Origin of the sequence: uncultured Clostridium sp., from assembly GCF_900547735.1 — a bacterium.
GTDB lineage: Bacteria > Bacillota > Clostridia > Lachnospirales > Lachnospiraceae > Otoolea.
This window is the reverse complement of sequence record NZ_URHZ01000027.1, coordinates 1-57,671: the sequence shown is the minus strand read 5'-3', so window position 1 is coordinate 57,671 and position 57,671 is coordinate 1. Positions and strand designations below refer to the sequence as shown.

The 57,671-nt window shown below is 50.7% G+C and carries 52 protein-coding genes (1 of these 52 running past the window's edge); 14 read left to right on the top strand and 38 right to left on the bottom strand.

The window, feature by feature from the left end; genetic code table 11:
- From QZT18_RS10690 to hrcA, 11 genes are all read right to left on the bottom strand, one after another.
- Positions 1-198 carry the 5' end (the start) of an ABC transporter permease gene (locus QZT18_RS10690; RefSeq protein ID WP_294147623.1) on the bottom strand. 996 nt of this gene lie to the left of the window's left edge, so the window shows 198 of its 1,194 coding nt (coding positions 1-198); it begins with the start codon at positions 196-198; its stop codon lies beyond the left edge, outside the window.
- Positions 199-272: 74 nt separating this feature from the next.
- Positions 273-2,195, bottom strand: coding sequence for a zinc ribbon domain-containing protein (locus QZT18_RS10685; RefSeq protein WP_294147621.1), 1,923 nt, complete (start codon positions 2,193-2,195; stop codon positions 273-275).
- 184 nt (positions 2,196-2,379) lie between these two features.
- Positions 2,380-3,051, bottom strand: coding sequence for a heme ABC exporter ATP-binding protein CcmA (gene ccmA / locus QZT18_RS10680; protein ID WP_294147620.1), 672 nt, complete (start codon positions 3,049-3,051; stop codon positions 2,380-2,382).
- A 269-nt stretch (positions 3,052-3,320) separates the two neighbouring features.
- Positions 3,321-5,444, bottom strand: a complete 2,124-nt coding sequence (locus tag QZT18_RS10675; RefSeq protein ID WP_294147617.1) for a polyribonucleotide nucleotidyltransferase — start codon at positions 5,442-5,444, stop codon at positions 3,321-3,323.
- A gap of 210 nt (positions 5,445-5,654) precedes the next feature.
- The gene (gene rpsO / locus QZT18_RS10670) at positions 5,655-5,921 is read right to left on the bottom strand and encodes a 30S ribosomal protein S15 (RefSeq protein WP_125140943.1); all 267 of its coding nucleotides are present in this window, start codon (positions 5,919-5,921) and stop codon (positions 5,655-5,657) included.
- Positions 5,922-6,047: 126 nt separating this feature from the next.
- A complete protein-coding gene (locus tag QZT18_RS10665) occupies positions 6,048-7,577 on the bottom strand; it encodes a hypothetical protein (protein ID WP_294147614.1) in 1,530 nt (509 codons plus the stop codon).
- Between the two features lie 71 nt (positions 7,578-7,648).
- Positions 7,649-10,087 (bottom strand): L,D-transpeptidase family protein, encoded by a 2,439-nt coding sequence (locus QZT18_RS10660; protein ID WP_294147613.1) that lies wholly within the window; start codon positions 10,085-10,087, stop codon positions 7,649-7,651.
- Between the two features lie 841 nt (positions 10,088-10,928).
- Positions 10,929-12,071, bottom strand: a complete 1,143-nt coding sequence (gene dnaJ, locus QZT18_RS10655) for a molecular chaperone DnaJ (RefSeq protein ID WP_294147611.1) — start codon at positions 12,069-12,071, stop codon at positions 10,929-10,931.
- 100 nt (positions 12,072-12,171) lie between these two features.
- On the bottom strand, positions 12,172-14,037 hold the full coding sequence (dnaK, locus tag QZT18_RS10650) for a molecular chaperone DnaK (RefSeq protein WP_294147608.1): 1,866 nt from the start codon (positions 14,035-14,037) through the stop codon (positions 12,172-12,174).
- Positions 14,038-14,153: 116 nt separating this feature from the next.
- Complete coding sequence (gene grpE, locus QZT18_RS10645) at positions 14,154-14,786, bottom strand: nucleotide exchange factor GrpE (RefSeq protein WP_366925854.1); 633 nt, start codon at positions 14,784-14,786, stop codon at positions 14,154-14,156.
- An 8-nt stretch (positions 14,787-14,794) separates the two neighbouring features.
- Positions 14,795-15,838: a heat-inducible transcriptional repressor HrcA gene (gene hrcA, locus QZT18_RS10640; protein WP_294147628.1), complete on the bottom strand. Its 1,044-nt coding sequence runs from the start codon at positions 15,836-15,838 to the stop codon at positions 14,795-14,797.
- A gap of 406 nt (positions 15,839-16,244) precedes the next feature.
- Here hrcA and QZT18_RS10635 point away from each other — a divergent pair, with 406 nt between their 5' ends.
- From QZT18_RS10635 to QZT18_RS10620, 4 genes are all read left to right on the top strand, one after another.
- Positions 16,245-17,033, top strand: coding sequence for a 3D domain-containing protein (locus QZT18_RS10635; protein ID WP_294147606.1), 789 nt, complete (start codon positions 16,245-16,247; stop codon positions 17,031-17,033).
- Between the two features lie 309 nt (positions 17,034-17,342).
- On the top strand, positions 17,343-17,894 hold the full coding sequence (locus tag QZT18_RS10630; protein WP_294147604.1) for a TetR/AcrR family transcriptional regulator: 552 nt from the start codon (positions 17,343-17,345) through the stop codon (positions 17,892-17,894).
- A gap of 206 nt (positions 17,895-18,100) precedes the next feature.
- The gene (locus tag QZT18_RS10625) at positions 18,101-18,589 is read left to right on the top strand and encodes a cysteine hydrolase family protein (RefSeq protein ID WP_294147602.1); all 489 of its coding nucleotides are present in this window, start codon (positions 18,101-18,103) and stop codon (positions 18,587-18,589) included.
- Between the two features lie 325 nt (positions 18,590-18,914).
- Positions 18,915-19,631: a 3D domain-containing protein gene (locus tag QZT18_RS10620; protein ID WP_294147600.1), complete on the top strand. Its 717-nt coding sequence runs from the start codon at positions 18,915-18,917 to the stop codon at positions 19,629-19,631.
- Positions 19,632-19,844: 213 nt separating this feature from the next.
- On the opposite strand, the gene QZT18_RS10615 is transcribed toward QZT18_RS10620, so the two are convergent.
- Both QZT18_RS10615 and QZT18_RS10610 read right to left on the bottom strand, forming a co-directional pair.
- Positions 19,845-20,642, bottom strand: coding sequence for an N-acetylmuramoyl-L-alanine amidase family protein (locus QZT18_RS10615; protein ID WP_227031906.1), 798 nt, complete (start codon positions 20,640-20,642; stop codon positions 19,845-19,847).
- 1 nt (position 20,643) lies between these two features.
- Entirely contained in the window at positions 20,644-20,802 is a 159-nt protein-coding gene (locus QZT18_RS10610) for a hypothetical protein (RefSeq protein ID WP_294147593.1), read from the bottom strand.
- Positions 20,803-21,012: 210 nt separating this feature from the next.
- On the opposite strand from QZT18_RS10610, the gene QZT18_RS10605 reads away from it, so the two are divergent.
- Entirely contained in the window at positions 21,013-21,624 is a 612-nt protein-coding gene (locus QZT18_RS10605; protein WP_294147591.1) for a hypothetical protein, read from the top strand.
- 46 nt (positions 21,625-21,670) lie between these two features.
- Here QZT18_RS10605 and QZT18_RS10600 read toward each other — a convergent pair whose 3' ends face one another.
- Positions 21,671-22,177: a superoxide dismutase family protein gene (locus tag QZT18_RS10600; protein WP_294147589.1), complete on the bottom strand. Its 507-nt coding sequence runs from the start codon at positions 22,175-22,177 to the stop codon at positions 21,671-21,673.
- A 522-nt stretch (positions 22,178-22,699) separates the two neighbouring features.
- On the opposite strand from QZT18_RS10600, the gene QZT18_RS10595 reads away from it, so the two are divergent.
- Complete coding sequence (locus QZT18_RS10595; RefSeq protein ID WP_294147587.1) at positions 22,700-23,104, top strand: hypothetical protein; 405 nt, start codon at positions 22,700-22,702, stop codon at positions 23,102-23,104.
- Between the two features lie 92 nt (positions 23,105-23,196).
- On the opposite strand, the gene QZT18_RS10590 is transcribed toward QZT18_RS10595, so the two are convergent.
- Positions 23,197-23,790 (bottom strand): nitroreductase family protein, encoded by a 594-nt coding sequence (locus tag QZT18_RS10590; protein ID WP_294147584.1) that lies wholly within the window; start codon positions 23,788-23,790, stop codon positions 23,197-23,199.
- A gap of 395 nt (positions 23,791-24,185) precedes the next feature.
- Here QZT18_RS10590 and QZT18_RS10585 point away from each other — a divergent pair, with 395 nt between their 5' ends.
- Positions 24,186-24,557 (top strand): BlaI/MecI/CopY family transcriptional regulator, encoded by a 372-nt coding sequence (locus QZT18_RS10585; protein ID WP_294147583.1) that lies wholly within the window; start codon positions 24,186-24,188, stop codon positions 24,555-24,557.
- Positions 24,554-26,254 (top strand): M56 family metallopeptidase, encoded by a 1,701-nt coding sequence (locus tag QZT18_RS10580; RefSeq protein WP_294147581.1) that lies wholly within the window; start codon positions 24,554-24,556, stop codon positions 26,252-26,254. Before QZT18_RS10585 ends, QZT18_RS10580 begins: the two co-directional genes overlap by 4 nt.
- A gap of 56 nt (positions 26,255-26,310) precedes the next feature.
- On the opposite strand, the gene QZT18_RS10575 is transcribed toward QZT18_RS10580, so the two are convergent.
- The 10 genes from QZT18_RS10575 to QZT18_RS10530 all read right to left on the bottom strand — a co-directional run bounded on the left by QZT18_RS10575 (position 26,311) and on the right by QZT18_RS10530 (position 39,067).
- Positions 26,311-27,780: an acyl-CoA reductase gene (locus QZT18_RS10575; protein WP_294147579.1), complete on the bottom strand. Its 1,470-nt coding sequence runs from the start codon at positions 27,778-27,780 to the stop codon at positions 26,311-26,313.
- A 20-nt stretch (positions 27,781-27,800) separates the two neighbouring features.
- Complete coding sequence (locus QZT18_RS10570; RefSeq protein WP_294147577.1) at positions 27,801-28,754, bottom strand: alpha/beta hydrolase; 954 nt, start codon at positions 28,752-28,754, stop codon at positions 27,801-27,803.
- A gap of 311 nt (positions 28,755-29,065) precedes the next feature.
- The gene (locus QZT18_RS10565; protein WP_294147575.1) at positions 29,066-30,199 is read right to left on the bottom strand and encodes a hypothetical protein; all 1,134 of its coding nucleotides are present in this window, start codon (positions 30,197-30,199) and stop codon (positions 29,066-29,068) included.
- A 339-nt stretch (positions 30,200-30,538) separates the two neighbouring features.
- Positions 30,539-30,682, bottom strand: coding sequence for a hypothetical protein (locus QZT18_RS10560; protein ID WP_227031926.1), 144 nt, complete (start codon positions 30,680-30,682; stop codon positions 30,539-30,541).
- Positions 30,683-30,913: 231 nt separating this feature from the next.
- Positions 30,914-31,810 (bottom strand): DMT family transporter, encoded by an 897-nt coding sequence (locus tag QZT18_RS10555; RefSeq protein ID WP_294147570.1) that lies wholly within the window; start codon positions 31,808-31,810, stop codon positions 30,914-30,916.
- Positions 31,811-32,257: 447 nt separating this feature from the next.
- Positions 32,258-33,667: a DUF6034 family protein gene (locus tag QZT18_RS10550; RefSeq protein ID WP_294147568.1), complete on the bottom strand. Its 1,410-nt coding sequence runs from the start codon at positions 33,665-33,667 to the stop codon at positions 32,258-32,260.
- 158 nt (positions 33,668-33,825) lie between these two features.
- The gene (locus tag QZT18_RS10545) at positions 33,826-35,277 is read right to left on the bottom strand and encodes a cell wall metabolism sensor histidine kinase WalK (protein ID WP_294147565.1); all 1,452 of its coding nucleotides are present in this window, start codon (positions 35,275-35,277) and stop codon (positions 33,826-33,828) included.
- Between the two features lie 7 nt (positions 35,278-35,284).
- The gene (locus QZT18_RS10540; RefSeq protein ID WP_294147563.1) at positions 35,285-35,950 is read right to left on the bottom strand and encodes a response regulator transcription factor; all 666 of its coding nucleotides are present in this window, start codon (positions 35,948-35,950) and stop codon (positions 35,285-35,287) included.
- A 46-nt stretch (positions 35,951-35,996) separates the two neighbouring features.
- Positions 35,997-38,201 (bottom strand): DNA topoisomerase III, encoded by a 2,205-nt coding sequence (locus QZT18_RS10535; RefSeq protein ID WP_294147561.1) that lies wholly within the window; start codon positions 38,199-38,201, stop codon positions 35,997-35,999.
- On the bottom strand, positions 38,198-39,067 hold the full coding sequence (locus QZT18_RS10530; RefSeq protein ID WP_294147558.1) for a VanW family protein: 870 nt from the start codon (positions 39,065-39,067) through the stop codon (positions 38,198-38,200). The genes QZT18_RS10535 and QZT18_RS10530 overlap by 4 nt, the downstream gene beginning before the upstream one ends.
- Positions 39,068-39,305: 238 nt before the next feature.
- Between QZT18_RS10530 and QZT18_RS10525 the strand changes: the two genes are divergently transcribed.
- A complete protein-coding gene (locus QZT18_RS10525) occupies positions 39,306-39,941 on the top strand; it encodes a class I SAM-dependent methyltransferase (RefSeq protein ID WP_294147557.1) in 636 nt (211 codons plus the stop codon).
- A 2-nt stretch (positions 39,942-39,943) separates the two neighbouring features.
- On the opposite strand, the gene QZT18_RS10520 is transcribed toward QZT18_RS10525, so the two are convergent.
- Positions 39,944-41,170, bottom strand: a complete 1,227-nt coding sequence (locus tag QZT18_RS10520; protein ID WP_294147556.1) for a dicarboxylate/amino acid:cation symporter — start codon at positions 41,168-41,170, stop codon at positions 39,944-39,946.
- A gap of 164 nt (positions 41,171-41,334) precedes the next feature.
- Here QZT18_RS10520 and QZT18_RS10515 point away from each other — a divergent pair, with 164 nt between their 5' ends.
- The 3 genes from QZT18_RS10515 (at position 41,335) to QZT18_RS10505 (ending at position 43,960) form a co-directional block, all read left to right on the top strand.
- The gene (locus tag QZT18_RS10515) at positions 41,335-41,997 is read left to right on the top strand and encodes a TetR/AcrR family transcriptional regulator (protein WP_294147555.1); all 663 of its coding nucleotides are present in this window, start codon (positions 41,335-41,337) and stop codon (positions 41,995-41,997) included.
- A gap of 173 nt (positions 41,998-42,170) precedes the next feature.
- On the top strand, positions 42,171-43,454 hold the full coding sequence (locus tag QZT18_RS10510) for an MFS transporter (RefSeq protein WP_294147553.1): 1,284 nt from the start codon (positions 42,171-42,173) through the stop codon (positions 43,452-43,454).
- Between the two features lie 302 nt (positions 43,455-43,756).
- Positions 43,757-43,960, top strand: a complete 204-nt coding sequence (locus QZT18_RS10505; RefSeq protein WP_003498636.1) for a cold-shock protein — start codon at positions 43,757-43,759, stop codon at positions 43,958-43,960.
- A 99-nt stretch (positions 43,961-44,059) separates the two neighbouring features.
- Here the strand turns inward: QZT18_RS10505 and QZT18_RS10500 are convergent, their stop codons facing one another.
- The 12 genes from QZT18_RS10500 to QZT18_RS10445 form a co-directional block, all read right to left on the bottom strand.
- Entirely contained in the window at positions 44,060-44,887 is an 828-nt protein-coding gene (locus tag QZT18_RS10500) for a hypothetical protein (protein ID WP_294147518.1), read from the bottom strand.
- Between the two features lie 27 nt (positions 44,888-44,914).
- Complete coding sequence (locus tag QZT18_RS10495) at positions 44,915-45,184, bottom strand: hypothetical protein (RefSeq protein WP_294147516.1); 270 nt, start codon at positions 45,182-45,184, stop codon at positions 44,915-44,917.
- An 18-nt stretch (positions 45,185-45,202) separates the two neighbouring features.
- Entirely contained in the window at positions 45,203-46,384 is a 1,182-nt protein-coding gene (locus tag QZT18_RS10490) for an iron-containing alcohol dehydrogenase (RefSeq protein WP_294147514.1), read from the bottom strand.
- A 72-nt stretch (positions 46,385-46,456) separates the two neighbouring features.
- Positions 46,457-47,002, bottom strand: a complete 546-nt coding sequence (locus QZT18_RS10485; protein ID WP_227031947.1) for a PTS sorbitol transporter subunit IIB — start codon at positions 47,000-47,002, stop codon at positions 46,457-46,459.
- Positions 46,995-47,540: a PTS glucitol/sorbitol transporter subunit IIC gene (locus tag QZT18_RS10480; protein WP_294147506.1), complete on the bottom strand. Its 546-nt coding sequence runs from the start codon at positions 47,538-47,540 to the stop codon at positions 46,995-46,997. Before QZT18_RS10480 ends, QZT18_RS10485 begins: the two co-directional genes overlap by 8 nt.
- The gene (locus tag QZT18_RS10475; protein ID WP_294147504.1) at positions 47,533-47,898 is read right to left on the bottom strand and encodes a transcriptional regulator GutM; all 366 of its coding nucleotides are present in this window, start codon (positions 47,896-47,898) and stop codon (positions 47,533-47,535) included. The genes QZT18_RS10480 and QZT18_RS10475 overlap by 8 nt, the downstream gene beginning before the upstream one ends.
- 28 nt (positions 47,899-47,926) lie before the next feature.
- On the bottom strand, positions 47,927-48,544 hold the full coding sequence (locus QZT18_RS10470; protein WP_294147502.1) for a class II aldolase/adducin family protein: 618 nt from the start codon (positions 48,542-48,544) through the stop codon (positions 47,927-47,929).
- A gap of 67 nt (positions 48,545-48,611) precedes the next feature.
- Positions 48,612-49,712 carry a phosphotransferase enzyme family protein gene (locus tag QZT18_RS10465; protein ID WP_294147500.1) on the bottom strand — a complete coding sequence of 367 codons (1,101 nt, stop codon included), beginning with the start codon at positions 49,710-49,712 and terminating at the stop codon, positions 48,612-48,614.
- Between the two features lie 120 nt (positions 49,713-49,832).
- Positions 49,833-50,186, bottom strand: coding sequence for a DUF1667 domain-containing protein (locus QZT18_RS10460; protein WP_294147498.1), 354 nt, complete (start codon positions 50,184-50,186; stop codon positions 49,833-49,835).
- Positions 50,183-51,460: an NAD(P)/FAD-dependent oxidoreductase gene (locus QZT18_RS10455; protein WP_294147496.1), complete on the bottom strand. Its 1,278-nt coding sequence runs from the start codon at positions 51,458-51,460 to the stop codon at positions 50,183-50,185. The genes QZT18_RS10460 and QZT18_RS10455 overlap by 4 nt, the downstream gene beginning before the upstream one ends.
- Before the next feature lie 10 nt (positions 51,461-51,470).
- Positions 51,471-52,916 carry an NAD(P)/FAD-dependent oxidoreductase gene (locus QZT18_RS10450; RefSeq protein ID WP_294147494.1) on the bottom strand — a complete coding sequence of 482 codons (1,446 nt, stop codon included), beginning with the start codon at positions 52,914-52,916 and terminating at the stop codon, positions 51,471-51,473.
- A gap of 238 nt (positions 52,917-53,154) precedes the next feature.
- Positions 53,155-53,922 carry a DeoR/GlpR family DNA-binding transcription regulator gene (locus tag QZT18_RS10445; RefSeq protein ID WP_164516923.1) on the bottom strand — a complete coding sequence of 256 codons (768 nt, stop codon included), beginning with the start codon at positions 53,920-53,922 and terminating at the stop codon, positions 53,155-53,157.
- Positions 53,923-54,300: 378 nt separating this feature from the next.
- On the opposite strand from QZT18_RS10445, the gene QZT18_RS10440 reads away from it, so the two are divergent.
- Together QZT18_RS10440 and QZT18_RS10435 are read left to right on the top strand one after the other, a co-directional pair.
- Positions 54,301-54,990 (top strand): ABC transporter ATP-binding protein, encoded by a 690-nt coding sequence (locus QZT18_RS10440; RefSeq protein ID WP_294147491.1) that lies wholly within the window; start codon positions 54,301-54,303, stop codon positions 54,988-54,990.
- A complete protein-coding gene (locus QZT18_RS10435; RefSeq protein ID WP_294147489.1) occupies positions 54,987-57,524 on the top strand; it encodes an ABC transporter permease in 2,538 nt (845 codons plus the stop codon). Before QZT18_RS10440 ends, QZT18_RS10435 begins: the two co-directional genes overlap by 4 nt.
- The last annotated feature ends 147 nt before the right edge of the window (positions 57,525-57,671 follow it).

The following is a 57,671-nucleotide window of genomic DNA, read 5'->3' as shown; positions in this document are numbered from 1 at the left end:
TGCCAGCCTGTCGTTCTCGGGCACCACGACCCCCACATGAATCTTCCCGACTGCCTGTTCCCCATACAGCATCTTACTTGCAGAAAAAGCAATTGTGCCAGCCAGTAACACCAGCACAATTGCTCCTGCAAGAAAATATGGGATACTTTTTAACGTCCTCTTCAATTCCAGTTTAAAATATGTCAAAAATGTACGCATATAGTTCCTTTTATCTTATTGACAGCGGTGAAAGCCGTAAGACCGGACCCTCACCGCCTGTGGCTCTGCCCTGCCTACTGATAGAATTTCATCATCAGGCTGAACGCATTGCCCATAATTTCAGTGGATACATTGTTGTAATCATCCTCGGTAGCCGCAAGAATGTCAAACTTGTCGCCTGCCGGAGCTTCTACCGTCTGCTCCAGAGGACCGGCGGTATATTTGCCTGACAGTTCAATATACTCGTTTGTTCCTGTAATCATCGGTGATTCCAGTTTTAAGGAAGACATCTCCAGATTGAAGGACTCTCCCTTTACCAGATCGGTGAACATACCGGTTGAGGTAATTGTAATCTGGCTGTCTTCTCCACTCAGGAAATCAAGAGAGATATTGTAGTCTTTCGTCTCCGCATTGTAATCGCCTGTGTAGACAAAGCCGTAGGACTCTGTTCCATTGCCCATGGTTCCCTTCAGAGTACCTGCCCATACTTTATCTTTCTCGTATGTACCTGTCTTGTCTGCGGAAATTGTGACAACTTCACCGTCATCCGACTCGATGTTGAGCACTGCGTTTACGTTGGACATCATGCTGTAACCGCCGCCGAATGATACGTCGCCGTAAAGCTTAACATTCTCATCCTCAATCACTGCGGTTGTTTCATAGGTGAATCCGGCCATCTTGCCGTCTTTTCTTACATATACATCCATTGTGAGATCACCCATGGACTCTTTTAACTGTGCAATCACGGCGTCAAGCTGTGTCTCGGCCTCGGTCCAGAGCTGCTGCTGCATCTCCTCGCCTGTCTGTGCATAAGGATTGGACATCATGACCATGGTTCCCTGAAGCTCGTTCATCAGATTCATATACTCAATAAAATCATTCTTCAGTGTCTCATCATTCAGGAAGAAATCTTTTGTTGTTGTGACAAACTGAACCAGGGCGTCTTTTGTGATCGTGGTGTGATATCCGTCACAGTTTACTTCCTTACCGTCGATGGTGAACGATTTCTTATCTGCTTTCTCCACCGTCATGGCGGCCTTCAGATCATCGATTGCCTTGCTGCCTTCTTTATAACGTTTCCAGAGTTCCTGAATATTAAATAATTCCGTATCACCGGATGCCAGTTCCGTACATTTTGCAAGGTAATTGTTAAGACCCGTCAGATCCATACCGGCTTCACTTAAGATAGGTCCTACGTATGGGGAGTTTGCAACCTGTCCTTCCAGATCATCGGCATAATTGAGTGAAAATGCCTTGGAAGACAGTTCCGGAATGGCCATGATCATTTCTTTCTGATCCAGGTAAATTTCCAGGTTTGCCAGGTTCATATCGGCATAGCCTAAGCCCATGGCAACAAACATCTTATTGTTCTCAACGTCATTGAGAGTTGTAAATCCGATTTTTCCTGATACAAGCTGATTCAGGGTTTCATCGGAAGAGCCTTCCACGGTCATTTCCATATTAACTTCGCTGGATTCCTTGTTCAGCTTCTCTCCCATTGCGGTTAAACCGAAAATTTCTTCGGCCGGATTGGTCTGGCCCTCGGCCACAATGCTCTTGAACGCTCCAATTACAACGTCTTTTGGATTCTTCTGTGATGTCATCGCAAACACGCCGGCTGCAATGGCGATTACAGCCAGAATTGCAACGGGAAGGATCCATTTTTTCTTGCTCTTCGGCTCTCCGCCTTCCGGTGCAGGCGCTGCTCCTGCCTGTGCCGTCTCTGCCGGGACAGCCTGCTGTGCCTCTGCCGTCTCCGCCGGTGCGGCCGTCTCTTCTGCCGGAGTTTCTTCCGTCTTTACTTCTTCATTCTGTTTATCTGCGTCTGCTGCAGGCTCTGCTGTAGCCTGGCCGTCGGTCTCTTCGCAGGAAGTATCTTCCTGAACACCATTCTCTGCCTGTGGTTCTGCTGCCGGTGTATCATTCAATGATTTTCCACAAAATACACAGAATTGGCTGTCATCATTGATTTCCTGGTTGCAATGCGGGCATTTCATATTTTTCTCCTCCATTTTTCTTATTTTTTCAAATAATTAACACATTAAGTATAGCACAACTTTAACAAAGAACCACTAGAAGTACAAATTTTGTAAGATTTTGTCTATAATCTTAAGATTTTTATTGAGTGGCAATGAAAAGTTCGCGAAGCGTGCTTTTCGTTGTTTTAGAGCGTGTTTGTCTCTAGAACAGCTCAACCAGCTCCCCGGCCGATATTTTTTCCGATACCGGCATCAAAGTTCCGCTCTTCATCACATGAAGCTGCGTGCACACGGACAGTTCCCCTATCTCATGGGAAGTCAGTATCACGGTGCCGCCTCGTTTCAGATAATTTCGGATATAGGTAAGTATCTCTTCTTTTGCACCCAGGTCCAGGGCCGCTCCCGGCTCATCCATGATCAGAAGAGACGCCTGATTGGAAAGCGCGGAGGCGATACTGAGCCTTTTCTTCTGGCCGCCCGAAAGTTTCCCGGCCGGTGTGTCCAGAAATTCCGAGAGACGTAAGAATTTACCGACGCCCTCTTCCAGATCGCGTTCCATCTCCTTTTTATCCCCTTTAAACCACAGCCTGTAATTATCCCGCGCCGTCAGCTCCGGTATCAGCGGGTTATCCTGCGGCACATATGCGGCATTTCTCTCAAACACTTTTCTGTTTCCCACCGCTTCCACGCCGTCGAAAAGGATGCTCCCCCTATCCGGCTGGTTCACTCCCGCCAGTATGGACAGAAGCGTCGTCTTGCCGCAGCCGTTTCCGCCCGCGATACCGATACACTGTCCCGGCTCTGCTTTCAGTGAGATTCCGTTCAGTATCTGTTTCTTTTTATAATGTTTAAATATTTCCCGTACTTCCAGCATAGTCATTCTCCTGTCTCAAGTGATGTGTATGTCGTTTTGTAACCGTAAAGGTACTGCATCATTATGTCGTTTCGTGATAGTACAAAGAGTTCCGCTTGCGGAACTCTTGCGCTGCCGCGCGGTTGCTTCTGCAACCATTTACCTCTGCGCGGCATGTGCATCCTCGCGGAGCATTTTTGATTCATAGGACGTAATTTCCTATGAATTAAAGAAAGCTGCTGCAAAAACCCGGTGGTTCCGTTCTGCAGCAGCTTTTCTATTCCTGGAAATTATTCCGCTTTATCTTCTTTTTTGTCAGCCTTTGGAGCCAGATCGCCCGGTTTCATGCTGAGGTTGATTCTTCCCATCTTGTCAACTTCAATTACCTTAACGGTAACTTCGTCGCCGATGTTTACAACATCTTCCACTTTTCCGACTCTCTTATCGGACAGCTTGGAAATGTGGACCATACCGTCTTTGTTCGGTGCCAGCTCTACGAAAGCGCCGAAGTTCATGATACGGACAACGGTTCCCTTCATAACCTGGCCAGGTTCGATCTCTGTGACAATGCTCTTAATAATATGAAGAGCTTTATCAATCATCTCTTTGTCTGTACCGCAAACGGAAACGGTTCCTTCGTCGTTAATGTCAATCTTTACGCCGGTCTGCTCGATAATCTTGTTGATTACCTTGCCCTGCTTGCCGACTACATCGCCAATCTTCTGAGGATCGATGGAAATCTGCTCGATCTTTGGAGCGTATTTGCTTAATTCTTTTCTCGGCTCGGCAATGACAGGTTTCATTACATCGTCAAGGATATGAAGTCTTGCTTCCCTTGTCTTGGCAATGGCTTCCTCGATAATCGGGCGTGTCAGTCCGTGGATCTTAATATCCATCTGGATAGCAGTGATACCCTTATGAGTACCGCCTACCTTAAAGTCCATATCGCCGAAGAAATCTTCCAGACCCTGGATATCGGTTAAAACAACATAATCGTCGTCTGTATCGCCTGTTACGAGTCCGCAGGAAATACCGGCTACCGGTGCCTTAATCGGAACGCCTGCCGCCATCAGGGACAGTGTGGAAGCACAGATACTTGCCTGGGATGTGGAACCGTTGGATTCCATCGTCTCGGATACGGTACGGATTGCGTATGGGAATTCCTCTTCGCTTGGAAGTACCGGAAGAAGAGCTCTCTCTGCCAGCGCGCCATGGCCGATTTCACGGCGTCCCGGTCCTCTGGACGGTTTGGTCTCGCCTACGGAGTAGGACGGGAAGTTGTAATGGTGCATATATCTCTTTAATTTCTCGTTCTCATCAAGTCCGTCTAACTTCTGCTGCTCGGAAAGAGGAGCCAGAGTACAGATATTTAAAATCTGAGTCTGTCCACGTGTAAACATACCGGAACCGTGTACTCTCGGGAGCATGTCAATCTCTGCTGCAAGGCGGCGGATCTGTGTAAGTTCACGGCCGTCGGGACGCTTGTGATCTTTTAAAATCATCTTGCGGACCGTCTTCTTCTGGTACTGGTAAACAGCCTCACCCAGAACTTCAAGCCACTCTTCGTTGTCGGCAAATGCCTCTTCCAGACGGGCTGTGATAGCTTTGATGTTAGCCTCACGTTTCTGCTTCTCGTCTGTAAATACGGCCTCTTCCATCTCTGCCGGAGGAACGATCTCTTTGATTGCCTCAAAAAGCTCTGCCGGAACTGCGCAGCTCTCATAAGTGTGTTTTTCTTTGCCGCACTCCGCAACGATTGTATCGATAAATTTGATAATTTCCTGGTTTACTTCATGAGCCTTGAAAATAGCCTTGATCATGATGTCTTCCGGAACCTCATTGGCTCCTGCCTCGATCATGATGACTTTCTCTCTGGTGGAAGCCACCGTAAGAGCCATATCGGAAACCTTCTTCTGTAAATTGGTCGGGTTTACGATCAGTTCGCCGTCGATCATTCCAATCTGGGTTGTTGCACATGGGCCGTCGAACGGGATGTCGGAAATGCAGGTTGCAATTGCGGAACCCAGCATTGCCGTGTACTCCGGGCTGCAGTCCGGATCTACGGACAGAACCAGGTTGTTCAGCGTTACGTCGTTTCTGTAATCCTTCGGAAACAGAGGACGCATCGGACGGTCGATAACACGTGATGTCAGCACGGAATTCTCGGATGCCTTACCCTCACGCTTATTGAATCCTCCCGGGATCTTGCCTACGGAATATAATTTCTCCTCAAACTCTACGCTCAGAGGGAAGAAATCGATGCCCTCCCTTGGCTTGTCGGAGGATGTTGCTGTTGATAATACGGTTGTCTCACCGTAATGCATAAATGCTGCTCCATTTGCCTGTGCAGCTACTCTGCCGACGTCAACTGTCAGTGTACGTCCGGCTAATTCCATTGAAAAACTCTTATACATTTCGTATCTCCTTTTCTAAAATAATAAACCTCTTCATTCATTGCGGTTGTTTTGCAGAAGATACCGAAACTACTGATCTACACGCAATTTTTCTTACTGTTTACTTTATGAACAGTAACAATTTTTTTCCTTTGTGTGCACATCAGCGGTCTCGGATAAGTTCTTCCACATAAACAACTAGGGTGGATTGCTCCACCCTAAATTCTGTCATTACTTTCTGATGCCTAATTTTTCAATTAAAGCACGGTATCCTTCCAGATCTGTCTTCTTTAAGTAATCAAGAAGACCACGTCTCTGTCCAACCATCTTTAAAAGGCCACGTCTGGAATGATGATCCTTCTGATTAACCTTTAAATGCTCTGTCAGCTCAGTGATCCTTGCTGTTAAAATAGCGATCTGAACTTCTGGTGAACCTGTGTCTCCAGCTTTTCTTCCGTATTCTGCGATAATGGCAGCTTTCTTTTCCTTTGAAATCATTGTGATTTCCTCCTTAAATTAGAATATTCTCACCAGGTGCCAGGCTTATGTCAGGAGTCTTCAAAAAACCGGGCAGCGGCGTATTTCATACCGATTCAGTATAGCACAATCTTTTTTTAATGTAAACTATTTTTTTATTTCAAATGTATCCGAAATTGCGAAGCGGAGTCCTTCCTCGGGAGCCACCTGGATTTCCAGTTTATAGGTGCCTTCCCCTCTCGTCTCAAACGCGCCTTTCCATGGCACGGTCAGCTCTTTTTCCTGCCCTTCCAGGCGGTCGCTGACACCGCAGAATCCGGCAATACTCTCCAGCATGACCCAGGAATCGCCTTCTTTTTTATAGAAAATCGGCGAGAGGATGTAATCAATCGTCTTTCCCGTGTCGTTTTCCAGTGTAAAGGTAAGGGCCTGATCCTCTTCGGTGTGGACGCTGTCGTTCATCCTGATCCGTATCTGATCTCCGTAACGGTTCCAGCCGTCTATCGTGCTGAACAGTTTCCAGACTGCATCGAGACTGTTCTCCTTAAGTGTTCCAAACCAGGAGGTGCCGGCGACGCAGCTTTCCCCCTGCTGGCCGATGTGCATGGTCTGCACCGTACCATCCTGTCCGGTCAGGGTCAGCGTTCCGGCATAGTTTCCCGTCGGGCTTGAAAGAAAATCATTCTGCGGGGTGACATTCTGAAGGATCTCCTGCAGCCGCTCGATGTCCTCCCTGTTGCCCAGCGTCTCTTCCCTGAGCTCCCCGTGGATATCAATCGAGAGGGCCGCTTTTACAAAGGAGGAAAGTTCCGGCGCGCCGCTTTCGTATCCGCACCGTTCTTCGGCAAGTTCCACCATCTCCTGCGTAGCAGGGGGAACGGAATCCGTCCAGAGTTTCTGCACATCCTCCCTGCTCTCACAAAGAAGCAGCGTTCCGGCCGTTCCCTCTTCCACACCGGCCTGTGTACCGGCCTTTAGTACGGCATATTCGTCCTGTGTGACCGCGATGTATTCAATGACGGGGATTGTGCCCTTTACCATATAGACTCTGAGAAACGGCGTACCCTGCGGCATAACGAGCGTATTGCCCCGTTTTGCCACATCCAGCATGTAACGGATGCCCTTTTCTCCCGTATGCAGCACATCGTAAAGCTCCGACAGATCACTGCCGTCCCGGCCGGACTTCTCCATCAGGATAAACTGGCCGTCAAAGAACTGGCTCGTAACGTATTCGGAGGGAGGGCCGTCACTCCGGCAGCTCATCCCTTCTAGAGGATTTTCCTCCATCAGGCTGACTCCGGCTATATATTCCCATCCCGACGCCGACTTTCTACCGGAAAAAACGTAGCTGTTCCAGAACTTCGACGCCGCATTTTTCACCTCTTCCTCCGGTACGTCGGAAAAGCTTTCCCCCGGGAACTGGCTTTCAACTGCCTTTGTCATATCCTCCAGAAGCTTTCGTTTCTCCGCCATCACTTCCTGCGGCACATCCGCTGCCTCTCCCGGCTGCAGCAGGTTTTCCGCTGATGCCGGACTGCTCTCCTCCGGTGCCGGACCGTTCTCCGTTAGCGCGGTAGTCTCTTCTTTCGGGCTGTCCGGCGATACGCATCCTGAAAGCGCCGACAGCGCTGCGGCAGTTAATACTGCCGCAATTACCCTGCTTTTCTTATTTTTCATGAATCTTTGACCTTCTTTATCATTTGTCTGTAAACGTTATGTTCATTGCTGCATCTATCGTATTTACTGCCCTATCCGATTTCAGAACCGGGGCCCGAGGCTCCGCCGTGGTTGCCGGTATCCGAACCGGGGCCGGCCGGCGCCATTGTCTCCGGAGGCAGTGTCGGCGCTTCCGTAGGCGGTGTCACAGGCACTGCTTCGGTCGGGACTTCCACAGGCGGCTGCGTCGGGACCACCGCCTGTGTCGGCGGCGGGGTCACAGCGCTTGTGCCCTTCTCCGTTCCGGCCAGATTATAACAGATAACCGGAATGCCGGATGATATATTTTCGTAGATCTTCTTTGCCACGCTGTGGGGCAGGTTGATACAGCCATGGGATCCGCCCGTCTTATAGATGGTTCCGCCGAAAGTTCCGCGCCATGTGGCGTCGTGCATGCCGATGCCTCCGTTAAACGGCATCCAGTAATCAACCGGCGTCCTGTAATTCTCACCTTTCAGGACGGCATTCCTCTGCTTGTAATTAAGCGGATACGTTCCGGCCGGCGTTCCCCATCCCTTTGAGAGATTACCGGAAACAAAGTCGGAATCCACAACAAGGTTTCCATCCTTATAGAAATACAGATGCTGGGCGGTCAGGTTGATCTCCACATAGGTATTGCCGTAGTCATTCTCTCCCCGGCTGGCGGCTTTTTGGGAATAAACAGGCTCCCTTTCCTGGCTCTGCCCGGACTGTAAGAGATTGACCAGCTCTACTGTCTCCTCCGACTGGTTGATCTTCCAGCCGTAAGTGCCTCCTTTCACCTGAATCGTCTGGTCATAGGAGGTTTTAAAATTCTTTGCTTTATTCGAAGTGTTGTAAGCCGCAGCCAGTTCGGCCACGTATCCCGCCGCCTGTGCGGCATCGACGGTGATATTACCCGCCTCATCCGTAATCAGCCACTCATGGGTTCTGTCCCCGTTTAACACCTCTGTCTTATCACCGAATTTATATGTAATGGTCGTTGACACGAAACGGTTCATCGTGTCGACACGCTCTTTGAGGGTGGCGTCATCCTGTTTTATCTCAGGTTCTTTGTAAGCTCCCGCTTCCTCAAGTGACAATCTATCCTTTAAATTGATAATGGAATCGGCCAGGCTGCTTTTCAGGACATCTTCAAGGACAACCGTGCCATCCGTCTCAGGAATGATACTGTAACCCTGGCCTGGGATATAATCGGAAACAGACGCGTTTTCCGGTTCCTTTATGATCGCGGGATCCATGCATTCCAGTCCCTGCGCCGCCTGAGTGAGCGCTTCCTCATCGTATTCAATCATCGTACTGATGGTATACTCGGCCGGGTTAAGCTGATAGCTCAGCCAGGCATAGGGATTCTGTGTTGTGACGATCTGCTCCAGCGTACCGTCAAACTTGGACTGAAGCCCGATTTCCTCCCCTGTGATCTGCTCCTCTTTTCCCTCACGCTCTTCGATCGTCAGGATATAATGATTGATACCGCCGGAAATCATCTCCTTGACTTCCGCTACGGTGCGTCCCGAGGCGTCCAGACCATTGATCTTCGTATTCGGGAAAAATACCCGCTTATACTTCTGCGCCATGCCGGCATAAATGCCGCCGCCTGCCAGAATCACTGCGGCCAGGGCACAGGCTGCGATTACCGCCGTCTTTTTCCCTTTTCCGCCCTTTTTACCGTCTCCGCCTCCCGCGGTGACTGCGGCCTCCGCCTTTCCGGCTTCGGTTTTTGAAGAGCGTTTCGTCTCCGGCGGCGTCTGCTGTTTCTCATCGGCGCCCTTCTTCTCAGAACCCTTCTTACGGCTTCTGGCACGGCTCCGGCCCCTTCCGGTGCGTTCCTCCCGGTGGCCGTCTCCGCCCTGATAGCCGTATTCCCCGCCATCGTACAGTGTGGCAGCCGTTTCCCCGGCCGCTGCTTCCGGCGTCTCCTCTATGTCGGGTATATCTGCTGTTTTCAGCGATTCTCTTCTTTCTGGTGCTTTCGTTTTATCAGATACTTCCGCTGTTTCAGCGGCTTCCGTTTTATCAGACACCTCTACCGTATCGGGCGCTTCCGCTGTTTCAGGCTCTGTCTCTCTTCCAGACGCTGCCGCTCTTTCAGGCATTGCCTCTCTTCCAGGCGCTGTCTCTCTTTCAAACATTGCCTCCCTTTCAGGCATTTTCTCCATGCGCGGTCTTCTTGCCGTGTCCGGGATGCTCATATCCGCTTCCAGCTTAGCCTCGGCCTCGCGTTTCTCCTCCAGAGCCGCCTGGAGGGCTGCTTCCGCTTCCCTCTTTGCTTCCAGGGCTGCCTGAAGTTTCGCCTCAGCCTTCAGCTTCTCTTCCAAGGCTGCCTGAAGCTGCATGTCGGCCTCAACTTCCATATCCTGTTCAATCACAGCTTCGCCGGGTACCAGTTCCCCCTGCGCTTCCTCTATCTCCATCATTGACCCATCAGCCCGGAAACCTGTATTCAGGCCGTCATTCTCCCTGTCTGCCGCGGTCTTTTTCATATCTGCCATCTGACCTTATCTCCCTCTCTGATCCAAAAACTGTTAAATAAATTTTGACGGTGTCAGCCATTGTCTAATTGTATAGAAGAAATTATAGGAAGTCAACTTACGAAAGTTTACCATTTTATTAAGGGAGGGGGGGGGATGAAAAACCCGGACGCGGGAGGCAGGGCGGGGCGGGAGGAAGATTCCGTGATTTTTCTGGCTGCGACAAATCGAGGCCTATGGCCGCAGCTATCATACAGGTATAATACCGGTCTGCTATCTGCGGCCATAGGCCTCGATTTGTCTCCGCACGAAAAACACTGGAATTCTTCCACCCGCCCCACCCTGCCTCCCGCTGTTTGTCCTCTTTTTCATAGGGGGGAGGGGGATCGTCGTTGGAGTTGAGGATATGGCATGATAGGGTGTAAAAGGCTAAAAAACAAATGGTTATCAAGCTGACCTACTAATTCCCGGAACTGCAGCCATCATACTCCCTCACTCACTCCATCCCCGCCCCATAAAAAATTTTGGGCTGTCACGATGGCGGATACTGTCGATCCCTTTCCTGCGGAGCGGGGGACAGGAGTCCCTGGCGGGGCGTTGGGTGGGAGGAGGTGGCTCTTAGGCGCAGAAAGACGGACGGCACCGGGCGTAATTTGCTCATCAGGAGCAGATTACGGGACAACTGAGCTTGGAATTCATCAGGAATTCAAAGCGAAATTGTCCGGAACCCCGGTGCTGTCCGTCTTTCTGTGGCTTAGAGGCAGCCCTCGGAGCCCGCAGCCGCGCCAGGGACTCCTGTCCCCCGCTCCGCCCGCGATCCCGTTGCCTCAGTATCCACTATCTTAATCAGCAAAACATTTTCTTATTTAAACAGCCCTTTTTTCTTCGGCTTCTCCCCATCCGGCGTCACGCCGTTCATGGCGTCGTCGAACCGTTTGAGCGCCTCTTTCTGGGCCTCGTTCATTCTCTCCGGAACCTGTACGACTAAGGTTACGAAATGATCTCCCCTGATATTTCTGTTTCTCAGGGACGGCACGCCTTTTCCTTTTAAGCGCACCTTGGTATCTGTCTGGGTACCCGATTTTACCTCGTACTCCACTTCTCCGTCCACGGTCTTGATCCGAATCGGACCGCCTAAGGCCGCTTTTGCGAAGGAGATCGGTACGGTGGAGAAGATGCTTGTATCCTGACGCTTGAAAATCGGATGCGGGGATACGATTACTTCTACCAGCAAATCACCTCTCTCGCCGCCATTGAGGCCCGGCTCACCGTTGCCGCGGTCGCGCAGGCTCTGGCCGTTGTCAATACCGGCCGGGATGGTAACTTTGATTTTCTTTCTCTTTGTAACAAAGCCGGTGCCGTAGCAGTCCGGACATTTCTCTTTAATGATTTTTCCTGTTCCGCCGCAGTCAGGACATGTCTGGACATTCTGAATCTGTCCGAAGAAGGACTGCTGCGTGTACATGATCTTTCCTTTACCGTTACATTTTGCACATGTCTGCGGCTGGGTTCCCGGTTTGGCTCCGGTACCGTGACACTGGTCACAGACTTCCTTGAGATTTAAATCCAGCTCTTTTTCACAGCCGAAAATTGCTTCCTCAAAGGTGATGCGCACGCTGGTGCGCACGTTGGCTCCGCGCATCGGGCCGTTGCTGCTGCCGCGGCTGCTTCTTCCGCCGCCGAATAAATCGCCGAAGATATCGCCGAAAATATCGCCCATATCCGCGCCGTTAAAATCAAATCCACCGAAGCCGCCGGCTCCGCCTGCCCCTCCGTCAAATGCCGCATGGCCAAACTGGTCATACTGTCTTCTTTTCTCCGGATCACTTAATACGCTGTAGGCCTCCGATGCCTCTTTAAATTTGTCTGCCGCAGCCTGATCGCCCGGATTTGCATCAGGATGGTATTTTTTAGCCAGTGCTCTGTATGCTTTCTTAAGGGCTGCGTCATCGGCATCCCTGGACACGCCTAAGACTTCATAGTAATCTCTCTTACTCTCTGCCATGTCAAGTCTTCCTCTCCTAAACACCCGTAAAGGGGCTTGGGCTCTGCCCAATCCCCGCTACGTGTTTTTTATCATTACTGTCAGCTTATCAGAAATTATATTACACTTCTTTGAAGTCTCCGTCAACTACATTGTCATCATGCGGTGCGCCTGCGCCCATGTCCGGACCTGCCTGCGGGCCGCCCTGTGCTCCTGCAGCTCCCTGTGCCTGCTCGTAAACCTTTGTGAACAGAGCCTGTGCACTTGCCATCAGTTTCTCTTTGCCTGCTTTAATTTCTTCCACCTGAGCATCCGTCATCTGATCAACCGGGGCTTTGTTGATAGCTTCTTTCAGGGCATTTAAGTCAGCCTCTACGGCTGCTTTGTCGTTTGCATCGATCTTGTCGCCAACCTCTTCCAGGGCTTTCTCGGTCTGGAATACCATGGAATCGGCGTCATTTCTTGCGTCAATTGCCTCTTTTCTCTTCTTATCCTGTGCCTCATACTCGGCTGCTTCTTTTACAGCTTTGTCGATATCGTTATCCGACATGTTGGAGCCGGATGTAATTGTAATATGCTGCTCTTTTCCTGTTCCCAGGTCTTTTGCAGATACGTTAACAATACCGTTGGCATCGATATCAAAGGTAACTTCAATCTGCGGAACGCCTCTTCTTGCCGGAAGAATGCCGTCCAGACGGAAGGTTCCCAGTGTCTTGTTGTCTTTTGCGAACTGTCTCTCACCCTGTACTACATGGATGTCTACCGCGGTCTGGTTATCGGCTGCCGTGGAGAAAATCTGGCTCTTCTTTGTAGGAATCGTCGTATTTCTCTCAATCAGTCTTGTAGCAACTCCGCCCATTGTCTCGATGGAGAGGGAAAGTGGAGTTACATCCAGAAGGAGGATATCCCCTGCGCCTGCGTCTCCGGCCAGCTTGCCACCCTGGATAGCCGCGCCAATGGCAACACACTCATCCGGGTTTAATGACTTGCTCGGCTCATGGCCTGTCAGCTGTTTTACCTTCTCCTGTGCGGAAAGCATACGTGTGGAACCGCCTACCAGAAGAACCTTGCCCAGTTCGGATGCCGTGATTCCCGCATCTTTTAATGCGTTCTGTACCGGGATTGCCGTTCTTTCAATTAAATCTCTTGTCAGTTCATCGAATTTAGCCCTTGTCAGGTTCATATCAAGATGTTTCGGGCCTTCGCTTGTAGCTGTGATGAACGGAAGGTTGATGTTGGTTGTCGTTGCGGAAGAAAGTTCTTTTTTCGCCTTCTCGGCAGCTTCTTTCAGTCTCTGGAGAGCCATCTTGTCTGCCGACAGGTCTACTCCCTCTGTTTTTTTGAATTCGTCAATCAGCCACTGTGTTACTCTGTTATCAAAGTCGTCACCGCCCAGACGTGTGTCGCCGTTGGTGGCAAGAACTTCGATAACGCCGTCGCCGATTTCGATGATGGAAACATCGAATGTACCGCCGCCCAGGTCGTATACCATGATCTTCTGCTCTTTTTCATTGTCCAGGCCGTATGCCAGGGCTGCCGCCGTCGGCTCGTTGATGATACGTTTTACATCCAGACCGGCGATCTTACCTGCATCTTTTGTTGCCTGGCGCTGGGCATCGTTGAAATATGCAGGAACCGTGATAACTGCTTCGGTTACTTTTTCTCCCAGATAAGCCTCTGCGTCTGCTTTCAGCTTCTGGAGAATCATTGCGGAAATTTCCTGCGGTGTATATTTCTTGTCGTCGATTGATACTCTGTAGTCGGTACCCACATGTCTTTTAATAGAAGAAATTGTCTTCTCGGCGTTGGTAACCGCCTGACGTTTTGCAGGCTCACCTACCAGTCTCTCACCTGTCTTTGTGAATGCCACTACGGACGGGGTTGTTCTTACGCCTTCTGTATTGGCGATAACAACCGGTTTACCGCCTTCCATTACTGCTACACAGCTATTTGTTGTACCTAAGTCAATACCGATAATCTTGCTCATAGTTTTTTTCCTCCTGAAAATTGTCTTTTAAATTTTATTTACTATTATCCGTTATTACCCTGTTTCCTGTTTTTTAACTCTGATTGCTTTTAAGTTAACTGCTTTTCAAGCACGCTCTAGTTCGCCACTTTTACCATGCTGTGTCTTACCACACTTTCGCGGTAGAGATAACCTTTCTGGAATTCCTCGGTGATTTCATTCTCCCCGTAGTTTTCATCGTCCACGTGCATAACCGCATTGTGGAAATTCGGGTCAAACGGCCGGCCTACGGCTTCGATTGGTTTTACCCCTGCCTCTTCCAGTGTTTTTAAAAGCTGCTTATATATCATATCCATTCCCTCGGCGAATGCTGACTTCGTCTCCGCCTCCGGTATGGCTGCAAGCCCTCTCTCAAAATTGTCTACAACCGGGAGGATTCGTTCCACAATATCCTTTGCCCCGATTTCGTACATGGCCGCTTTCTCTTTCTCCGTTCTCTTACGGAAATTATCAAACTCCGCCATTGTACGCTTCAGACGGTCGGTCAGATCCTCGATCTGCTCATCCTTCTTGTCTTTCTTTTTGGAGAAAAAACCTTTCTTCTCCGTATTCTTTTCTTTGGCGCTCTCTTCCGCCTCCGCCGTCTCACAGTCTTCCTGTGCTCCGGCGCTCTGGGCTTCCACCGTCTCCCTGCCGTTTCCGTCGGCCGCTTTTACTTCTGCTTCTTCTGCGGCTTCATTTTTTTCTATATCTTTCATCTCTTCGCTCACTTCGCAACTCACCTTTCTTCATTTTTAAAAGTATCTTCCAACTGGTTCATCAGCGATCGAAGGGTAGATACCACTTTTTCGTAGTCCATCCGTTTCGGCCCGATGATGCCGATTGTTCCGCGGAGTCCGTCTCCCAGAACGTAATTGGCCGTCACAACGCTGCAGTCCTGCATGGACTGGACCGGAGTCTCATTGCCGATGTACACCTGAATTTCGTTCTTCCCGCTGTCCTCCTCCGAATCCGTAAAAAGGTTTTTCAGAAGTTCCTTCTGTTCCAGCGTACTGATTAACTGGCTGGCCTTCTGGCCGTCGCTCAGTTCCGGGTACTTGAAAATGTTCGTCGTCCCCTCGGTGTATATCTGAAGATCCTCCTCGTTGGCCCTGATTGCATCGGCAACCTCATTTAACACGAGATCCACCACCTGGCGCCTGTCTCCGGCCTGTTCCTTCATCTTGCTGATGACATCGAGGTTAATCTGTTCAATGGTCAGCCCGTTGAGGCTGTTATTCAGCAAAATGTTCAGGTTTAAAATATCGTCGTCATTCAGTTCAGCGTCCAGGCGGACAATGGAGTTCTTAATAATGTTGCCCTCCAGAACCGTCACTATCAGGAGTTTTCCTGCTTCCACCCTGGAAAGCTGTATAAATTTAAGTTTCGTGTGATGATACTGGGGACCGCTTATCATCGTCGCGTAGTTCGTATTCACCGCCAGAAGCTTCGCAAGCTGCTTCAGCAGAAGCTCCACTCTGTCCACGCGCTGGATAACCAGCTCCTGCATCTCAGTAACTTCATTTTCCTTCTCCTTCATCAACTGGTCTACGTAGAACCTGTAGCCCTTGTCTGAAGGTATCCTGCCCGCCGAAGTGTGGGGCTGGACAATGAATCCCAGTTCTTCCAGATCCGACATCTCGTTTCTTATGGTCGCCGAGCTTAACTGCAGGTCGGAATATTTGGAAATCGTCCTGGAACCAACCGGCTCCCCCGTTTCCAGATAGGTCTGGATTATTGCTTTTAATATCTTAACCTTTCTTTCATCCAGTTCCATCTGCATACATCCTTTCTCAGTTTCCATCTTCCCGGAAGGAAGTCTGGATTTTCATTTATTAGCACTCAACCTGCGAGAGTGCTAACATCTACAATTGATACTATATTACTTCACCCTCTTTTTGTCAACCCGTTTTTCTATATTTTTTTGAATTTTATTCATTTTTTATTTTCCCCGGCTTTTTCATGCTCCACTCGCATTTTCTCTACCATATAGAGTGTAAAACGGGCCGCCCGCTCCCAAGAATTTGTTCTTTATATTGTCACAAAATGATGCTAAAAAAGCCTTTTTATCAAGCCCTTTACGGCCTCAAAACGCTGTTTATCTTGACTTTTAATAATTTTGTAATATAATAATAATACATCATAATATTTGTGAAAAACAAAATACAAACCGGATTGCGAGGAAAATCATGATAACAAGATTACGCCATGGATTTGCCGTAGCAGCGTTGTCCATCGTCTGTATGCTTATGGGTGTGTTTACATCTTTCGCCGCCAATTCAAACGGCGAGCTGGATCCGATTAACGGTTCCGTCATAAGCGGATGGGCAGTTGATACCGATAATCCTGACAAAAGTGCATCAGTGGTTCTCTATGTTTACACAGACGGAACGACCGAGGCGAAGGAACTTGCCAGAGTGACAGCAGACCAATACCGTAGCGATTTAAAAGATAGCCTGGGGAACGGCAATCACGCATTTTCTTACACTGTGAATTGGGACAGCCTGGAGGGATCATCCTTTATTATAGAAGGATACGTTGAAACCGCTTCGGGAAAGAACAGAATTTACGGTTCTCCCCAGTACAGTAAGAAAGAAACGGCAAAGGCCGATGTGAAGTCAACATCTAACGGCCCGGCAGGAGATAACGGTACTCCGGCTCCGGCTTCATCTGCAAAGGGAACGAAGGGAGCTTACCTCGGTAAATTCCAGACGACTGCATACTGCAACTGTTCCCAGTGCTGCTCGGGAGGCCACAAGCTGACCTATTCGGGAACCGTCCCGACGGCAAACCACACTATCTCGGCAGACATCAACCGTTATCCTATCGGCACAAAGCTGATGATTGGAGATACCGTCTACACGGTGGAGGACATTGGAACCAACGTGGTCGACAACAAACTTGACATCTACTTTGACACACACCAGCAGGCTCTGGACTACGGACTGAAAACCGTTGACGTGTATGCGGTAGACTAAGGGACTTTATTACAACTGAATAAGCACCGTAATACATAACTGATTTTTATCTGGTATTAGGAAGAAGCGCCGTGACAATGTGATTTGTCGCGGCGCTTCTTTTAATATCATAGAAAAGTGTTCCTATAATATTACCCCCTCCAATATTACCCCCTCGGGGCAGGATGCGCACCCGCGCGGAGATGTCATATTACGCTATGCGTCCGCTCTATGCGCGGGCGGACGGACGGCTTCTCTCTTGACATCTCTCTTTAAAAAGCGTAAAATAACGTTTGTTACATAACTATCATTATTTAAAGGAGTGATTTTATGCCGCCCAAAGTGAAAGCAGATCGAGATTCTATTTTAAACGCCGCATTGAAAGTTGCAGAGGACGAAGGACTTTCAGCCATCACCGCCCAAAGCGTGTCATCCGTATTAGGTATGTCCGTTGCCCCATTGTTCCGGGAATTCCGGACCGTTGAGGAGCTGCGGACGGCGGCAGTAGAAAAAATCATTCTCTTCCATTCTCAATACCTGAAAGAATATCCCCCTGAGGAATCGGCGTTTTTAACGTATGGACTCGCCTACATCCACTTCGCCCGTGAATATCCGCACCTGTTTGAAACAATAATGCAGCCCCGCCGTTCCGGCCTGAATGAACAGAAATCCGTTCTGCCCGCATTTGTAGTAAATTGTTTAGCCGATGAGGGCGCTCTTAATTCTGAAGACGCAAAGGAACTGCTGTTTCATATTTGGATTTACACTCACGGTCTTGCCTGCCTCGCTTATAACGGCAGCCTTGCCCTTACAAAAGAGGAAGAGAAAACACTGCTTGTCACTGCATTTCAGGCATTTTTGAAACATCACAATAAAGGATAGCGAAAGGAGCCTCCATGAAAAAAAGCTCATACACTCTAATTCAGGTATGCACAATCGGACTGTTTGCAGCACTGTGCCTTCTGGCTCCGCCGGTTATTTCCTACCCGCTTATAATACTTTTACTTATCAGAATTTTTATCTTTCTGCGGCCTCTAAAGGGTGAAACCATACGGAGTTTTCAAAATTCCGGGCAGGCGTTAATCGTTATGGACATGCAGGAAGCCATGTGCGGCCGGAATGGGATTTATCCTGAAAAAGAAGAATTTGTGGAAAAGGTCAATCAAATCATACTGGACGCCCGGCGGCAAAATCAGAAAATCGTGTACGTTCGCCAGGAATTCCACCGTCTCGATTCTGCTTTCTGTTTTCTCGCATTCGGCGGGCGCCTCCTGCAGGGCACAACGGGCGCTTCTCTCTGTCCGGATTTAGAGATTGCAGATGATGCGGTCTTTGTGAAGCATGAACAGGATGCCTTTTCTTCCCGCAGATTCGCCGGATACCTAGACGACAACCGGATCAATGCAGTCACCGTTGTCGGGCTGGACGCTTCGGCCTGTGTTTACAAAACATCGTTGGGGGCGGTCAGCCGCGGCTTCTGTGTGACTGTGATTCAGGACGGCATTATTGGGAAAAATACCGCTGCTAAGAAAAGAGCGGTGCAAAAGCTGTCAAAAGCAGGAATTTCCATTCATTAATCTGTAAAAATCTGCCGCTCTAAGGGTTCTTCTTCGTTCCGGCTCCTTCCTATTGTCGATAAAAAAAGCGTTCACACGGCACAATGCCGCGGGGCGCTTTTTTATCGACAATATGGTGTTTGAAAACAAGCTTTTATTTATATTCCGACAGGCTGATTCCTGCCGAAAAAACCGTCCGGGGACCCGGGCGGTTTTTCACGCGGCTTGACAAATTCTGGAAACTGTGTATAATACAATACTGTTACCTAATTATTACATTTTTGTTAAATCTTGTTACGTTTTTTAATTTTTGTAATCGGGTAACAGAAAGGAGCGTTTATCTGTTATGAAAAAAACGTTTATTCTCAAGTCAATTATACTGATGATAAGTCTCACCATCCTTTATACAACCCCTGCCCTTGCCTCCTCAGGCACCATTGTCGGAAGCGTTGATGTTTTTAACGGAACACAAATTGCCGGCTGGGCTTACGAGGCCGCCTCACCGCTCTCCTCACCGGATATCGTGCTAAAGGTCACGGATGCCCTGACGGGCGAGACGGTGAGCGAGATACCGGCAAAACCGGACTCTACCAGAAACGATCTCGTTTCACGCGTCGGTGAGGACAGCACCCCGGCTTTTACCGCCTCCGTCGATATGAGTGGACTGGCTGACGGAACCTACTCCGCAGCCGCCTATAAGGACGGCCAGAAATTCACCGACTCCGTCTACTATACAAAAGGACAGGGCGCGACAACGGCCGACGGAAAATCCGCACACCTTCTGGGTTCATTCCGCCTGACGGCCTACTGCCCCTGCCGTAGCTGTTCCGAGGGCTGGGGGCGCCACACCAGTTCCGGCGCAATCGCCGTATCCAACCACACGGTGGCCGTGGATCCGAGAGTCGTGCCGATTGGCAGCAAGCTTCTGATTAACGGAACCGTCTACACCGCAGAGGATGTGGGCGGCGGTGTCAAGGGAAAACATGTGGATATTTTCTTTGACTCCCACGCTCAGACCAAGCAGTTCGGTTCTCAGATGGCGGAAGTTTATATTCTAAATTAATTTTACCGGATTCTCTTAGCAGATCGATTTCAGAATTAATCTTACAGAATTAATCTTCATGAATGAATAAAGGAGACATTCGAAATTCCGATGTAACGATACACCGGGACTTCGGATGCCTCCTTTATTTTACTGTCTGTGCGGATTTCCTCCACGTTTTTCGCCGTGTCCGCCGTCCGCTGCCGTCGTCTGTCATTCTGCCGGGTCAATTTCTTATTCTACGTACCATATCACCTGTGCACCGTTATCGAGTGTGTGCCAGCACGCCCCCTCCAGAGGCCCTCCGGCCGTATTGTCGAGGAAATACCAGTCTCCCGGGTCATTCGGTCCGATTACGCTGCTTCCGTTCCATCTCTGCCAGTTAATCAGCATATACCCGTCTTTTCCGAACAGATACCAGTGATGGTTGATTAGCAGCCATTTATTGACGGCGTAGGTTCCATCCGCCTCCACGTAGCGGTACTGTCCGGCCGTATTTTTTTCCCATCCGGGCGTGAGTTCATTGTCTGTGAGCGCCGCCTTGAAATCGTCCCATGTGTGGTCCGTATGGTTATAGACAAATGGGTTGGGGCATATTTTTCCTGTGACGTCATAGTGGCGCACCACCCGGTCGGGCGTGATATTATATTTCTTCATCAGCTGTCTTGTCAGGGCAATGGCCGACCGCACGGTGGCATCCTCAAAATACCAGTCACGGCTGGTGGCGGCCTGGCTGCCCTTGGTTCTTACACACAGCTCAATCCCCAGGCTGTTGGAGTTCCGGCACAGCGGGTGCTTATAGGCGTTGGCGCCGCAGTGCCAGGCAATATTGCGTTCCTCCACCGACTGCCATATTTCACCCGAAAAGCCCACAAAGTAATGGGCGCTGGCTCCGATATACTTACTTGCATAGTATTCGCAATTGGCCTTTGCGCCTCCCGTAGCCCCCACGTAATGAATCACAATGTATTTGATCCGGCTCTCCGTGCCGTTGCTATAGTTATAAGGGGTGAGCAGACGGTTTATCTCCATATCAGACCCCCTCCTTTCTGCCGGAAAAACCCATTTCATCCGCATCAAAGCTCTCCCTGAATTTCCTGAGCTCCATAACCGTCATTTCTTTGATTCTGTCTTCCAGCTTTTCTATCTCGGTCTTTGTCAGTTCTCTCGTATTGACACTCTTCACAATCATAAAATAAAAGCCCTTTTCTTTTAGTTTATGACATTCCGGGACAGACTGTGACGTTTTTGGGCAGAATAGAGATTATAGAAATTTAACAAAAATACTATAAAATTTTTACCCTTGAATTTCCATCTTCTGATATACTACTGTTTCATGTTAAAAAATAAGAGCGGTGTTTTTATACAGAATGTGTGTTTCACCGTTTGGGAGGTCTCTGCTATGCTGCTTAATCTGTTTGCTTATTTCATTATCCCCGCTTACACGCTCCTTTTTGTAAAGGGCTACGGATGGTTTACCACGAATTTCTCCGTGATCGGGAACTATATCCACAGGAGGGATGCTTTTGTCCTGTGGGGCCTCATGGTGGGAAGTTATTTTTTCTATACCCTCCGCTCCATTGTAAAGCATATGGATAAAACGGCTGAGGACGTGCCTTCGCCCGGGACACCCCGCAAACGCCGGACAAAACGGACCCCGCTCATCACGGCAGCTCTTGTCCTTCTCTTTTGCGCCATTACGACGCCTTACCTGCCAGAGGAACTTCCTCTTAAATCGTTTCTTCATATTATATTTGCCTTTTTAGCTGCCGTCCTGCTGCTTGTCTGCCTGATTATCATTATCTGGCATCAGTATCTGATTGAACCGGAACGCTACGGCTCCTGTTTGTATGCGTGGGCCGCCATCGTCGCAGGCTCGGCTTTTCTTCTGATTCTGGTCGGCATCATCAGCAGCGCGCTGGAAATCTATTATACCGTCACCACCGTGATTTTAACCAGAATCCTGCTGGCCCGGATATCGTCTTCCGGGCAGCAGGATTCCGCGGGCCGGTAACGCCGGTTGGCAGCGCCGTCCGGGACACAGAACATGTGTGTTACCGTTACCGTTTCATAATCTCTCCGCAGCCAATCATGGGGCCGGAATTGCCGGACGGCTGGGTCCTGTAATCATCCGGATTGCCGTGGATAATCACGGACCTTCCCATGATATCCTGGATTGTGAATCTCCTGTCATAGAACGAGAGCCATGCATATCCCTGATTGCTGAGAAGGGACGGGAAGTCTCCCGCATGGAACGGATGCATTGTATTTCCCGGATTAAAATGGGATCCGGCATTGGCAAACGGATTTGCCGGCGTACCGGTGCAGTTTCCATTTTCATGTATATGCATTGCATAAAAGTTACTCGGGGACGGCCGTTCCTGATCCGGAAGGCCGAATACTTCGGCTTCTACAAGAACTCCCCCATAGGGCGTCGCATAAAATTTCACCAGCCCGCTGAGAGTCGCATGGGCGGCATCTCCCCTTACCCAGGCAATCGCCTGCGGTTCGTTATCTTCGAGAATATCTGCAAAAGTGTCTCTGGGTGTGTATGAACGATCAGACATAATAAATCCCTCCTTCTTTATGATATGAAGGAGGGATTTGAATGTTCGGGATTGTTGAAAAATGAAGACGCGGGATGAGGGGCGGGGGGATGGGGAGAGGGAGGGTGTGAGTCTTCAGTCCCGGAGGAGGTTTTGGCGGGCGGGGAATACGGAAGAAAGAAATCTGCTGCGGGGACCGCTTCCGCTTATGGAATGCGCAGCGGATGCTAAGGCGCCATAATACGGCGCCCAAGCACCGGCGGATTCCAACGTCCCCTCCGCAGATTTTTTCTTCCTCCTTCCCCACAGGCAGATTATGGCCCGGGACTGAAGACGCGAAGTTTTTTCGCCATCCCGCCCCGCTGCCTGCGGCCGCTTGATTGTCTGCATTTTTCAAAGGGGATAGGGTGTTGCTGCCACTATGTAATACTGAGGCGCAGGCTGATACATGGTGTTGATATGAGGTGTTGATATTAAGTATTGATATTAAGTGTTGATATGAGGCGCTTTTATGGATTGGTAAGGTAGAGGGGATAAGGCTGTATGCTGATTGGGAATTCTGATATTGTTCAGTCTTTTTTTGTTCTGGGAGAATTAATAGCTGAAAAAATACCGTTTTCGGCTCTTTCTGATATTGCTTTATCATCACTGATTAAGAACGTAAAAGCTGTCACAGGCCCCAAAAAATCATCCTTATGCAATGGCCGCGGCCATACTTTCCCCCTTGAAGAAAGGGGACAGATTAGCCTCCGCAGTCCGCGCGGAATGGCGAAAACCTTCGCGTCTTCGGTCCCGGTCAGAACCTTCCCGGTGGGGGTGGAGGAAGAAAAAATCTCCGGAGGGGACGTTGAAGTCCGCCGCTTCTTAGCGAGGTTTCTTACGAGCTTAGAAGCGCTGCGCACTTCATCAGCGGGAGCGGTCCCCGCAGGAGATTTCTTTCTTCCGTAACCTCCACCCACAACACCATACAGCCCGGGACTGAAGACTCATAACCTCCCTCTCACCATTCCCCCCCGGCCGTCCCGGCGGCGTCTCCTGTCTCAATCAACTCTCCACTCGGTTACCTCCTCCACCCCTTTCCTCGGCCTCGCGGCAGGCTGCTCGTCCGCATAACCCAGCGCCAGGGCCGCAAACAGTTCCCCGTCGGCTCCCAGCCAGCGGTTCAGCTCTTCGTAGGCAAAACAGGTGTCACAAATCCACAGGCTGCCCAGTCCCTGCTCTTCCGCCGCCAGAGACATGTTCTCGATGGCAGCTCCGATGGACTGGGCGTTGCACATCTCGTATATGCGCTCCTCCGGTGTCAGTACGGAGTGGATGTCGAGGCCAAGCGTGTTGAGGATGAAAATGACTACAGGAGCCTGCTCCATGATCCGGAGTGTATTTTCCGCTCCACTGATATACTGGGTGCAGCCAGGAAGGAGCGGGGTTTCTTTTTCCCTATGAAGTCCTCTCTCCATGGCGGCGAGCGCCTCTCTTTTTGCAGCCCCCGACGTAACAATAAATTTCCAGGGCTGCCTGTTTTTAGAAGAAGGAGCAAGTGTCCCCGCCTCTATAATCTCTTCTATTATCTGTCTCGGCACGTTCTGGTTTTTATATCTGCGGATGCTGCGTCTGTTGTTTATGGCTGTTATCATCGATTCTTCCAATCCTTTCTGATGTATCTCTGATGTATCTCTTTATTGTGTCTCTTTGTAATATTTCTCTGTTGTATTTCTCTGTTGTATTTCTCTGTTGTGTTTTTCTGATGTGTTTTTCTGTTGTGTTTTTCTGTTGTGTTTTTCTGTTATGTTTTTCTGCCGATATCCTATTTGCCGCCGTGTGAAAAGAAAAAAGCAAGTCTTTATCCGACCCGCCGACCGTTTCATTATACCTTTTGGAACCTCATATGGCAAGGAGCGGAAAGGCGGTGAGTCAAATCCCTTAAAATTCCAAAATAAGACAGATGTAGTATTGACATTCTCTTAAGACTGGAGTAGTATATGAGTATGAGGTACTACTCCAGTCTTATAAGTGAAACGAGGTGAATCGAATGGATATTAAACTGGTAGACAGCGAAATTAAAGTTATGGATGTTCTCTGGAAAGAGGGCGACACGATGGCAAAGCACGTTGCCGATGTGATGAATGAGAGGTACGGCTGGAATGTCAATACTACCTATACCCTGCTGAAGCGGTGTATCAAAAAGGGAGCCGTGGAACGGATCGAGCCAAACTTTGTATGCCGTGCGCTTATTCCGCGGGAACAGGTGCAGGAACAGGAAACCGACGAGCTGCTGCACAAGGTGTTTGACGGCTCTGTTGATAAACTGTTTGCCTCTCTGCTGGGCAGAAAAAATCTGTCTGCGGAGCAGGTTGGAAAGCTGAGACAGATGGTTGAAGAGTTGGGGGGTGATGAATCATGAGTCTGCTGCAAATGAGTTTTTCTGCTGCCGTTATGATTTTGATTATCACGGTTATACGGGCGCTTTTCATCAACCGCCTGCCCAAGGCGACGTTTATTGCCCTGTGGGGTATTGTTCTGATACGGCTGCTGGTTCCATTCTCGCTGCCCTCGCCGCTAAGCATCTATTCCCTTGCCAACCGCCCGGAAGCCGTACACATTCCCGTTGTTCCGGCAGCAGGCATTCCCACTCCGGCAACAATCCACCCATCGGTCATGCCAACCGGCTCCGCCATGCCGGTTCCCGCCTCTGCCGCCGGAATTACTCTGTGGGGATGGCTCTGGATCGTTGGAACGGCTTTGTGCGCTCTCTATTTTGCAATTGCCTACATCAGATGCCGCCGCACTTTTATGACTTCCTTCCCGGCAGAAAATGATTTTACCGTGGAATGGCTGGCATCCCACCGTTGTAACCGGAAACTCTCAATCCGCAGGTCAGACAGCATTACGGCCCCTCTTACCTATGGAATATTCCGCCCCGTTATTCTGATGCCGGCACAAACGGATTGGGCCGACACAAAAAAATTACAGTATATCTTTACCCATGAATATGTGCATATCCGGCGCTTTGACGGGGGAACAAAACTTCTGCTGACCGCAGCCCTGTGCATACACTGGTTCAATCCTCTGGTCTGGGTGATGTATATTTTAGCAAACCGGGACCTTGAGCTCTCCTGTGATGAAAAAGTAGTCCGGATGTTCGGAGAAACCGTAAAATCCGCCTATGCGCTCACGCTGATCGACATGGAGGAACAAAAGAGCGGGCTGACTCCGCTATGCAGCCATTTTAGTAAAAATGCGATTGAAGAAAGAATCGAGGCAATTATGAAAATTAAAAAGATTTCAACTTTTACCATAATTATTGCATGTGCTGTCGTAGCCACTGTTGGAAGCACATTTGCCACTTCCGCCGCCGCTGCGGAGAATGAGCCGTATGATCCTGTTTTCACAAAAGAGCATGTTGTTTTTTCCCCCAATTTCACCTATGCCTACAAATTCCTGCCTGCCCCCGATATCTATGCAAAGTATTCCTCCTATGGTATTTCCATTTCCGACGACGGAAAAACACTGCTTTACAACGGACAGAAGGTAAAACTTTTCGTGGATCCGAATTTTGATCCAGAGTCCTTCTACTATGATGAGGACGGCACCGCCTGCCTTTCTGTCTCACGCAATTCTTCCAATGAGATTACAGGCATAAATTCGATATCGAAAGAGGCCGCAGAAAAGTGCCGCGCCGCATTTTTCGACTTTGACGCCAAAAATGACGACGGCACAAATGAAATCAGAGACGGCATAAAGAATGAAGCTGAAACAAACCAAACGAAATATGGCGAGTATCTACCCTATGGAGTTACCTTTAATGCGGAAAAGGGCGTCATCTACTTCAAGGGACAGCGTGTGAGGGTGCTTGTAGATGAGAGAACAAAAGACGGTTTCTTTTATACGTTCTGGACCGATGAAGCCGGTTCGGTTGATTTATCTGTCGTGAGGGACTCCTCCAACCGGATTGCCCGGATAGAAACCCTTTCAAAAGAAAAGGCGCAGGACTATATTGAATCAGCCCGCCGGCAGGCACAGGATGAACCGGAGGACCTGGAAGACAGGGTAACTAAGCGGGCGGAAAAACGAATCCATGATTTATATCCGGATTCTTGATACCGGCAACAGACACGCCGCAGAGTTCCATACTCTGCGGCTTTGTCTTTGGCGCTTTAGCCCTTGGCACTTTGGCCTTTGGCACTTGCATCCAGCCCGGTTTCTGTTATTTTGTTTTTATACTCTGCAATTCTCGTATACTCTCTAAGTGCAAAGGTTCCGTCATGGGAGCCTGTAATTTCAAATTCACTCATGTTTTCCAGACCGCACAGACTGGTCAGGCCGCACTGTTCAAACAGCCGCCCCAGTTCCCGGCTTTCCGGATACATTCCCACCGTTTGAAGATGGCGTTTGGACGAATAGAGGGCGGTAATAATCTGTTCTCTCGGCAGGGGTTTGACAAGCACGTTGCCGAACTGGCCGGAGACCTCCAGTTTATTGTCGTCCATACAGATGACGCTGCCGCTGCCGGCCCTGTACACACAGCATGATGGCGCCTGCTCCATTTTCCGGCATGCCTGCGTCTTCCCTGACGCCCGGTTTACCTGCGCCTTCCCTGACGCCCGGCTTGCCTGCATCTTCCCTGACGCCCGGTTTACCTGCGTCTTCTCTGACGCCCGGCAGCCCTTCCTGCTAACCCGTTCCAGTCTTCTGGTCATCAGCTCCACCGTGACTTTTCCCTGAATAAAAGGTGAGTTTCCCTCCGTCCCCTCTTCCCGTTTCATTATCTTTGCGAAACGTCTTCCGAACTTCTTTACATCCTCAAAATCAACCGTATTCAGATAAATCACCTGACAGGAACTGCATAGAAGCTGTTTTGTGCTGAAAATATGGCGCGCCAGCGCACCGAGTTTCTCCTCCGGTGCGTCAAGGTCGTCAATGTAGGCGAAACTGAGGCGGTGGCCCCATTCTATCAGCTTTACATTGGCGGGCGCGCTTCTTCTCACCGCCAGGATAGTCTCGTCGGAGCCCCAGACGGCAATGCCCCCGGCCAGCCGCATCATCATTTTCATCGTCTTTTCATCCCCGGAGGGCGTGTCCATCACGTAAATATACTCTTTCAGGACCGGTTCATATTCCGTCAGCTTTTTCAGTATAAAAAGCGACAGTCCGTCATCCCCGGCCGGGAGTTTCAGAATATTGATATTGCCGGCCAAAAGGCCCTCCAATACGCTGTATGCAGGCAGTCCCTCCGCGTTTCCTGCCGCGATATGGAGGAGCACGCCTATCGGAAGGCGGCGGAAACGTTTTCCTTCCGCACTGCTGTCCGGGAACCCGGACAGTTCCAGTTGAAACTTCTTTCTCAGAGAGTCCGCGCGGAACAATTCCGCCATTGCAGCAGACAGGCCGTCGTGAAAGCTCAAAGGTTCCTTCCCCGGCTGACTGCCGCCCGGCTGCAGATACCGTGCAAATTCCCGGTCAAATTTTCCCGACATCGCATCCTCGGCCATCCTTCCGGCCGCGTTTATCACTCTCTCCGGGTCAAGCTTCTCCCCGGAGAGGGTTCTTGTAATCCGTTTGTCCATCAGCCTGATTGCCATTTTGTAATTCACGGAATCAGATATTTTTCCGTTCATAAAAATCATATCGTACCCTCTCGCTATTGTTATCCTTTTCTCAGAAACCAGCTTACGGCCAGATCCATGGCCGCCCTGCATGCATTAGTCTGATCCAGTGCATTCAGCATCACAAAATCATGGATCGTCGCCCTGATGCGCACCGACGTCACATCGACCCCGGCCTGCAAAAGCTTTGATGCATAGGCCTCCCCTTCGTCGCGCAGCACATCCGCCTCCCCGTTAATGATCAGGGCCGGTGGAAGTCCGGCAAGCTGTTCGAGTCCCGCTCTCAGCGGAGACGCCGTAATCTGCGCACGGTCGGCTTCACACCGGGTATACTGGTTCCAGAACCAGATCATTCCATCCCGGTACAGATAGTAGTCCGTTGCAAATTCCCGGTAGGTGCAGGTATCAAAACAGGCATTGGTGACGGGATAAAAAAGAAGCTGTCTTGCAATCCCGGGACCGCACCGGAACTTAGCCATCAGCGTCATGGCGATCGCCATGTTGCCTCCGACGCTGTCTCCCGCAACGCTTAAACGGTCCAGGTTAAACGGTCCTCCCGTCTCCCGGGTAAACGCGGGAAGGGCGCACAGCAGACTGTAACACTGCTCAATGGCTGTGGGATACTTTGCCTCCGGCGACAGGCTGTACTCCGGGAAAACAACGACGGAACCCGTACGCGCCGCCAGCTCCCTGACCAGCTTCTCATGGGTGTGGAAATTTCCGAATACCCAGCCCGCGCCGTGAATGTAAAGGATCGTGTCGGCATCCGGGGAACAATTTTCCGGCCTCACAATGTAAACGCGGATCACGCCCCATCTTCCTGTATTAAAATTCGTCATGCCGACGGAGGCCGGGTACATATAAACGGGGGCATTCTGCGCCTCATCCAGCTTCATCCTGCCCTGCCACGGCGGCAGTTGAAAAATCAGGGGCGGTTTTGAGTTGTCGATGCAGACCTGCAGGGCCGCCTTTTCCAGCGGAATTCTCTTTATCATATCAATATCCTTTGGTGGCTTTACTTCTATTTTATACGGAGCCGCCGGGAAATGCCGCTTGTACCTGCTTTTTTTCTCTCTTTTTTCATCCGGTACCGCGCCGTTTATCATATCGGCGTTGTCATCCACATGGCCGTGTCGGTTTCATGCATGGCCGCGTCGGTTCCCATATGGTCGCGTTGTTTCATGCATGGCCGCGCTATTTCATGCATGGCCGCGCTGTTTCATGCATGGCCGCGCTGTTTCATGCATGGCCGCGCTGTTTCATGCATGGCCGCGCTGTTGCCCATATGGCCGCGTCGGTTTCACCGTCACTCCTCCTGCCGCCAGTACTCCGCAGCTCCGGCGGCACACGTTTTGACGCCTTTTGCCCCGGTCCGCCCAAGCAGCTTGAGGTATGCGCCTTCTATACCGCAGCCACAGTCTTTTCCATCATACAATACACCGATATCGTCGGTCATCACACTCATCAGGGGGAGATCCGAACCGATGGGAGTCATCAGATTTACCAGACCCGCCCGGCCCCTCGGCAGGATCTTCAGGGTTCCCGCGTCCCGGATCAGCACATTGGCATACGCCGGTATATGAAAATGATGGTTCCGGCAGCTACAGTAAAGCACCGGATGTTCGGCTGCACCAAAAAATTCATGGACATGGTTCTCCCCGATGCCGAGCACCTCCCATATCAGGGAATACAGCTCCTCCTTTGGAATCTCATCTCCTGCAAACTGTTTCCATCCTCCGCCCAGCATCACCCTGGATCCGGCAGGAAGTTTACAGCTTATCCGCTCCTCCTTCATTTTTCTGAGCAAAAAGCAGGTATAGGAGGGAAATCCCACAATCCTGACCGGATTCCTTCCCGAAGAGAACGTTACCAGCTTATTGAGAACTCCCTTCAGATTCAGCCTGTATCCTCCATCGGCGCCATTTCTCCCTCTTCTGTATTCCAGGGCATACGTCCGGTCGAGGCCTGGTGCATACCAGGTTGAAAGATAGGCGGTTTTGGAGATTACCGCCTTATTCTCCCTCACCGGCTGATATCCCAGCATAATATAATGAACCGGCCTCAGAGAAAAAAGGCGGTGCACCCGCCCCAGATTGGCAGCCATTGCCGCCAGAAGGCACAGTTCCCCTGGCGTGTACCGGATCCGGCTGACGGAACCTCCCGTGCCGGAGGAAGTCACTAAAATGGCCGGGCCGCGCCTGATTCCTATATGATTTCTTTTAAAATACAGGGTAGGTATGACGGGAAGCTTCCGCAGATCTCCCACGCTTCTCAAGTCCCGCGGGGTGAAACCGGCATCGGCGCAGATGGCGCGGTATTCCGGGGAACGCTTAAGAAAACAGGCTGTCTTCCGTTTCATTGCACGAAAAAAACGTATTCTGTTTTTTTCTCCGCCATAGGGCCGGCGCGTCGCAAACAGCCTTATCAAATCTATATCCATAATCGTCTCCGTTTTTCTTCTGAACCAGTCGTGTATCCACAGTGACCCGTTCTCTTTTTAAAGTCATTATAGCATCGCTGCGGACAGGCTGGCAATACAAAGAACCGGTACCGGAAAGTTCTCGCCAATTGCCCATATCAATCGGAGATCTCCTCAGGCCGTCCGGCAGTCCTGCGAATGCGTCACTGTACACGCGGCGCCCGGTAACCCGAATGGCCCGCGCACATTCCACTGCTTTGCAATACAAAAAAATGAGTTGTCCACCGCCCGGATATCCCGGCAGCGGGCAACTCATTTTTTTAATGATTTCCCTGCATTTATTCATTATTCTGACTACTCCTAATCAGTCCATGCTTTTTTGTACTTGATTTTTCTGTAAAACTTCCAGATAATCAGCGCCGGCAGGCTTATCGTTAATACAGCGGTGGAAAGCCCTCCAATCACCGCGTAAACAATAATAAGTAAAATCGCAACCAGATTCATATATTGTCCCTCCTTCTCTACCTACCTCCATTCTATTCATGTTTTAAAAAAAGGGAAGGGATCCGGACGTTCCTTTGCGGTGTTTTAATGATCCTTTCGCTGTCTTTAAATAAAATAAAGAAATATGAAAGATAGGTTAGCGGAAGGTTAACGGACAGTTGAAACATGGACGGTATTTCTTAACGTAATTATTACGGGAAGTTCCACTGAGGAACGGGCGGCCTTCTCTTCCTATTCCTCAGGCACGTTCCGTTCCTGCCCCCGAAATTTCCCTCCAAAATTGAAAATCAGCACGCCCAAAAGGATAATTCCGCCGCCAATCAGTGTTGCGGAATCGGGGACTTCACCGGCAAGCAGAAAACCCAGAATGCTCGTCAAAAAGGGCGTGATAAACATATAGTTGCTGACCTGAGATATCTGCTTTGCCCTGGCGAACGCCATGGCCCATGAAACATAGGCAATGGCACTGGAACCGATGCCCAAAACCGCAAGATAAAGATACTGGATCGCAGGCGCATGGGAAACCTCACCGATGGAGGCCGGCGCAAAGACCGCCAGCAGGATTGTCCCGACAAAAATGCTGTATGTAGAGGTCTGCAACGCGGTGCAGGTTTCCGTCAGTTTCCGCTGTAACAGATTATAGCCGCTCAATGCCAGCGCCGCAAGAAACAGCCAGAAAAGCCCCGCATTGATGGAAAAGACGCCGTTCATCAATGTCAGTACGGCAACGCCGATAAACTCAACCAGAATCGCCGCCCACTGGAATGCACGCAGTTTTTCCCGATAGATAAACCGGGCCAAAAGCGCGGTAAACACGGGCACCGAAGCGATTACGACACTGCCTGTGGCGGCTGTAACCGTGGCCTGCCCCTGGTTGAAGGCAATCATATACAAAAAGAAACCAATCCCGCCCGCAGCCAGAAACCACGGCAGATCGGCCCTACCCGGCAGCTTCATCTTTGTCAGGACGGCAACCGCAATAAGGGCGCAGGAGGCAATCAAATACCTTAAAAATCCCAGTGAAAAAGCGGTAAAATACTGAAGCGTAAGCCGCGTCAGCACATAGGCCAGCGACCAGAAGAAAATTGTAACTGCTGCATAAGGGTGAAAACTGTCTCTTAATTTCATATTCATTCCTCCGACTTGCAATTCGCAATATCATATTATAACACAAACCATATTCTTCCAGTATAGTAAAAACTCCGTTTTTCCCATTAAAACAGCCAGATGTTACTGTTCTCACCGCATTGCGCTGTGAACAATAACACGCTTCGCGATGCACGGAAATGGCAAAGAACGCCATTGATTGTAATGAAAAGCACGCTTCGCGAACTTTTCATTGCCACTCAACAAAAACTCCGGACAGCCTCCCTAACCATGATAAAAACCATGATTAAGAAGCCGCCCGGAGCGCATATTCTCTGCATATCCTACAAGCCGTTCCAGTCAGAGACCTCCGCGCCACAGCGAAGAGGCCGGAGTGGTGCGCGATAACCTTCCATCGGGACTGAAGACTCACCTCCTCGCCTCACCATTCCGCCGCGATCTCCCCGGCACGTTTCTCATTCCTTCACCTCACTCCCACAAAATCCTTCCGTCATCCGCCCGGATCGAGAGAATAATCCCATCCTGCCGCGTCATTTCCCCGCCGACGCTCTCTATCAGCTCCGCCTCCGCCGCCGTTTCGTGACCGCGTGAGACATTTCCGTAAAAATTCCATACTGGAATCAGTTCCTGCTCCGTCACCTTTTTCCTGTTTTCACGTCCAATGAAGGCATATTCCATCTTTACTTTACTGACATTCACCATGGTCACTGGCTCCGTCCATCCGGCAGACGCCTTTTCGTCTTTCTGGTAGGACTGCAGGCCGCTCTCGCTGTTCCTGCCGTAGGAATCCTTGCAGTACTGCTCGAATAACTCATGGATTGCCTCGAAGGGAAGCAGGAAGGTTCCGTCATTTGCACTGACCTCCAGTTCTTCTTTGCCAATTATTTTGAGGTGAGTCAGGGTTCCGTCTTCATTATATATCACATCGATATAGGGGCCCTCCGAGCTTGCGTTGTCAGGCAGGTCCAGGCTCGGGCAGGTCACCCCGACGCCGTCTATGGACGGGGTAAACGTGATACGGTATTGGAAATTCGATATGCTCTCACCGCCTGCTGTAAAAAACGCTTCCCTCCATCTCGTATCGTAAATTTTATATCCCTTTATGCCCAGTTCCTTGAGCAGTTCTTCTGCCTTTTTCTCAAGTTCTCCGGCCTTGCCAGCCCGTGAAACGGATGCCTCGTCGTCATTCCCATAGACAACCGACGGCTTTTCAGAACGGCGGCCATCATTATATCTTTTGGTCAGCCAGATCAGGGAAATGGGAGGAGGAAAAACATCTGCCCCCGTACGGTAGGTGAGCTGATAATCCGATCCCTCTTCATCTTTCCCCCACGTATTTGTGCTTTCCCCGTATACATCGCCGCTTTTGAGAACCGTGTTCTCCTGTTCGCCGGCTGCCGCGCTGCCGTCACCCGCCGAACCGTTTTCCACGCTGATTGAGGTCTCTTCCTCACTTTCGCTATAGTACAGCGTGTTGACCGTCTCCTCCTCCCAGGTAACTCCCAGCGTTTTTGCCAGAGTCTTTTTTACCTGCTCATACTCCTCTTTTGTATAATTGACGGATTTTGCACTTTTGATCACAGCCTGTTTGAGGTCCGGGACCGTAACCGGGGCGTCGGCCGAGAGTATCATACCCTTTTCTTTTACTTCCGTCTTATAATGTTCCGGCGCCTGCACCTGTTCCGGCACGCTGAGTTCATGGTTTCCGGCGGTCTCGTATTCCACTCCTCCGCTCTCGCCATCCGCGCTCTGCTCCACGGCGGAGGACTCCGTTTTTTCTCCGATTACCTGCTTATCCCCTCCCGTGCCGCAGCCGGTGGCCAAAGCGCAGGCGGCAGCCGTTAACAGGATCAGACAGGACATGTTTTTTCTTTTCACTTTTTCTTCTCTCCTTATCACTTATAACGGTAAATCATCACCCGTAAACAGTGAATTGAACATCCGCCGGACGTCTCACTACCGTTTGATATAGAGATTCTACCTTTTTATGCAGGCAAAGTCCTCATCAAAATGTAAACGTTTTGTAAATACGTTCCTCAGCTCTGCGGCTCACCGCCGGGCTGTAAATTGCAATGGAGGATGACCTGCGTTCCGCATTCTTCCTCCTGAAATCCGTCCGCCTTGTGCCGGCTCTTAATTTCTATCCTCACGCCGTGCAGTGAGGCAATCTTTTCACAGAGAGCCAGCCCCAGCCCGGAGCCGCCCTCATTCCGGCTTCTGGACTTATCCGCCATATAGAACGCTTCCGTCACATGGGACAGATCCCGGGCCGGAATCCCGCAGCCCTCATCCGTGATGACAATTCGGTCATCTCCGGCTTCAATTCTGATTTTTCCTCCCGGCTTCGACGCCTTCACCGCGTTGTGGATCAGATTAAAGAGAAGGGACAAAAACAGCTCCCTGTCCGCCTGAATCAATAGTTCCGTCTCCTGCTCCTTCGTCTTCTCTATCATAAGCTTTTTATCTATCATTAGCTTTTTATCTGTCAGAATCCTTTTCTCTATTACAACTTTTTTGGCGCTCCAGAGCGGTTCCGTCTCCTTTACCGCAGCGTCAATCAGCTCCCATACCCGCAGCGTTTCAAAACGCACTTCCTCATTTTCATATCTGCCGAGGAGGCTCAGCATCTTGGAGGAAAGGTGTTCCAGACGCAGGCCTGCGTCATGGATCTGTTCCAGGGAGCGTTTCTTTTGCTCCTCGGTCAGTTTGACATGCAGCAGGCTGTCCGAGTACCCTATCACCGCCGTCATCGGAGTTTTAATCTCATGGGCCAGCGCCCCCAGAAGCAGCTCCAGATCTTCTACCTGTTTCTCCACTTTTTCCGTCATCTGGTTAAATGCCCCGGCAAATTCTCCGATTTCATCCTGGCTGTTCACCGGCACCCGCTCGCCAAGGCTGCCGTTGCCGATCTTGACGGCGGCTCTCGTCAGCTCCTCCAGCGGTTTCAGCGCCTTATGTGTCATGAAAAGAGCCGCGGCTGCCGTCAGCGCCCAGACTCCTGCGCACAGCAGCGCCAGAACGATTCCCCGGCGTTCTATCTCCTGATAATAGTGGGTAATATTCTGTGCCATCAGCACATCATAGCCCGGAAACTGGCTGATCTCACGCTTCATCAGGAGCACCGCCTTTTTCCCCAGGCGCTGGATTTTGTATGGTCCTTCCAGGGCTCCCGGATCCAAAATCTCAAAATCGGTCAGATTTACAATACACTCCTCCCCCTTTAAAAGGGCATACCCGTCCTTATAACATTTCCTGAACTGGTATTTCAGGTAGGCCTCCGCGGCAATGTCTCCCATGGCCTCAAAATCCTCTCTGGTCCCTATTTCCGAAAAGGCGTAGGAAATGGAGTCCATCTGCCTGTCGTAGTTGTCCACGGCCACGGAAATGCTCTGGGAACGCATCTGCCAGAACGCCAGAAGGCTGACGGCCAAAAAGGCCGCCGCCAGGCTGGCGGAAAGAATCACAATCAGTTTTTTCGTTAGTTTCATACGGCAGTTAAACCTCCAGGCGGTATCCCAGTTTCGGTATGGTCTGTATTCTCGACGCCGCCTTAAGCTTCTTTCTTAAACTGGCGACATGGACGTCCACGGTCCTTGTCTCTCCCCCATAGTCGCCGCCCCATATCTTATCGAGCAGCTGGTTTCTTGTAAAGGCAACATTCCGGTTGCGGCAGAGAAACAGGAACAGATCATATTCCATCGGCTTTAACTGGATTTCCTCACCGTCCTCATAAATCTTGTGTCCCGCCAAATCGATCCGGCAGCCGTCAAGCTCTACCGTGCTTTTCAGTTTTCTCCTCCGCTTTAGGACATTCTCCACCCTGGCGAATAATTCCATCATTTCAAACGGTTTGACGATATAGTCCTCCGCACCCAGACGCAGCCCCTTGACCTTCGACGCCACGTCTGCTTTTGCCGTCAGGAAAATGCAGGGAATCTCCTTTCCGTTCAGCCCTTCAATCAGATCAAAGCCGTCCGGTCCTGGCAGCATCACATCCACCAGCGCCAGGTCGTATTCTCCCCGATCTTCCCGGATTTTCCGCTCCGCCTCCGTGCCGTCGCAGGCCGTCTCCGTCTCATATCCGACCGCCTCCAGGTTCATGCAGAGCAGTTCCCTGATTGCGGCCTCATCTTCTATAATGAGGATCTTATTTTTCTCCATGTCTCCCCCTGTATCCGTCGTAATTTTATGTTCCCGCCGCTTATCATCAGTCGTCCAGCTTAAGTCCCTTAAAAGCCTCCGCAAACGCATTGTTGAGCGGCGCCTCCACCTCTTTTTTCTGCTGGTTCAGGTATTTTGCCACGTCTTTTTTCGATACTCCGGCCCCCTCTTTTTTCCTGCGTTCCTGGAAGGCGGACAGTTTCTCTTTATATCCGCAGCGGCAGACAAAAATCTGCCCATCCCCTTTTCCGCGCAGTTCCAGTTTCTTATGGCAGACCGGGCATCTGGCATTGGACGTCCGGGAAACGGTCTCCCTGTGGCCGCACTCACGGTCCTGGCAGACTAACATTTCACTGTTCTTTCCTTTTACAGAGAGCATCCTTTTTCCGCATACGGGGCACTTTGTATTCGTCAGGTTGTCGTGGCGGAAGTTTCCCTCCCCGGCCTTAATCTGTTCAATCAGCTCACCCGAATACTCCCTGATTTCTCTCATAAACGCATCGCGCTTTAAACTGCCCTTCGCCATCTTTGAAAGCTTCATCTCCCATTCGGCCGTCAGTTCCGGTTTTTTTAAATCCTCCGGAACCAGATTCAGAAGCTGCCTGGCCTTGGAGGTGAGATAAATATCTTTCCCGCGTTTTTCCAGAAGAAAGCTTGAAAAGAGTTTTTCGATAATATCGGCCCGTGTCGCAACCGTCCCAAGTCCGCCCGTCTCGCCCAGTGTCTTCACCATCTCACGATCCTTCGACTCCATGTAGGCCGCCGGATTTTCCATTGCCGAAAGCAGGGTGGCCTCATTGAACGGGGCCGGAGCTTTCGTTTTTCCTTCCGTCAGTTGGAACGCAAGACCGCTCAGCACATCGCCCTTCCTGATATCCGGCAGTTTCTGGGTTTTGATCTCCTGCCCGTCCTCATCCGGATCTTCTTCCTGCTTCTCGTTCTCATAGACCTCATGCCAGCCCGGTGTCTTCACGATCTCTCCTCTGGCCGTGAACCGCTCCCCGCCTGCCTTTACGGTCAGGGAAGTCTGTTCATATTCAAACGGAGGATACAAAACGGCCAGGAAACGGCGGACCACCAGATCATAGATACGCCGTTCATCCACGGTCATATGATCCAGCTGCACGTATTGCTCGGTCGGGATGATGGCGTGGTGATCCGACACCTTGCCGTCATCTACGAAAAACAGCTTTTCCGGCAGGGCGCGCCCCTGAAGGCGGCCGGCCAGTGTCTTATAAGGCCCGGTGCCGCAGGCCTTTAACCGTTCTTTCAGGGTCGGCACAATGTCGGCGCTCAAATATCTGGAATCCGTTCTCGGATACGTCAGGACTTTATGGTTTTCATACAGCCGCTGCATGATGTTTAACGTCTCCTTGGCCGAATAATTAAACCGTTTGTTCGCATCCCGCTGAAGCTCCGTGAGATCGTAGAGAAGCGGCGCCAATGTCTTCTTCGGCGTGCGCTTTACCTCCTCCACTCTTCCCTTTTCCCCCTGCAGGGAGGAGAGAATCCCTTCCATCCTGTTTTTGTCGAAGGAACGGGCGCTTCCCGATTTTTCATCCTGCCACGTCAGGGTCAGGGAAGGTTCCTGGCACTTTGCACGGATGCCGAAATAAGGCTGCGGGACAAATTTCTTTATCTCCTCCTCGCGCGCTGCAATCATGGCAAGGGTCGGAGTCTGTACACGGCCGCAGGATAACTGGGCGTTGTATTTGCAGGTCAACGCCCTGGTCGCGTTGATTCCCACCATCCAGTCCGCCTCGGCGCGGCACATGGCGGCATCGTAGAGGTTGTCGTATTCCCTTCCGTCCTTCAGATGGGCAAATCCCTCCCGGATCGCCTTATCCGTGACCGATGAAATCCACAGTCTCCGGACGGGTTTCCTGCTGCCGGCCTTTTTAAGGATCAGGCGGGCCACGAGTTCTCCCTCCCGCCCCGCATCCGTGGCTATGATGACGTCTCCCACATCATTCCTGTAAAGCTGCGTTTTCACCGCGTTGTACTGTTTCGCCGTCTGCTTTATGACCTCCAGCTTAAAGGTATCCGGCAGCATCGGCAGATCTTCCATCTTCCATTCCTTATACTTGGGACTGTAGTCCTCCGGATCGGCCAGCGTGACGAGATGGCCCAGTCCCCATGTTACAATATATTCCTGGCCTTCGATGGCCCCGTTCTGCGCTTTCCCGCATTTCAGGACACGTGCTATGTCGCGGGCCACCGACGGTTTCTCTGCTATTACTAATGATTTCATCTGTTAAGTTCTCCTCTGCTTCCCGGTTCTTCACCGTCATTTCCTTCTCCGATAAAAGGGGCGTACATCATAATGGCATGATTACTCAAAATAAATTCTTCCCCTATCAGGTTATCTTCCTCAAACGTAAGGCGGTACAGTTCGTTATGGCGGCTGTATCCGCCCCAGAATTCGCTTTTCATCAGGTGGTTTCTCTCCACGATTTCATACCGCAGCGCGGACGGGACACCGGCCCTTAGCTCTCCGTACAGATATTCGCCGTCCAGCCACGTCCGGAACTGAATATCCTGCCCGGTGTCATTTCGTATCATCAGATCAATATGGGGATAGGAGCAGGTGGCTCCGCTTCCGAACGGCTGCTTCCTGTTGGAATCGGGAAATACGTCGTATCCGTGGCGGTGCCGCTCTACGATGGTCAGGGGTGAATGGAGCGCCATCCAGAAAATCAGATTGGATAGCTGGCACAGGCCTCCCCCCGTCCCGGCCGCCACCCGGCCGTTTTTCAGGATCATGCCGTCCAGATATCCCTTTTTACGTGTGGGTTTCCCTATCAGTTTCCAGTAGCTGAATACTTCGCCGGGGTGAATCACAATTCCGTTGATCTTTTCCGAAGCCAGCTTTAAGTTCGTGATTTTATTATACTGATACTGCATATCCAGCCCCTGCAGCTTGCGGAGCAGAGGCGTCCTGTGCCCAAACCAGACGAAAGCAAGCGGTTTTCTCCGCTTCCCGGCAAACCGGCCGCTCATGGCCAGCCACGTCATTCTGCGCAGAAAACCGTAATAGATCATCCCGCATCTGGAACGCAGCGCGGAACGGCTGACCGGTTTTTGTATCGGGGTGCTGCTCTTTTCTGATAACGGCATAGATATCCTCCTCTTCTCAAACGACACGGACGGTATATCATTTATTCTAACATGGGCGATTGCTTCTGACAACTGCGCCATATATTTCCTTATATCGCTACAACCTTGTAATTTATGGCGTCTTATGCTATGATTTTTGTTAGTAGGAACTAACTCTTAAATTCACGACGGTAACCGACGCTCTACGCTGCGCATACGGAATATCGTTTTGCCAGACTATCCGGCAGGAGGCATACCGATGAAACATCACAACAATAAACAGTACTGGAAAAACATGTCGCGGTTCTACACCTTTTTCGCAAGGAGCCATTCCGCGCTGTACCGGAGTATCTGCAGCCGCATCGCTCCGTACCTGACAAGGGATATGAACGTACTGGAGGTGGCCTGCGGCACGGGTCAGCTCTCCTTTCCGCTCTCCTGCCGCGTGCGCCTTTGGGAGGCCACCGACTTCTCGGAGCAGATGATTGAGCGCGCAAAAAAGCAGGCGGGTTCTTCCCGCCTGCACTTTACCGTACAGGATGCAAATTCTCTGCCCTATGCGCCCCAGACATTCGACGCTGCCGTCATCTCCAACGCCCTCCATATCATGCCCCACCCGGAACGGGCTCTCTCCGAGATACACCGCGTACTGAAGCCGGACGGGCTGCTGTTTGCCCCCACCTTCATTCACGGCGGGAAAACACGCTCCCGCTTCGGGATGCATCTGGTAAACATAACCGGCTTCCAGTCTTACCACAAGTGGGATGAACAGGAATTTATAAAGTTTCTGTCAGGACACGGATTTACCGTGACGGAGCACGCCGTGCTGGACGGAGGCCCCGCGCCGGTCTGTTTTGCCGCGGCAAAGAAAAAGACGGCTCATCCTTTCAATTGATTTCATCCCGCCCTGCGCGCTTCCTTCTTCTCTTCCAGTCTGGATACAATCAGGGCACAGGCTGCGTCGCCCGTAATATTGACAGTTGTCCTGCCCATGTCAAAAATCCGGTCAATACCGGCCACAAGGGCAATTCCCTCGATCGGGAGGTTAACGCTCTGAAGCACCATTGCCAGCATTATCATACCGGCGCCCGGAACTCCCGCGGTGCCGATTGACGCCAGCGTGGCGGTCAGGATAATCGTAAGCTGCTGTCCCAGAGTCAGATCCACCTTAAAACAGGCTGCGATAAAGATTGCGCATACACCCTGGTAAATCGCGGTTCCGTCCATGTTTATCGTGGCGCCTAACGGAAGCACAAAGCTGGCCACGTCTCTCCTTCCTCCCATCTTCTCCACACATTCCAGATTCAGAGGCAGCGTCCCCACCGAGGAGGCACTGGAAAAAGCCATGATCATTGCGGGCGCCATGCCGCTGAAAAAGCGGATCGGACTCATTTTACCGAGCATACTCACCGTTGCGGAATATACCACCACCATGTGAATGATGTATCCGGCATAGGCCACCAGAAGGACAGCCAGCAGGTTTCCCAGTATGTTGGGGCCGTTCTCCGCCACCACGGGAGTGATCAGGCAGAATACGCCGATGGGGCTGAATTTGATGATCGTTTCCATAATCACCATCGAAACGGTATTGGCGCTCTCCACAAAATCGGCAAACGGTTTTCCCTTTTCCCCCACCGAGATGACGCCGAAGCCAAAGAACAGGGCAATCACAATGACCTGGAGCATGTTTGCCTCCGACATGGGTCCTATGATATTGCTAGGGAAAATATTAACCAGAGTTTCGATGAAGCTTGGCGCCTCTTTCGCGGTATACTCAAGCTCCGTCACGGCAAGCGCTTTAAAGCTTCCCTTGAACAGGTTGGCAAGCACCAGGCCAATCACTACCGCAACTGCCGTCGTGCACATGTAATAGACGATCGTCTTGACTCCGATACTGCCCACCTTGCGTATGTCTTTCATGGAGATCACGCCGGACATGATGGAGAAAAGAACAATCGGAACGACAATAAATTTGACAAGATTCAGGAACAGCGTACCAAAGGGCTTGATGTATTTTACCGCAATCTCGGGCGTCTTCATCAACCCGATACCCGCTAAAATACCTAACAGAAGACCTGTGAAAATCCAGAAAGCCAGCGGTAACTTTTTCTTTTCATTTGCCATAAACACTTCCCCCTATTTTGTTTTCTTAAATCAACAGTTGCGTTTCCTCTATTGTACCTTAAAAAATACAATTGTGCAATTTTATCATTTATTTAACATAGTTGACATTATCAGAATATTGTGATATTGTTTTTACAAACCAACGGTCGGTATGGAGGGATATCATGGCACGCAACAAACACCCGGAAGAAACCGTGAAACTGATTTTAGACACGGCGGCAGAACTGTTTATTAAAAATGGCTACGATGAGACATCGCTGCAGGACATCATGGACGTGACAAAACTGTCCAAAGGAGCCATCTATCACCATTTCGCATCCAAGGAAGAAATTTTCATACGCATCGTCAACCAGCTCGGCGAAAGAAACGAAAGAATCCTCGGCAGAGTGCGCGACGACGGCACGCTGAACGGACGGGAGAAGTTGAAAAAGCTATTCCGAACCGCCCTGCTTGTACTGGACCAGCAGAAGGCCATCACGATGATTCCCTATCTTCTGGACAGTCCCCGGTTCCTTGCCCTGCAGATACGCAATCTGTATGACGAGGTCGTTCCTTTCTATATTGAGCCAATCCTTAAAGAGGGAGTGGCCGACGGCTCCATCCAGACAGACCATCCCCAGGCTTTGGCGGAAGCCATCATGATTCTCTCGAATGTCTGGCTGCACCCCATACTCATGCCGACCTCACCGGAGGCGGTGAGGTCGCGCTGTGAGGTTTTCAACCAGCTTCTGAAAGGAATGGGAATCGGCGATCTGCTGGATGAAGAATTGACGGATGCCTATGTTTCTTACAGCGTACTGATAAACAGACACGAAGCGCAGGAGTAGCCGCCGCAAAAGAATAACCGCGCGCTTCTGCTATCGGGCACCCGCTCTTCCGCCCTCACTGCAAACTGCCTTTAACGGGCAGTTTTATTTAGACGTTATACATACCGACGGTCGGTTTTAATATGTTTTGTAACTGCATCAATCATATCAGCATAAAAAGGAGTTAAGCACCTATGAATGACAAAAAACTGCCCCTGTTTCTCCGCGACTTCACCCTTGTGGTCATTGGCCAGATTATATCCCTGTTCGGCAATGCCATTCTCCGTTTTGCCCTGCCGCTTTATTTACTCAGGGAAACCGGATCTTCCTCCCTGTTCGGGGCGGTAACCGCCTGTTCCTTTATTCCGATGATCCTTCTCTCCCTGGCGGGCGGTGTATTCGCGGACCGGATGAACAAGCGCAATATCATGGTAATCCTGGACTTCTCGACCGCCCTCCTCATTACCGTCTTTTACCTGATGCTCGGAAAACTCCCCGTCGTCCCGCTCATGATCGTCTGCCTGATGGCCCTTTACGGCATCTCCGGCGCTTACCAGCCCGCCGTCCAGGCCAGTATCCCCCTCCTGGTCCTGCCGGGACAGATTATGCAGGCCAATGCAGTCATCAACATGGTCAGCACGCTGGCCGGACTTCTCGGCCCTGTCATCGGAGGAATTTTATTCGGCACCTGGGGACTCTTCCCCATCCTTTCAATCAGCATCCTCTGTTTTATCTCTTCGGCCGTCATGGAAATCTTTATCCGGATTCCACACGAGAAACGGGAAACCGAGGCAGGAATTTTTTCCGTCGTTAAAAGCGATTTGAAGGAAAGTTTTCTTTATATAAGAAATGAAAAACCGGTTTTACTCTCCGTAGTCACGGTTTTAGCACTGTTTAACCTGGTTCTCTCCGCATCTATGATCGTGGGAATACCCGTGATTATCGTCAATATTCTCAAAATGAGTGACGCCGCCCTCGGCTTTACCCAGGGCGCCCTTGGTTTCGGAGGACTGGCCGGAGGGGTGCTCGGAGGAATTTTCTCCGAACGCCTGAAACTCAGGAACTGCCATCTGCTGCTGGCCGTCTGTTCTTTTGCGGCAGCCTGTATGGGAATCTCGCTTCTGCCCTTTTTCTCCCCGATGGCGGGCTATCTGACCATTACCGTGATGAGCTTTATCGCGATGGCCGCCTCGACCGTATTTCTGATCCAGATATGTTCCGCCGTGCAGCTTCAGTCGCCTCCCCATCTCCTGGGCAAGATTATGGCCGCCCTGATGGCCGTCTCCGGCTGTTCGCAGCCCTTAGGCCAGGCTCTGTACGGAATTCTTTTCGACCGCTTTGCAGAGGTATCCTTCCTTGTGCTGTTCGGCTCGGCGGCGGTGTCGCTCGTCATTTCGCTCTATTCCAGGAATATTTTTCTCAGAATGGAACTCGATGAAAGCCGGAGCCTGCAGTCCTGTCAGGCACAAAATCTATAACACATCAGGATAGCATCCCCCGGGCGGAATTACCCGCCTGAGGAGGACCGTTTCAGCGGCATAAATCCCTCCTTCCGCGGGGCTTTCCGGCCTATTTTCACCAAAACTGAAAAAAAGTGAATAAAATGTAATTTAAACCGCTTATAAATCTTGACAAACCCGATTTTGCGTGCTATATTGAATGAGTATTTTTCATAAAGCTTAGATTTCACATATTTGTTGTAAATCGGTTTGTTGATTTACAGGGATATGTGAATTTTGTTTTATAAAGAAATATAATATTTTAACAGGAGGTATCTTTCATGAATAAAGGTACAGTAAAATGGTTTAACTCTCAGAAGGGATATGGCTTCATCAGCGATGAGCAGGGCAACGATATTTTCGTTCACTTTTCCGGACTTGCAATGGACGGTTACAAAACATTAGAAGACGGCCAGTCCGTATCCTTCGAAGTTACTGAAGGCGCTCGTGGATTACAGGCAGTTAACGTTACAGTTAACAACTAATTTCTGCATGATGCAAAGACGATATAAGGCGCTCTGTGTTCCTTATGACGTTCACAATAAAAAGGGATGAAATCAGCCGAATGATTTCATCCCTTTTTATTATCTTCCGATATCACCTCCGGACCGGTATGTCCTGTCCTCAATCACTTCGTTTCCCGCACTGATTTGAATTCTGCACATCCTGTCATTATCCTCTAAGGATGCGAAGGCCCTTCCGTTAAACAGGTACCAGATATCGGCGCGGCTGCCCGCCAGCAGGACCAGTACCTTTCCCCTTTCCATCTCACATAACAGGCAGGACGGCTTTACCGCCTTTTTCTTTTTCAGGAATCCGGAAGGCCGGAAGCTGCGCCACTCCCACCTTAAGCCGTAGTTTCCGAACCGGTATGCATCCTTGCCGTAATTATACAGAGCCAGCTCTTCCTGCTTCAGACGGCGCGGCATCACATCCCCCTCCGCCGCTCTGTGACAGTCAAATTCGTCGGGACGGCAGGCCAGCCAGTTCAGGAACGGAAGGAACAGCGCTTTCGCCACGCGGTTATAATAAAGCTCCGTCTTTTTGTTTACTCCCCGGACAGGCCGGTAAACGGTGATACATCCCTTCAGCAAATCCTCGGTGCTGCAAAAGCAGGACACGTCGTCCCGTTTGATGACGGACTTTTCAATCCGTCCATCCTCCCGGCGTTCCAGTACCATCAGCTCTTCTTCCAGATACGCCAGCATGTACTCATTGATTCCGGGCTGATACCAGGGACGCGGCACAAAAAGCACATGCTCCGGAGTGATTCCTCTCCGAAACCACGGTTCCAGATGCCTCCGGTACTCCGGCAGCGCCTCTTTCGCCTCCCATACCTGCCTTGGAAAATTGGCGGCGGTGGGGTCCTTATCCACCTCTGTCCGTTCCAGAAAACGTCCGAAATTCATCACTTCTGCGCCACCTCCCGTTTCGTTCTTTCATCCGGCTGCCGTTTCGGTAAGCCGGTTAAACGCTTTTACACCTCTGTTGGTATGAGTTATCTTATCACCGGCCGCTCCCGGTGTCAATGGAAGGGCCGGCATGATTCCTTTCTTCCCGCCGCAAAACCGCTCAATGCCGCAATTACTCTTAATACTGGAAATACTGCCAAAAACGGAGTCCACGGGAAATCTCTTTCCGTGGGCTCCGTTTCTTTTCTTAAAATACTTTATTATCAGAACGATTAAAACATTTGTACCGCATATCATTTTTACTGCCTGTTATTTTTACTTATAAGATCGTTCCAGAATCCCTTCTATATCCTCCGCCGCCAGAGCCTCCGGATACCGGTCCATATCGGCGATGCCGGTATTATTGACGGTCATATCCGCGATCTTTTTGCAGTCTTCCTTCCTGATTCCGAATTCACTCATGGTCAGGCAATCCATTCCGGTTACGTGCAGCAGTCCGGTAAGCGCCGTGACAAAGCCTGCTCCGGGATGCTCCGGATCCGCCTTCACTCCCATGAATTCTCCCATCTCGTCAAACAGCTCCGGGAAATACCGGCAGACGCGTTTGTAATACTCTCCCGCAATCAGAATCAGGCTGGCGCCGTGGGCAACATTCGGGAATAAACCGCCCATGGTCTGGCCCGTGATATGATGGGAGGTGCAGTTGATGAGGGACTGTGTATAACCGGCCAGAATATTGGCCGCATAGGACATATTGACGCGTCCTTCCAGGTTCGAGCCGTCTTCCGCCACCACCGGAAGCCATTTTGCCACCGCTCTGATTCCGTCCTCGGAATAGATATCCACCAGCCTGTTTTCATGGTTATTGGTGATATAGCATTCCGATAAATGGAACAGCGCATCAAAGCCCTGATACAGCGTCAGGCTTCTCGGCAGCGTTACCATCAGTTCCGGGTCGATGACGGAAATCACCGGGAAAATTGCGTCCACCGCAAAATCAAGCTTTTCATTCGTATCGGTTCTTGTGATGACACAGTAAGGATCGGTCTCTGTGCCGGTACCTGCCGTCGTCGAGATGGTTACAACCGGAGCCGCAACTTTAATCTCCTTCCTGCCTCCCGTTCCCGTGTAAGCATAATCCCACAGATCGCCCTCATTTGCCATCATAATTGCCGCTGCTTTCGCCGTATCCACGCTGCTGCCGCCGCCGAGGCCGATGAGGAAATCGCAGCCTTCCGCTTTAGCAAGAGCCGTCGCGGCCTCCACTCCGGCCTTGGTCGGATTGGGCGTCACCTTATCAAATACTACGGCCCCGGTATTGTTCTTTGCAAGAAGTTCAAGCACCTTCTGCTGAATACCCAGCTTTTCCATCAGACCGTCTTCCGTCACGCAGATCAGCGCCTTTTTCCCCGGCAGTTCCACCTCTGCCAGCTCTTTTAACCTGCCTGCGCCAAAGATTACCCTCGTTGGGGTGTAATTATTTACTGTAAACATCATTCACTCTCCTGTATCAGGGCCGCATCTGCGGCCAAATCATTTTTGTAACAAACCACTGCCGCGCTGAGGCCATCATCCGAACATTCCGACCGAAACGCTGACAAAGTATGCGAGTAAAACGGAAATCGGTCCGGTAATCATACGGCTGAACAAAAATGCGGGAACCGCCATTTCCACCGTCTCGTCCTTTGCCTCTGCAAGTGACAGGCCGACCGGAATAAAGTCCGAGCCAACGTGCGCGTTGATTGCAAACAGGGCCGGAAGCGCATAGACCGGAGAAATTGCCCCTGCTGCGATCTGCGTGCCGATCAGAATACTGGCAACCTGGCCAACCGCGGCGGCCGGCGCAAGAATCGGAGCCAGGAACGGCAGAACGCAGACAAAGCTCATAACCATCATGCTTGGAAGGTTGGACATAACAGGAGCAATCAAGCCGGCAAGCCAGTTTCCAACGCCCGTGTAATTTACAATACCGACAATCAAACTGATAAATACCATAAACGGGAGCACTGTCTCAAGAACCATTTTCACGGCATCCTTAGCAGAATCCATAATTTTCTCAACGACGCTTCCTACCGCAGCGCCTATATTTGCAATGATATCCAATAATTTATTCATGGACCTGGCCTCCCTTCTTACTCTTCCTTCCCTGCATCACGGCAAACATCTTTTCCGTGACAATGCCCCTGATGAGACACAGTACGATGCCGACGGCCAGATACCAGATCGCCAGGACATTCTTGTCAAACCCGAGTTCCGTAATACCACTTGCAATTCCCATAAAGATGAACAGCTCGGCCGGACATACATGAGGAAACAGGCCGGTCAGAGGATGGAGAATCGTCATCTCACAGTCATACAACGCAATCTTGTATTTTTCCTCCACAAACCGGTTCATGGTATGGCACATGGGATCCGTCAGGAAAATCTGGGCCAGCAGCGGGTAAACGGTATATCTCGTAATCGCGTATTTCGTACATTTTCTCAGGAAATTTGTGATCCGTTCCTCTCCGACCAGTCGGATTAAAAGGTTGATAAACGTTAAAAGAACCAGTAAGGTGGGAATAATTCCCGCAACCAGATCCAGAAAATAAGAGCCTCCGGCATTAAATATCCCGATGAAGCTTGCCGCCGCGGCAGCTAATTTTTCAATCATATGACCCCTCCATATACCGGACGGCCTGTACGACGCAGGCCATCCGTTTGTCTTTGCTATAATAGTCTTTAACGGCGGAATAATGCTCCCCGTCATGGCCGGATAACTGCTTAAGCTTTGCAAAAACCGTTATTCCGGATAAAATATACGCCTCGTTAAGAGTCCCCGAGGAATTAAAGCCAAGCACAGCCGTTCTGTTCATGCCCCTGTATGTACTCTTGCCCACAGAAACAACCGCGTTGCGTTTTCTGATTTCCTGATAGTCCCTGGTGACCCGTTTATACTGCGCCAGACTTCCCCATGTCTGCAGAAAGAGGGCCGCCGCAAGGCAGATTCCAAACATCAGTGCTGAATTCATTTCCTTCTCCTATTATGCATCTTTACAGTTACAGGCTTAACAGTATTTCAATCTCCTCTTTCGGAAGATCCGCCGGCTCCCCGATCAATTTGGCCAGGGTACAGATTTTACATGCGTTCTCCACCGACTCCAGCTTATTCATCGCGTCGAATACCGTAGTGCCGACAGCCAGTACCCCGTGGTTGGCCAGCAGGCAGATGTCTCTTCCTTTCTGGAAAATCGTTTCCGCTCCCTTATAGATATCGTCGGAACCCGGTCTTCCGTAAGGCACCACTTCCACCTTCTTATGATCCCAGAGCATCTCGGCATGGGCAAAGGATTCAAACGGTTTTGCGCAGAGCGCATATGCGGTAAGGAAAGGAGTATGCGCATGAACCACTCCCCCGATGTTATCCCTCATCCCATAAACGGCGCGGTGCATCTTAAGCTCCGAAGATGCCGGAAAAATACCGGACACCTGGTTTCCCTCCTCATCGAATACGGCAATCATCTCTTCCGTAAGCGTCGCTTTGTTCTTGCCCGACGGCGTAATATAAAGGAATCCGTCTCTTTTTACCGATACATTTCCCTCAAATGCATTGCACAGTCCCTTGTCATCCAGTCTCTTAGCAATAGTTAATACTTCATGAATCGCCCTGATATCCATTCTTCTTTCCTCCTGATTTCTATTCCGTATTGTTGGTTAAGCGCGTGACTGTTCAGCGTGTGAATCATTAATCTGCAATGGCCGCCCGGATCTCGTCCAGATGCTCCCGCATAAAGTGAACGCTCTCCACAAATCTCCATGTGTTGACGAACATTCTGTGCACTTCCGCCTCGTGGTTCTCATAGCAGGTGAAGTCCATAATAACCTTGACCGCCCCGATTATCATCATGACCGGATAGAACATCCGCTCCGCGTCGTTCAGTTCTCCGAGTTCGCAGCCCGTCTCTTTCATGGTCCGGTTGTAGATGGAAATGAATCTGCCTATTTTCTCCACAGCCACATCTCCCCAGCTTGCCGTATCCCAGGACGCCAGAGCCTGGTAACTCATCCATCCCAGATCATAAAGCCTGTAATCCGTGTTAACCCAGTCCAGATCGAACACCGCAATGATTTTGTCATTTTCGTCAAACATGACGTTGCCGGGATTCAGATCCTTATGGCAGATGCACTTTTTAAGCTGTTCCCTGCACTTTGCAAGCTCGCTGTCACAGAAATCAATGGTATCGATGAGATACGGAATCTCTTTTTCAAAATAATCCGTAAAACGTGTAAATACCTTCGGGTTCTGTTTCTTCTCCGCCTGTGCGGCCGGAAGATCCTGTTTCCATACTTTAAACTGCTCCTCTAATTCCGGTTCACTTCTTCCGCTGCCCTCCGGTCCCACAAAACCGTATGCCCATGACTGGAACCTGGCGCATATCTCCGCGCAGGAATCCTTGGCTTCCTGCGGCATCTCATTGTACTCCCAGGAATACGGCTCCAGTCCGCTGATGGTGTTGAATACCGCATAGAAGTTGTTCTGGCCCTCAAACTCCGCCACCAGCCACGTTTTACCGGTGCGGTTTACCACCGGAGTCATGGTCTGCATCGCGCCGTTTACATTGGCCGAATAATATTTCTCAAATGCATGTTCGTAAATGATATCCTGCTCCTGCTCGGCCGTGTTGTACTGGCGCACATACCATTTTTTCTCTTCCCCGTCTTTTTTTGCAGTGGCGAAAAAGCTGTTGTTCGTATCCCCCGCCTTAATCGGCTCTACCTCTGTGATTTCCCCCAAATCATAATTTTCCTGCAGTAAACCCTGTACAAATTCCGCTACATGTCTCATATTGCCGCACACCCTTTCTTTTTAGTGTTTCATACCTTCTCATTTAGTTACTGTTCACGCCGCGCTGCGCTGTGAACAATAACCTTTAATCTCATTTTCCGCTTTAAACCCCGGACGCTTTTACTGATTGGACAGCACGATGTCCACCCCTGTGTCCAGAATGTTTTCAATCACCGGTTTCCCCACATAGAACGGCGGGGTTGCCACCGCTTTCTGAATCTCGGCCATTGCATCGAATATCTTTTCTTTCGGCATCGGTTTATTGGAGCGGACCGCGATGATCGGGCAGCTGTAACCCTCCGCCTTCACGGTGGTGGCCAGAGTCCGCATCGGCGAGATATACTCCGCCTCCGCATAGTCCTTCCCGCGCTTACAGGTATAACCGCTTATCTCACTGACCGTTTTCCCGTCGCCTTTCACGGTGACATGGCAGCTTGACGGACAGATGACACAGATTACTTCTTTTTCGATCATGCCTTCACCTCCTCCTTTGTGACGTTCACAATGATTTCCCCTTCCGTCAAACCGGTAAGTTTTTCGGCCGGTATCCTGATCTGCTCAATCTCTCCCGGATTTACAAATGCTTTTCTGGCTTTATAGAGAATCTTATCCCCGCAGGACGCCTCTACCGTAACCTGCTTCGTAGGCGCCAGCACACGGAAATACATCTTTACTTCCTTCTCCGTCTTATCCGGCTTAACAGACTGCGGAACCATGTAGCGCACCAGATTCCCCGGTTTTACAGGTATCTCCGTCTCACCTTCTCCGCCCTGTCCCGCCGCGTAACGGGCCGCATAAGTACCGGCCAGTTCACTTTCCGTGGACACATTGTCTACCAGGTCATTGACATGAACCACGTTGCCGCAGGCAAAGATTCCAGGGATATTGGTCATCATCGTGTTATCTACAACCGGGCCGTTCGTCACGCGGTCAAGGGCCACGCCGGCCGTCTTCGACACCTCATTTTCGGGTATCAGTCCAACCGACAAAAGGACGGTATCGCAGTCAATCTTAAACTCCGTTCCGGGAACCGGCTGTTTCTTTTCATCCACCTTTGCCACCGTCACGCCCTTTACACGGCGCTTTCCGTCTATATCGACGATGGTATGGCTCAAATAGAGCGGGATTCCGAAATCATCCAGGCACTGCACCCTGTTTCTGGTGAGTCCGGCCAGGTAAGGCATCACTTCAATAACCGCCTTCACCTTCGCGCCCTCCAGCGTCATCCTGCGGGCCATGATCATTCCGATATCACCGGAACCGACAATTACAATCTCATTGCCCACAATGTGGTTCTGTACGTTGCAGAAACGCTGGGCCGTTCCCGCCGTATAAACGCCTGCGGGACGGGAACCGGGAATTACAATCTGCGCCCTTGTGCGCTCCCGGCAGCCCATGGAGAGGATAATGGCTCCCGCCTCCACCACTATAGCGCCCGATTTATTCGCTGCATGGATCAGATGTTTTGGTCCGTCTATGCTTAAAACCATCGTATTTAACATCATCTCGATGCCAAGCTCATCGCAGTCTTTTATAAAGCGCTCCGCGTATTCAGGCCCTGCCAGCTCTTCCCCAAAATATTTAAGTCCGAATCCGGTATGGATGCACTGCTCCAGGATTCCGCCCGGACGGAAATCGCGTTCAATCAGAACCACTTTCTCTGCGCCTTCTTTTTTTGCTGCCGCCGCTGCCGCCAGTCCTGCGGGTCCCGCTCCAATGACAGCTACGTCCACATATCTCTCATTCATTCTGTCATCCTCACTTTCTGTTTACGCGAACCAGCATTTCAGAACCCGGCTCATTCTTACAGATTTCTTCTTCGGTTACCGAAAGCTCACGTGCAAGAATTTCCACAACACGCGGGCCGCAGAAACCGCCCTGGCAGCGTCCCATTCCGGCGCGCAGCCTGCGCTTAATGGCGTCCACGCTCCTTGCTCCCGGTCCTTTATGGATGGCTTCCACAATCTCTCCCTCCGTAACCGTCTCACAGCGGCAGATGACATTTCCATAGCTGGGATTCTTCCTGATTGCCTCGTCGCGTTCCTCCTCGGTCATCGAGGCAAAGCGTTTGATTGCCTTTCTTTCGGAGATCCAGTTTTTCTTCTCCGTCATCTCAAGACCTTCATCATCCAGCAGTTCGGCCACATATTTGGCAACTCCCGGCGCCGCGCTGATTCCCTGGTTGATTCCGACCGCTTCTATGTATCCCTTACAGCCGTCTACCGTACGGATTCTCCAGTCTTTCTTCGGATAAATCGCAGGGCGCACGCCGCAGAACTGTGTCACGGAGTCAAATGGGCTCACGGCCGGTATCATCTTCCGGCAGTCCGAAACAATGCTGTCCATAGTCTCCTTATCCGTCTTGGTGCACTCCCGGTCGCTCATGTTATCCGCCGACGGGCCCACCAGGAGGTTCCCGTGTATGGTAGGCGTCAAAAGACGTCCGCGGCTCACCGGTGTGGGGAGGGGAACAATAATATGCTCCGGTTTGTATGGTAAATTCTTATCAAGAACGAAAAACTGTCCGGTGCGGGGATAATTGTAATAATCACAGAAGCCGACCGACTGTGCCAGCTTATCCGCATAGATGGCCGCGGCATTAATTGCAAAACGGCATTCAATCTCGCCCTTATCGGTTACAACCGATTTCACGGCATGTGTTTCCGGGTCCACATTGATCCGGGAAACGGTTGTGCCCAGCATGACCTTAACTCCGTTGTCCATCGCATTCTCGACAAAGGCAAACAGCAGCTCCATCACATCCACGATCGCCTCGTTGGGCACCAGCAGGCCTCCGACAATATCCGGGTTCAGGGAAGGCTCCATCTGGTGAACCTTTTCTCCCGAAAGCATTTCCACATTGTACTCGCCGTTCAGGATGGCTTTCTTCCTGATTGACCTAAGCTGCTCCAGCTCTTTTTCGTCATGGGCCACATAAATCATGCCCAGCCGCTTCATCTCCACATCCAGATCCTTACAGACCTGGTCATATGCCCGGTTGGAAGCCGATGTAAGTTTCGCCTCCAGGGAACCCGGCTCCGCATCGTGTCCGCTGCACAGTGTCGCGCTGTTACACTTCGATGCGTATCCGCCCACATCCTCATTCCGCTCTACCAGAATGACATTTAACTCATAGCGGGACAGCTCCCTTGCGATGGCAGAACCCGTCGCGCCTGCACCAATAATCACAACATCCGCCTGCATTATTTCATCCCCTCCTCATATCTTTCATGTGTCTTATTTCTTCAAGGACACGTTGTCTGTCCTGTTCACAGGCTTAAATTAGCACAAAGAAAACCGTCTGTCAACTCACGCAAATGTTTTAACAGACGGGATATTTCAAACTATTTTCTTTCTATTATGTGGCCATATTCCAATAAAACCACAAAAAACCAAACGGGGATGGGTTACTGTTCACGGGGATGGAACACCGTGTTCCCGATTATTTAGCCGCGCAGTAAACCTTGATTCCCATGGATGTGTAATAGGACAGCTCTTTTTTTGTAATATGCCAGTCCGTGATCATCTGATGCACGGCCTCAATTCCGGCAAACCGGCAGAAGGCAACCACTCCGAACTTTGTGGAGTCATTCAGGAGTATCCTCTCCCGGCTCATCTCAATCGCCGCCCGCAGAAGTTCACTCTCCTCCTCCGTATACTCCGTGAGACCGTCGGACGGCGAGACTCCGGAGACGCTGAAAAACGCCTTGTCCACCCGGTATCTGCGGAAGCAGTACGCCGTCAGCTCCCCCATTGTCTTCTGCTGGTTATGCCAGATATTGCCTGCGGTAAGTATGACATGGTTGCTCATATTGGAAGATATCTGGTTTCCAAGCTGGATGGAATTTGTCACAACGGTCAGGTTGTTTTTAGCCGCCAGATACTTTCCGAGCGGCAGGGTCGTCGTGGAGGCCAGAATCGCCAGGGACTGGCCGTCCTGGACCAGTTCCGCCGCTTCCCTGCAGATCGCCTCTTTCTCCATCGGGTTATTATTGATGCGCACCTCCACCTCGTATTCATTGGCCGTAAAGGAATCATACACCGCGCCGCCGTGTACGCATCGCAGCAGCCCCTGCTTTTCAAGCTCCATCAGGTCCCTCCGGATGGTTTCATCGGAAACCTGGAAATATTCTTTTAAATCTTTGACACGTACGTTCTGCTGTTCGCGAATCTTGTTAACAATAAATTTAAGGCGTTCGTTTTTTAGCATAAATGGTTCTCCTTTTTTCAGTGAGTGGAAGATGTTGAAAATCCGCAAAAACCCGCATTTTTCTCTTTGTGCATATTGCATAATTTTGCATTGGTATGAGTCTTCATTTTTCTACTTTTAGTGAAATATCAAATACGGATTTTCGGTTGTATTTGATACATTCTTAACAATTTTACCATATTCTTTTTCAGATATTATATCATATTATACAGATTACGGATGAAAAATCGCACCATTTTTTTCCGGTTTAAATGTGGAATTCTGTTTCTGCTCAAAAGCAATCTTCCGCGCCCTAAAGTGACGGATCTCTCACCTGAAAGTCACGCAAAAGTAATCAGGATGTTCTATAATACAGGTAAAGAAAAGGAGGGACACAAAATGGAATTCTTAAAAGTTGAAAATTTAAGCAAGGTTTACGGCAGAGGGGAAAATCAGGTCACCGCCCTGGACCATGTGAACCTTACGATTGATAAAGGAGAATTCACCGCCATCATCGGCTCCTCCGGTTCCGGTAAATCCACGCTTCTTCACGCGATCGCCGGTGTGGATGTGCCGACGGACGGTAAAATATTTCTGGACGGACAGGACGTCTATGCAAAAAGCAATGAAAAACTCGCCGTGTTCCGCCGGAGGCAGGTCGGACTGATTTACCAGTTCCACAATCTCATCCCCACCCTGAATGTGGTGGAAAACATTACCCTGCCCATTCTGATGGACAGGAGAAAGGTGAATGAGGAACGGCTAAACGACCTGCTCGATCTCCTGGGGCTTCAGGAACGGAAAACCCATCTGCCCAACCAGCTTTCCGGCGGCCAGCAGCAGCGTGTCGCCATCGGCCGCGCCCTGATGAACGCACCGGCCGTCATGCTGGCGGACGAACCGACGGGCAGCCTGGACAGCCGCAACGGTAAGGAAATCATCCATCTGCTGAAGGAGAGCCACAAAAAGTACCGCCAGACCCTGATTATCGTCACCCACGATGAGAATATCGCCCTGCAGGCGGACCGCATTATCACCATCGCAGACGGCAGGGTGGTCCGGGATGAGAGGCAGGTGGCGAATTCATGAATATTTTTAATAAAACGGCCCTTCAGGGACTGAGGAAGAACCGTGCAAGAACGCTTGTAACAATAGCCGGAGTGGCGCTGTCGGCCGCCCTGATTACGGCGGTTGCAACCTTTTCCGTGTCGCTGCAGACTTATCTGATTAACGGGGCCATCGAAAAAACCGGGGACTGGCACGTTGAGTTTTACGGCGCCGACTCCTCTTTTGTACAGGAACAGGCCGCAGACAGCCGGATTAAAAATGCCGCATTCTTTGAAAATATCGGCTATGCTGCGCTGGACGGCGGGCTCAATCCCGACAAACCGTATTTATTTATCGCGGGGTTTAACCGTGAAACCTTTGATACGCTTCCGGTCCATCTCCTCTCGGGACGACTACCGGAAAACAACGGCGAGATCCTGGTCCCGGCGCACGTTGCGGCAAACGGAGGCGTAAAGATTTCGATCGGCGATACCCTTATCGTACCGGTCGGAACCCGGCAGATGGGAAATATCACACTCAGCCAGCACGATCCGTACCATCCCGGTGAGGAAACGCTGGCCAATGAGGCGGTTCAGGCCTATAAGGTCGTCGGAATCTTCCAGAGGCCCGCATTTGAGGAGCGCTCCACCCCCGGATACACGCTGATAACAATTGCGGATTCAGCCGCTCCCCGGAATTGCCTGAGCGCCTTTGTCACGCTGAAAAAACCGCGCAGTGTCCGCTCCTATACAGACGGCGCAGCCGGAGGACTGTCCTATGTGCTGAACGACGATGTGCTCCGGTTTATGGGAATCTCGGATGACACACTGTTTAATACGCTGCTCTATTCAACCGGCGCCATTTTAATCGCCCTGGTTATGACAGGCTCCGTATTTCTCATTTATAATTCATTTAATATATCCCTCAACGAGCGCACACACCAGTTTGGAATCCTCATGTCGGTCGGAGCCACGGAAAAGCAGCTTCGCAGCTCCGTTTTATTTGAGGGACTGGTAATCGGCGCAATCGGGATACCGCTCGGCATCCTGATCGGCATACCAAGTATCCAGTTTGTGATTTCCCTGGTGGCCGGTAATTTTGGGGCCGTTATGTATGATAGCGTTCCCCTGACCCTGTGTATATCCCTGCCTGCAATCTGCGCCGCCGCGGTCATCAGTATGATTACGATTCTGATATCCGCTTATATTCCGGCAAGGAAAGCCGCCCGCACTCCCGTGATGGAATGCATCTGCCAGACCAACGAGATAAAGGTCGAACCGGGAGCCGTGAAGACATCTAAATTCGCGGGAAATTTATACGGGCTTGAAGGAACTCTTGCACTGAAAAATTTCAAGCGGAACAAGAGACGTTACCGCAGTATTGTCCTGTCGCTCACCTTAAGCGTCGTACTGTTTGTATCGACAAGTTCCTTTGCAATGAATTTAAACGGGATTGCCAATCAGTCGGCCGTGGAAATGGACGGGGATGTCGTGTTCTATACAAAGGATACGGACGAAAATGAACTGCTCCGTCTATACGGTGAAATGGAAACCGCCGCCGGCGTCTACAGAAGTACCCATCAGGCCGTCTCGACCTATACCTGCGAGGTGGATACGGGTGATTTTACAACGGAATTCCGGGACTCTTACCTGGAATCCCAGGGATTAGACGCGAACTGTAAAACGGTAAACCTGTCAATGGATGTCCAGTTTATCGAGGAGGAAATCTATGGAGACTTTCTTGAGAGTCTCGGCCTGCCCGCATCAAATTCCGGCGGACAGGACGAAACCATGATTATTGTGGGAAAAAAGCCGGGCAATATTGATATTTTCAAAAACAAAACCATGGATTTCACGATCCGCAGCGAATCCGGGGAACAGGCCCGGACAATCCATACGCTTTTTGCCGACACCTATCCGCTGGATCCGCCGCCTCTCGATCCGCCCGTAAAAAGGGACTACGTTTTAATGGTTGTTGCCCCTTACACGGCGAAACCGCAGTTTGACCTTCTGGGTGCGCCAGAACGGCAGGCCTTCACCTTCTGGTCCAAGACTCCCGGACTGTCTGCCGCACAGATGCAGACCATGATTGACGGAGCCGGCATTACCTCCAACTACAACCTGTTCAACCTTCATGCGGTACTGGAAGAAAACCGCAATATTCTATTTATTGTAAATCTGTTCACCGTTGTGTTTGTCATCATGATCTCGCTGATTGGAACGGCCAATGTGTTCAATACGATTTCCACCAATATCAGGCTGAGAAGACGGGAACTGGCCATGCTCCGCTCCGTGGGACTGTCCGACCGCGCTTTTAACCGGATGATGCGTTTCGAGTGCGCCCTTTACGGCATAAGGACCCTGCTGTTCGGGCTGCCGATCTCGGGTGTCCTATCCTGGCTGATTTACAAGGGGATGGTACTCGGGGGCGGGGAAATCAGGTATATCTTTCCCTGGGGCAGTATCGCGGTCAGCGTGCTCGGCGTATTCTTTGTGATATTTATTACCATGCTGTATGCTACGGGGAAGATTCGGAAGGAGAATATTATCGATGCGCTGCGGGATGATATGACGTGATGGCGGGTGAAAAATGAGAACGCCGCCGGGACGGTCGGGGTTCGGGATGGTGAGGGGGGAGGGGGTGAGTCTTCAGTCCCGGATTTCAGATGGTCGCGGGTGGGGAATCCGGGCAGAAAAAGTTCCTGCGGGAAACGCTTGCGCTCT

Coding starts and splice junctions, on each gene's coding strand:
- QZT18_RS10685 (WP_294147621.1), bottom strand. CDS start 2,195: ATGAAATGCCCGCATTGCAACCAGGAAATCAATGATGACAGCCAATTC.
- ccmA (WP_294147620.1), bottom strand. CDS start 3,051: ATGCTGGAAGTACGGGAAATATTTAAACATTATAAAAAGAAACAGATA.
- QZT18_RS10675 (WP_294147617.1), bottom strand. CDS start 5,444: ATGTATAAGAGTTTTTCAATGGAATTAGCCGGACGTACACTGACAGTT.
- rpsO (WP_125140943.1), bottom strand. CDS start 5,921: ATGATTTCAAAGGAAAAGAAAGCTGCCATTATCGCAGAATACGGAAGA.
- QZT18_RS10665 (WP_294147614.1), bottom strand. CDS start 7,577: ATGAAAAATAAGAAAAGCAGGGTAATTGCGGCAGTATTAACTGCCGCA.
- QZT18_RS10660 (WP_294147613.1), bottom strand. CDS start 10,087: ATGGCAGATATGAAAAAGACCGCGGCAGACAGGGAGAATGACGGCCTG.
- dnaJ (WP_294147611.1), bottom strand. CDS start 12,071: ATGGCAGAGAGTAAGAGAGATTACTATGAAGTCTTAGGCGTGTCCAGG.
- dnaK (WP_294147608.1), bottom strand. CDS start 14,037: ATGAGCAAGATTATCGGTATTGACTTAGGTACAACAAATAGCTGTGTA.
- hrcA (WP_294147628.1), bottom strand. CDS start 15,838: ATGCAGATGGAACTGGATGAAAGAAAGGTTAAGATATTAAAAGCAATA.
- QZT18_RS10635 (WP_294147606.1), top strand. CDS start 16,245: ATGATAACAAGATTACGCCATGGATTTGCCGTAGCAGCGTTGTCCATC.
- QZT18_RS10630 (WP_294147604.1), top strand. CDS start 17,343: ATGCCGCCCAAAGTGAAAGCAGATCGAGATTCTATTTTAAACGCCGCA.
- QZT18_RS10625 (WP_294147602.1), top strand. CDS start 18,101: ATGGACATGCAGGAAGCCATGTGCGGCCGGAATGGGATTTATCCTGAA.
- QZT18_RS10620 (WP_294147600.1), top strand. CDS start 18,915: ATGAAAAAAACGTTTATTCTCAAGTCAATTATACTGATGATAAGTCTC.
- QZT18_RS10615 (WP_227031906.1), bottom strand. CDS start 20,642: ATGGAGATAAACCGTCTGCTCACCCCTTATAACTATAGCAACGGCACG.
- QZT18_RS10610 (WP_294147593.1), bottom strand. CDS start 20,802: ATGATTGTGAAGAGTGTCAATACGAGAGAACTGACAAAGACCGAGATA.
- QZT18_RS10605 (WP_294147591.1), top strand. CDS start 21,013: ATGCTGCTTAATCTGTTTGCTTATTTCATTATCCCCGCTTACACGCTC.
- QZT18_RS10600 (WP_294147589.1), bottom strand. CDS start 22,177: ATGTCTGATCGTTCATACACACCCAGAGACACTTTTGCAGATATTCTC.
- QZT18_RS10595 (WP_294147587.1), top strand. CDS start 22,700: ATGCTGATTGGGAATTCTGATATTGTTCAGTCTTTTTTTGTTCTGGGA.
- QZT18_RS10590 (WP_294147584.1), bottom strand. CDS start 23,790: ATGATAACAGCCATAAACAACAGACGCAGCATCCGCAGATATAAAAAC.
- QZT18_RS10585 (WP_294147583.1), top strand. CDS start 24,186: ATGGATATTAAACTGGTAGACAGCGAAATTAAAGTTATGGATGTTCTC.
- QZT18_RS10580 (WP_294147581.1), top strand. CDS start 24,554: ATGAGTCTGCTGCAAATGAGTTTTTCTGCTGCCGTTATGATTTTGATT.
- QZT18_RS10575 (WP_294147579.1), bottom strand. CDS start 27,780: ATGATTTTTATGAACGGAAAAATATCTGATTCCGTGAATTACAAAATG.
- QZT18_RS10570 (WP_294147577.1), bottom strand. CDS start 28,754: ATGATAAAGAGAATTCCGCTGGAAAAGGCGGCCCTGCAGGTCTGCATC.
- QZT18_RS10565 (WP_294147575.1), bottom strand. CDS start 30,199: ATGGATATAGATTTGATAAGGCTGTTTGCGACGCGCCGGCCCTATGGC.
- QZT18_RS10560 (WP_227031926.1), bottom strand. CDS start 30,682: ATGAATCTGGTTGCGATTTTACTTATTATTGTTTACGCGGTGATTGGA.
- QZT18_RS10555 (WP_294147570.1), bottom strand. CDS start 31,810: ATGAAATTAAGAGACAGTTTTCACCCTTATGCAGCAGTTACAATTTTC.
- QZT18_RS10545 (WP_294147565.1), bottom strand. CDS start 35,277: ATGAAACTAACGAAAAAACTGATTGTGATTCTTTCCGCCAGCCTGGCG.
- QZT18_RS10540 (WP_294147563.1), bottom strand. CDS start 35,950: ATGGAGAAAAATAAGATCCTCATTATAGAAGATGAGGCCGCAATCAGG.
- QZT18_RS10535 (WP_294147561.1), bottom strand. CDS start 38,201: ATGAAATCATTAGTAATAGCAGAGAAACCGTCGGTGGCCCGCGACATA.
- QZT18_RS10530 (WP_294147558.1), bottom strand. CDS start 39,067: ATGCCGTTATCAGAAAAGAGCAGCACCCCGATACAAAAACCGGTCAGC.
- QZT18_RS10525 (WP_294147557.1), top strand. CDS start 39,306: ATGAAACATCACAACAATAAACAGTACTGGAAAAACATGTCGCGGTTC.
- QZT18_RS10520 (WP_294147556.1), bottom strand. CDS start 41,170: ATGGCAAATGAAAAGAAAAAGTTACCGCTGGCTTTCTGGATTTTCACA.
- QZT18_RS10515 (WP_294147555.1), top strand. CDS start 41,335: ATGGCACGCAACAAACACCCGGAAGAAACCGTGAAACTGATTTTAGAC.
- QZT18_RS10510 (WP_294147553.1), top strand. CDS start 42,171: ATGAATGACAAAAAACTGCCCCTGTTTCTCCGCGACTTCACCCTTGTG.
- QZT18_RS10505 (WP_003498636.1), top strand. CDS start 43,757: ATGAATAAAGGTACAGTAAAATGGTTTAACTCTCAGAAGGGATATGGC.
- QZT18_RS10495 (WP_294147516.1), bottom strand. CDS start 45,184: ATGATATGCGGTACAAATGTTTTAATCGTTCTGATAATAAAGTATTTT.
- QZT18_RS10490 (WP_294147514.1), bottom strand. CDS start 46,384: ATGATGTTTACAGTAAATAATTACACCCCAACGAGGGTAATCTTTGGC.
- QZT18_RS10485 (WP_227031947.1), bottom strand. CDS start 47,002: ATGAATAAATTATTGGATATCATTGCAAATATAGGCGCTGCGGTAGGA.
- QZT18_RS10480 (WP_294147506.1), bottom strand. CDS start 47,540: ATGATTGAAAAATTAGCTGCCGCGGCGGCAAGCTTCATCGGGATATTT.
- QZT18_RS10475 (WP_294147504.1), bottom strand. CDS start 47,898: ATGAATTCAGCACTGATGTTTGGAATCTGCCTTGCGGCGGCCCTCTTT.
- QZT18_RS10470 (WP_294147502.1), bottom strand. CDS start 48,544: ATGGATATCAGGGCGATTCATGAAGTATTAACTATTGCTAAGAGACTG.
- QZT18_RS10465 (WP_294147500.1), bottom strand. CDS start 49,712: ATGAGACATGTAGCGGAATTTGTACAGGGTTTACTGCAGGAAAATTAT.
- QZT18_RS10460 (WP_294147498.1), bottom strand. CDS start 50,186: ATGATCGAAAAAGAAGTAATCTGTGTCATCTGTCCGTCAAGCTGCCAT.
- QZT18_RS10455 (WP_294147496.1), bottom strand. CDS start 51,460: ATGAATGAGAGATATGTGGACGTAGCTGTCATTGGAGCGGGACCCGCA.
- QZT18_RS10450 (WP_294147494.1), bottom strand. CDS start 52,916: ATGCAGGCGGATGTTGTGATTATTGGTGCAGGCGCGACGGGTTCTGCC.
- QZT18_RS10445 (WP_164516923.1), bottom strand. CDS start 53,922: ATGCTAAAAAACGAACGCCTTAAATTTATTGTTAACAAGATTCGCGAA.
- QZT18_RS10440 (WP_294147491.1), top strand. CDS start 54,301: ATGGAATTCTTAAAAGTTGAAAATTTAAGCAAGGTTTACGGCAGAGGG.
- QZT18_RS10435 (WP_294147489.1), top strand. CDS start 54,987: ATGAATATTTTTAATAAAACGGCCCTTCAGGGACTGAGGAAGAACCGT.